The organism is Rosenbergiella sp. YN46 (assembly GCF_036620675.1).
Lineage (GTDB): Bacteria > Pseudomonadota > Gammaproteobacteria > Enterobacterales > Enterobacteriaceae > Jejubacter.
The window spans coordinates 1-47,305 of the sequence record NZ_JAZHEE010000032.1; the positions used below are offsets into that span (position 1 = coordinate 1).

The 47,305-nt window shown below is 57.2% G+C and carries 39 protein-coding genes; 9 read left to right on the top strand and 30 right to left on the bottom strand.

The window, feature by feature from the left end; all coding sequences use genetic code 11:
• Positions 1 to 193 precede the first annotated feature (193 nt).
• Positions 194 to 553: a TehB family protein gene (locus V3W49_RS17855; RefSeq protein WP_500147305.1), complete on the bottom strand. Its 360-nt coding sequence runs from the start codon at positions 551 to 553 to the stop codon at positions 194 to 196.
• 321 nt (positions 554 to 874) lie between these two features.
• Positions 875 to 1,420 (bottom strand): cysteine hydrolase family protein, encoded by a 546-nt coding sequence (locus V3W49_RS17860; RefSeq protein ID WP_500147306.1) that lies wholly within the window; start codon positions 1,418 to 1,420, stop codon positions 875 to 877.
• Positions 1,421 to 1,642: 222 nt separating this feature from the next.
• Between V3W49_RS17860 and V3W49_RS17865 the strand changes: the two genes are divergently transcribed.
• Positions 1,643 to 2,611, top strand: a complete 969-nt coding sequence (locus V3W49_RS17865) for a GlxA family transcriptional regulator (protein ID WP_500147307.1) — start codon at positions 1,643 to 1,645, stop codon at positions 2,609 to 2,611.
• A 150-nt stretch (positions 2,612 to 2,761) separates the two neighbouring features.
• Here V3W49_RS17865 and V3W49_RS17870 read toward each other — a convergent pair whose 3' ends face one another.
• The 15 genes from V3W49_RS17870 to V3W49_RS17940 form a co-directional block, all read right to left on the bottom strand.
• Positions 2,762 to 4,906, bottom strand: coding sequence for a fimbria/pilus outer membrane usher protein (locus V3W49_RS17870; RefSeq protein WP_500147308.1), 2,145 nt, complete (start codon positions 4,904 to 4,906; stop codon positions 2,762 to 2,764).
• 94 nt (positions 4,907 to 5,000) lie between these two features.
• Positions 5,001 to 5,426 (bottom strand): DUF1090 domain-containing protein, encoded by a 426-nt coding sequence (locus V3W49_RS17875; protein ID WP_500147309.1) that lies wholly within the window; start codon positions 5,424 to 5,426, stop codon positions 5,001 to 5,003.
• A 93-nt stretch (positions 5,427 to 5,519) separates the two neighbouring features.
• Entirely contained in the window at positions 5,520 to 8,978 is a 3,459-nt protein-coding gene (locus V3W49_RS17880) for an ATP-binding protein (protein ID WP_500147310.1), read from the bottom strand.
• Complete coding sequence (locus V3W49_RS17885) at positions 8,975 to 9,601, bottom strand: response regulator (protein WP_500147311.1); 627 nt, start codon at positions 9,599 to 9,601, stop codon at positions 8,975 to 8,977. The genes V3W49_RS17880 and V3W49_RS17885 overlap by 4 nt, the downstream gene beginning before the upstream one ends.
• A gap of 325 nt (positions 9,602 to 9,926) precedes the next feature.
• Positions 9,927 to 10,445: a 4-hydroxyphenylacetate 3-monooxygenase, reductase component gene (hpaC, locus tag V3W49_RS17890; RefSeq protein WP_500147312.1), complete on the bottom strand. Its 519-nt coding sequence runs from the start codon at positions 10,443 to 10,445 to the stop codon at positions 9,927 to 9,929.
• Between the two features lie 12 nt (positions 10,446 to 10,457).
• Positions 10,458 to 12,020 carry a 4-hydroxyphenylacetate 3-monooxygenase, oxygenase component gene (gene hpaB / locus V3W49_RS17895; protein WP_500147313.1) on the bottom strand — a complete coding sequence of 521 codons (1,563 nt, stop codon included), beginning with the start codon at positions 12,018 to 12,020 and terminating at the stop codon, positions 10,458 to 10,460.
• Positions 12,021 to 12,272: 252 nt separating this feature from the next.
• Positions 12,273 to 13,157, bottom strand: coding sequence for a 4-hydroxyphenylacetate catabolism regulatory protein HpaA (gene hpaA / locus V3W49_RS17900; RefSeq protein WP_500147353.1), 885 nt, complete (start codon positions 13,155 to 13,157; stop codon positions 12,273 to 12,275).
• Positions 13,158 to 13,183: 26 nt separating this feature from the next.
• Positions 13,184 to 13,984 (bottom strand): 4-hydroxy-2-oxoheptanedioate aldolase, encoded by an 801-nt coding sequence (hpaI, locus tag V3W49_RS17905; protein ID WP_500147315.1) that lies wholly within the window; start codon positions 13,982 to 13,984, stop codon positions 13,184 to 13,186.
• Between the two features lie 9 nt (positions 13,985 to 13,993).
• A complete protein-coding gene (hpaH, locus tag V3W49_RS17910; protein WP_500147316.1) occupies positions 13,994 to 14,797 on the bottom strand; it encodes a 2-oxo-hept-4-ene-1,7-dioate hydratase in 804 nt (267 codons plus the stop codon).
• Positions 14,798 to 14,800: 3 nt separating this feature from the next.
• Complete coding sequence (locus V3W49_RS17915; RefSeq protein ID WP_500147317.1) at positions 14,801 to 15,187, bottom strand: 5-carboxymethyl-2-hydroxymuconate Delta-isomerase; 387 nt, start codon at positions 15,185 to 15,187, stop codon at positions 14,801 to 14,803.
• 3 nt (positions 15,188 to 15,190) lie between these two features.
• A complete protein-coding gene (gene hpaD / locus V3W49_RS17920; protein WP_500147319.1) occupies positions 15,191 to 16,081 on the bottom strand; it encodes a 3,4-dihydroxyphenylacetate 2,3-dioxygenase in 891 nt (296 codons plus the stop codon).
• Positions 16,082 to 16,106: 25 nt separating this feature from the next.
• Positions 16,107 to 17,561 carry a 5-carboxymethyl-2-hydroxymuconate semialdehyde dehydrogenase gene (hpaE, locus tag V3W49_RS17925; RefSeq protein WP_500147320.1) on the bottom strand — a complete coding sequence of 485 codons (1,455 nt, stop codon included), beginning with the start codon at positions 17,559 to 17,561 and terminating at the stop codon, positions 16,107 to 16,109.
• On the bottom strand, positions 17,558 to 18,847 hold the full coding sequence (locus tag V3W49_RS17930) for a fumarylacetoacetate hydrolase family protein (protein ID WP_500147322.1): 1,290 nt from the start codon (positions 18,845 to 18,847) through the stop codon (positions 17,558 to 17,560). Before V3W49_RS17930 ends, hpaE begins: the two co-directional genes overlap by 4 nt.
• 257 nt (positions 18,848 to 19,104) lie before the next feature.
• The gene (gene xylE, locus V3W49_RS17935) at positions 19,105 to 20,580 is read right to left on the bottom strand and encodes a D-xylose transporter XylE (RefSeq protein WP_500147324.1); all 1,476 of its coding nucleotides are present in this window, start codon (positions 20,578 to 20,580) and stop codon (positions 19,105 to 19,107) included.
• A gap of 293 nt (positions 20,581 to 20,873) precedes the next feature.
• Positions 20,874 to 21,431: a DUF924 family protein gene (locus V3W49_RS17940; RefSeq protein WP_500147325.1), complete on the bottom strand. Its 558-nt coding sequence runs from the start codon at positions 21,429 to 21,431 to the stop codon at positions 20,874 to 20,876.
• 155 nt (positions 21,432 to 21,586) lie between these two features.
• Between V3W49_RS17940 and V3W49_RS17945 the strand changes: the two genes are divergently transcribed.
• Together V3W49_RS17945 and V3W49_RS17950 are read left to right on the top strand one after the other, a co-directional pair.
• The gene (locus V3W49_RS17945) at positions 21,587 to 22,882 is read left to right on the top strand and encodes an MFS transporter (RefSeq protein WP_500147326.1); all 1,296 of its coding nucleotides are present in this window, start codon (positions 21,587 to 21,589) and stop codon (positions 22,880 to 22,882) included.
• Between the two features lie 11 nt (positions 22,883 to 22,893).
• The gene (locus tag V3W49_RS17950) at positions 22,894 to 23,661 is read left to right on the top strand and encodes a substrate-binding domain-containing protein (protein WP_500147328.1); all 768 of its coding nucleotides are present in this window, start codon (positions 22,894 to 22,896) and stop codon (positions 23,659 to 23,661) included.
• Here V3W49_RS17950 and V3W49_RS17955 read toward each other — a convergent pair.
• Entirely contained in the window at positions 23,613 to 24,554 is a 942-nt protein-coding gene (locus tag V3W49_RS17955) for a LysR family transcriptional regulator (protein ID WP_500147330.1), read from the bottom strand. The genes V3W49_RS17950 and V3W49_RS17955 overlap by 49 nt on opposite strands.
• 181 nt (positions 24,555 to 24,735) lie before the next feature.
• Between V3W49_RS17955 and V3W49_RS17960 the strand changes: the two genes are divergently transcribed.
• Positions 24,736 to 25,155, top strand: a complete 420-nt coding sequence (locus V3W49_RS17960; RefSeq protein WP_500147331.1) for a lysozyme inhibitor LprI family protein — start codon at positions 24,736 to 24,738, stop codon at positions 25,153 to 25,155.
• A gap of 399 nt (positions 25,156 to 25,554) precedes the next feature.
• Here V3W49_RS17960 and V3W49_RS17965 read toward each other — a convergent pair whose 3' ends face one another.
• The 4 genes from V3W49_RS17965 to V3W49_RS17980 are packed head-to-tail and all read right to left on the bottom strand — an operon-like array spanning position 25,555 to position 30,053.
• Complete coding sequence (locus V3W49_RS17965) at positions 25,555 to 26,001, bottom strand: MarR family winged helix-turn-helix transcriptional regulator (RefSeq protein WP_500147333.1); 447 nt, start codon at positions 25,999 to 26,001, stop codon at positions 25,555 to 25,557.
• A 19-nt stretch (positions 26,002 to 26,020) separates the two neighbouring features.
• Positions 26,021 to 27,319 (bottom strand): cytochrome c, encoded by a 1,299-nt coding sequence (locus V3W49_RS17970; protein ID WP_500147335.1) that lies wholly within the window; start codon positions 27,317 to 27,319, stop codon positions 26,021 to 26,023.
• On the bottom strand, positions 27,316 to 29,577 hold the full coding sequence (locus tag V3W49_RS17975) for a xanthine dehydrogenase family protein molybdopterin-binding subunit (protein ID WP_500147336.1): 2,262 nt from the start codon (positions 29,575 to 29,577) through the stop codon (positions 27,316 to 27,318). Before V3W49_RS17975 ends, V3W49_RS17970 begins: the two co-directional genes overlap by 4 nt.
• Positions 29,574 to 30,053 (bottom strand): (2Fe-2S)-binding protein, encoded by a 480-nt coding sequence (locus V3W49_RS17980; RefSeq protein WP_500147338.1) that lies wholly within the window; start codon positions 30,051 to 30,053, stop codon positions 29,574 to 29,576. The genes V3W49_RS17975 and V3W49_RS17980 overlap by 4 nt, the downstream gene beginning before the upstream one ends.
• 261 nt (positions 30,054 to 30,314) lie before the next feature.
• Here V3W49_RS17980 and V3W49_RS17985 point away from each other — a divergent pair, with 261 nt between their 5' ends.
• On the top strand, positions 30,315 to 31,334 hold the full coding sequence (locus tag V3W49_RS17985) for an XdhC family protein (protein ID WP_500147340.1): 1,020 nt from the start codon (positions 30,315 to 30,317) through the stop codon (positions 31,332 to 31,334).
• Positions 31,335 to 31,367: 33 nt separating this feature from the next.
• Here V3W49_RS17985 and V3W49_RS17990 read toward each other — a convergent pair whose 3' ends face one another.
• From V3W49_RS17990 to V3W49_RS18015, 6 genes are all read right to left on the bottom strand, one after another.
• Positions 31,368 to 32,963: a methyl-accepting chemotaxis protein gene (locus tag V3W49_RS17990; RefSeq protein ID WP_500147341.1), complete on the bottom strand. Its 1,596-nt coding sequence runs from the start codon at positions 32,961 to 32,963 to the stop codon at positions 31,368 to 31,370.
• Between the two features lie 254 nt (positions 32,964 to 33,217).
• Positions 33,218 to 34,057, bottom strand: coding sequence for a DeoR/GlpR family DNA-binding transcription regulator (locus V3W49_RS17995; protein ID WP_500147342.1), 840 nt, complete (start codon positions 34,055 to 34,057; stop codon positions 33,218 to 33,220).
• A gap of 76 nt (positions 34,058 to 34,133) precedes the next feature.
• On the bottom strand, positions 34,134 to 35,087 hold the full coding sequence (locus V3W49_RS18000; RefSeq protein ID WP_500147343.1) for a D-ribose ABC transporter substrate-binding protein: 954 nt from the start codon (positions 35,085 to 35,087) through the stop codon (positions 34,134 to 34,136).
• Positions 35,088 to 35,126: 39 nt separating this feature from the next.
• Positions 35,127 to 36,188: an ABC transporter permease gene (locus V3W49_RS18005; protein WP_500147344.1), complete on the bottom strand. Its 1,062-nt coding sequence runs from the start codon at positions 36,186 to 36,188 to the stop codon at positions 35,127 to 35,129.
• A gap of 22 nt (positions 36,189 to 36,210) precedes the next feature.
• Positions 36,211 to 37,749: a sugar ABC transporter ATP-binding protein gene (locus tag V3W49_RS18010; protein ID WP_500147354.1), complete on the bottom strand. Its 1,539-nt coding sequence runs from the start codon at positions 37,747 to 37,749 to the stop codon at positions 36,211 to 36,213.
• Positions 37,749 to 38,399: a DUF2291 domain-containing protein gene (locus V3W49_RS18015; protein ID WP_500147345.1), complete on the bottom strand. Its 651-nt coding sequence runs from the start codon at positions 38,397 to 38,399 to the stop codon at positions 37,749 to 37,751. Before V3W49_RS18015 ends, V3W49_RS18010 begins: the two co-directional genes overlap by 1 nt.
• A 562-nt stretch (positions 38,400 to 38,961) precedes the next feature.
• Here V3W49_RS18015 and V3W49_RS18020 point away from each other — a divergent pair.
• Genes V3W49_RS18020 through V3W49_RS18035 form a run of 4 tightly spaced genes read left to right on the top strand, consistent with a single transcriptional unit; the run spans position 38,962 to position 43,955 of the window.
• Positions 38,962 to 40,527, top strand: coding sequence for an FGGY-family carbohydrate kinase (locus V3W49_RS18020; RefSeq protein ID WP_500147346.1), 1,566 nt, complete (start codon positions 38,962 to 38,964; stop codon positions 40,525 to 40,527).
• Between the two features lie 5 nt (positions 40,528 to 40,532).
• Positions 40,533 to 42,059, top strand: a complete 1,527-nt coding sequence (locus V3W49_RS18025; RefSeq protein ID WP_500147347.1) for a glycerol-3-phosphate dehydrogenase — start codon at positions 40,533 to 40,535, stop codon at positions 42,057 to 42,059.
• A gap of 9 nt (positions 42,060 to 42,068) precedes the next feature.
• Positions 42,069 to 42,998, top strand: coding sequence for a sugar phosphate isomerase/epimerase family protein (locus tag V3W49_RS18030; RefSeq protein ID WP_500147348.1), 930 nt, complete (start codon positions 42,069 to 42,071; stop codon positions 42,996 to 42,998).
• 15 nt (positions 42,999 to 43,013) lie between these two features.
• Entirely contained in the window at positions 43,014 to 43,955 is a 942-nt protein-coding gene (locus tag V3W49_RS18035) for a sugar-binding transcriptional regulator (protein WP_500147349.1), read from the top strand.
• A 330-nt stretch (positions 43,956 to 44,285) separates the two neighbouring features.
• Here V3W49_RS18035 and V3W49_RS18040 read toward each other — a convergent pair whose 3' ends face one another.
• Both V3W49_RS18040 and uxuA read right to left on the bottom strand, forming a co-directional pair.
• On the bottom strand, positions 44,286 to 45,620 hold the full coding sequence (locus tag V3W49_RS18040) for a gluconate:H+ symporter (protein WP_500147350.1): 1,335 nt from the start codon (positions 45,618 to 45,620) through the stop codon (positions 44,286 to 44,288).
• A gap of 69 nt (positions 45,621 to 45,689) precedes the next feature.
• Positions 45,690 to 46,760, bottom strand: a complete 1,071-nt coding sequence (gene uxuA / locus V3W49_RS18045) for a mannonate dehydratase (protein WP_500147351.1) — start codon at positions 46,758 to 46,760, stop codon at positions 45,690 to 45,692.
• Positions 46,761 to 47,305: the final 545 nt, after the last annotated feature.

The following is a 47,305-nucleotide window of genomic DNA, read 5'->3' on the forward strand; positions in this document are numbered from 1 at the left end:
GGGAGTTTCCCGGCAGTGAACGGAACAGCCCACTACATCGTCATATTCCGCCGCTTTTGTTCTGAAACAGGGCGCCGGAGCCGCCTGTCCCCCTCACCCCGGCCCTCTCCCGAAACGGGAAAGGGAGCTTCCCAACAATGAGCGGAACAGCCTGCCAGGCCACCATACTCTGCTGACCATCGCCTGATAAACCTTACTGCTTCGGCGGCGTATGCACTACCTGGCGAAACCCTTCCCCTTCCAGCGTCTCTTCGGGATCGGCAAAGAAATCGATATTGAACACCGTATCCTCAGTCAGCAGTTCAATACGATGCCAGTACTGCGGCGGGCTGATGCCAAACTGCCCGGCGTTAATCACCACGCTCATCTCCGGCTCGCTGGCATGCTCATCCTTAAAGCCGTAATATTTCACGGCGCCGCTCATCACCGACAGCCGCCCGTAAACCCCTTTTTTGGTGTTATGGTGAGTCAGTAACGCCTGGGGCACCGTCTCTTTTGTCCAGAACGGCGTGGAGCGGGTGTGGCGAAAGTTTGCAGGAATACGGGAAGCCATCAGTTATACCTCGTCTTAATCGTATCGGTTGTTACCCTGATAAAGCAACAGCCGTGCCATCTTTTTAATTATCTGATTTATATGAATTTAAAGAATCAGGCTCCGACTACACAGCAGTCAAAATGACACCGCTGTAGCTGTCTTATTGACAATAGACTGTCAAAATGACTATTCCCTTCGCAAAGATAATGGAATGAAACCTACGATATAGAAGCCACTTTATGATATCTATACCAATATAATAGAGACAGGAAATGCCTAAAGAGCCGATACACTTTCCAGCATACCGGACTCTGTAATGCTATGATCTGCCATTAAAAATCAGGCTGACAGATATTCTTTCGTTGATTTTACCTGTGCATATGCAAACGCTAAGGCTGCCATATATGCTGCATGAACATGTTCAGCTGGTGCTTTTACACCATTGAACTCCAGATCAAGGGTAGCACACGCATCATGGACTACAGTCACCGGATAACCAAAGTCAACAGCCGCACGAGTGCAGGCATCAATACACATATGACTCATCGCGCCGATAATAGTTAATTCGGTCGCGCCATATTTATCCAGAACTTCCTGCAATGTCGTCTTCAGGAATGAGTTTATGTAATTTTTCACCACGACATCTTCCCCTGGCGCCGGTGCCACTTCTTTCTGGAATTCAACCCCGAACGTATCTGGTTTGAAGAAATGCATCTCTCCATTAGGGAATACATGCTGGACATGAATTACCGGGATATGTTTTTTGCGCGCATCCGCAATAATGGCAGCAGCATTAGCTACAGCCGCTTCAATACCTTTCAGCGCCATAGCACCGCCGGTTGCATAGTCATTTTGCAGATCGATAACAATAAGTACTTTAGTCATGAGAGAACTCCGTATGAGGCTGCTATATGCCATTAGCATCCCGTCGGCACATTCGTCGTGCCCTGTGCGGGAAACGCTTAAGTTGTGTAAAGTATGGTATGCCCCTCATAATACGGTAAGTGTCATTTCTGACATTATTAATGTCAAAAATGACAAGCACCTGGCGTAATAAATCGAGTATAGTCACAGAGGATAATTTGACGTTATATAACAGGTAAAAGCGTGGCTAAAAGAACTATCGAAATTGGTATCCTGATTTATGAAGGGGCCCAAAAATCAGCTATTTGGGGCCTTACCGACCTTTTTCTGTTTTGCCAGAAAGTGGCGTTATCCAGCATCGCATATGCAGAAAAATTACCTAAGATAAGCCACTGGAAATGGGAGCATAAGGAAAATCGCCCCCTGAAGGTCTACGATTCATCTCCCGCAGACATCTCACAGCCAGCAGTGATGATCATTCCTCCCAGCCTTAATGAACCAGACTTCTCAGCTAATGCAGACAAATACAGTATCTGGCTAAGGCAACTTCAGAGCGGTGGATGTATTCTGGCTTCGGTATGCGCAGGCGCCTTTTTGCTCGCCGAAACGGGTCTGTTAAATGGCCGGAAAGTGACCACACACTGGATGTATGCTGATACGTTTTCGCGTCGATTTCCTTTGGCAGAGCTTGATATCAATTCACTTATCATTGACGGCGGCGATATTATCACTGCTGGCGGAGCATTTAGCTGGACAGATTTAGGGCTAAGATTAATCGATCGCTTTTTTGGGGCCGCATTGATGCTGGATACAGCGAAAATGGCGCTCATTGACCCGCCCGGCAGGCAACAAAGTCTGTATATAATGTTTACTCCCAAAGAAAATCACGGCGACAAGCAAATTCTAAATGTACAACGCTGGTTGAGTAAAAATTATAGCCATGAAGTGCTCCAGACCGAATTGGCCACTATTGCAAAATTGTCCCCCCGCACATTCCTGAGACGATTTAAAAAAGCGACGGGATATACGCCTAAAGAATACTTCCAGAGACTCAGAATAAGTCATGGACGCTATTTACTTGAAACCACCCGTGACCCTGTAGACAAAATAGCCTGGGAGGTAGGGTATGCAGACCATAGCGCGTTCAGGCGATTATTTTTACGATACGTCGGACTGGCTCCTGGTGAGTATCGTAATAAATTTAAAATCTAGCACCTCTATTTACCTCTGGCTGGTTCAGAAAGCAGGAATTAATAATGGGGATAGCAAGTAATACTTCACCATTTTTAAACAGCACAGCGCCAGGCTCTGCGACGCTGAATGGCACAGGTTACCCGGAATCACCGAGTCTGCCTGCAAAGACTATTTGTTAACCCTATCTGATGACGTCGTTTCCGGGCGCCAGTCCGGCACCGGAAAACGTAAATAGAGTATCGCGCCGTCGGTAGGGACCGCTTCCCGTTCGCTGACCGGGAAATGTCGCTCTTCCGGTTGGCTAAAGGTATCCACAGTCACCCTATTAACGCGCCAGGGAGTCATATAACTAACCAGTAGCCTGCCATCGCCGTTCGTCGTAGTGCCGAACTGGTTATAAAATCCAACGCCTGAGACTTCCGGCACTTCAACCAGCGCCGAAGTGCCCCCCAGAGTTTGCCCCAGCGCGATACCGCCGTCGAACAGCACCACGCTGCCGCTAACGTCGGCATGCAGGTCACGCTGGCGCCCGCTGCGTACCAGACTGGCATTCATTTCCCCGGCGTTATACTGCCAGCCCAGCGAAGTTTCCAGAGCATCATTACCGTGCACTTCGTGCTTTGCCGTCAGATCGTAGCGCAGACTGTTGTCGCCCAGCGCCGAACCGTAAATATTCACACCGTGGCTATCATTGCCGTGGCTGGCCAGATCGGAAACATAGCCGACGTTGACGGTGCGCATTCCCAGGCTCAACGGAATGCTGATATTGATACCGAGGGTGCTCTCTCCCGACATCCCCGGATAACGCTGATAGCCGCCGTACAGGCTGACGTCCAGATCCTGCCAGTCATAATCCAGACTCATCTCCAGGCTCTGACGACTTCCGGCCCCATTACGCCCTTTGGTCCAGTTCCATGAAAGGCTCAAGCTGGAGTCTTCGCCGATGTTCTGATTAATTTCCAGCTTCCCCTGCATCGCCCTACGGGTGGTATCATCATCCAGCCCATATTTCAGCATTCCGGCACGGCTGATTTTCTCTTCGAAAGTACGGTACTGACTGCCGTCTGGATACCACTGAAACTGGGCGTTAAGGCTGGTCTGAGTGTTCAAAAACGCCCTGGCATAGCGCAGGCGCCAGACCGAACCGCGCTGGCTCTGTTGCGCCTGGGTATAGCGCGCGTGGCTGACATCCACCGACAGCGCTCCCCAGCCTCCCAGATTACCTCCTACGCCTGCAACAGGACTGACATAGCGCTCCCCCTGTTGCAGACCGCCAAACAGCGTCAGCCGTGGCGCCACTCCCCACGAAAGCGTGCTTTGCCAGAAGCGATCGCGTTGTGACTCCATGCCGTGGTAAGGCTTATAGCGCCCCGCCGCCAGCTCGTAGCTGAACCGACCGTGCTGTACCAGGTTAGGCATGATCGAATAGGGCAACAGACGCGTACGTTCCGTGCCGTCGCTCTCCTGAATGGTCAGTTCCAGATTGCCCTGGGTGTCCGGCGGATAGAAATCACGAATGGTAAAAGGGCCTGGCGGCACGTGAATGCGGTATACCCGCTGGCCGTTCTGGTGAATGGTGACTTCCGCTTCAGTGCGGGCGTAACCGTTAATCCATGGCGTCCAGGGGCGCCAGCTATCGGGAAACATCGCCTGATCGCTGGAAAGGGATATTCCGCGAAAGGTAAAGGAATCAAACATATTAGATGAAGTATTACCGTCACCAAAGGTCAGCCTCGCCCGTAACGGCGTGATACTGCGCCACAGCGCTACGGAATCGCTGTACGAACCGTGCTGTCCCTCCTTTTCCCGCCACAAAACGTTGCTATAGCGCAGGCGCCACGGACCAACATTCAGGCCATTATCCAGCTTCAGCGTCGCGTCGGTACCTGGCGTATCCCAGCGATCACGGGCCCGCTGGTTATCGACGTCAAGGCGGTAGTTCATGAACAGCGCCGTGATACCATCGTCCCAGCGGCTGGTGCTAACCCCATTTTGCTGCGCATTAATGGCCGGTTCGGGAAACAGCAGCGTCAGCAGATCGGCATCGGGCTGATACCAGTATTGCAAATGATATTCCTGCGCCGATTGCGCCGTCAGGCAGCCGCGAGCGTCCCACGTCAGCCTATCAAGCAACGGCATAATAACGCCCCATTCTTCCATCAGCGGGCGCGTCAGGCAGGGTTGCTGGCCGTGAAAATCGAGGAATATTCCCCCTTTATAATCATTATTGAGAATGATCCACGTGCGCTCGTTGGCAAATGCGGATAGCGCCAGCAGCACAAAGGGCAATGTCAGAAAGAGTCGGAGAGCCATAGACAGGGCAGGCGCGACGAGAAACAGCGGAGAAGGCGTTAACGCCTTCTCCGCTGTGTTTCTCAGCGTTCCGGGAATCGCGCCCGGCTGAGACTTACTTCAGGGCAGCCAGTTCAGCGCGAGCCTGGTTCAGCTCCTGCTGAATTTCACGCAGGTCAGCCTGCTTTTCAGCCAGTTTACGCTGATATTTTGCAATTTTATCAGCCTTACCCTTGGCTTTAGCTTCACGCAGATCGGCCTGAACTTCCGCGATATCGTCACGTTTTTCAGCCAGCTTCTTCTCAAGCTTGGTAACTTTCTTCTGTGCATCAGCCTTAACGCTGGCGTTGGTGCAGTGTGCTTTAACTTCAGCCAGAGCCTGCTTCAGACCAGCAACTTTATAGGCGTTGCCATACTGCTGCGCGATACGGATTTCTTTTTGCAGCGCGGCTTCTTTCGCAGCACAGCTCTCTGCGGCCTGCGCAGAAGCCATAGCACCCAGGGAAGCAACAACAGCCAGAACGGTTACTAATTTTTTCATCACATTATCTCCATTTATTGATGATGAGAGCCTGGTCGCCTGATGACCGGCTATCTCCTGTCGTGAAAAAGAATATCCTGACCACGCAGGTAGTTACGACGTTCCCCGTTCCTCATCTTCCTGTAGGACCGGCTTCACCGGCTGTAGTCCTGTCTCCTGCCAGCGCTGTAGCGCCTCTTTCAGGCTACGAATCAGCGTCTCCAGACGCCGAACCCCCGCCTCATCCGTTGCCCGTTCCTGCTGACGACACAGTACTTCCAGCTCGCGAACGCCCAGCAGTTGAATTCCGCCGCGCAGGCGGTGCAGCGCCTCGCGTAACGGCGTCTCTTTCTGCGTATACCAACGTTCCAGCGTCGTCAGGGTTTCGTCCAGCACGGAAATTTGCAGCGTCAGAAAAACCGTCAGGTTTTCGCCTTCCAGCAGCGCCGCCGGGAGCGTATCAGTATCGATTTCCATCGCGAACGGCGCATCCGGCACCTCCTTCCCGGCAGGGAGCTGCGCCAGCAGCGCCTCCAGCATATTGAGCGTCACCGGTTTAAACAGGCAATCGGTCATTCCGGCGTCGCGCGCCGCTTCACGCACCGCCTCGCGGGCATCGGCCGTCACGCCGAATATCGGCAGCTCCGGGTAGAGCGGACGCAGCGTACGCGCCAGCGTATAACCATCCATGCCCGGCATATTACAGTCGCTAATCACCGCATCGACCCGCTCGCGTGCCAGCGTCGCTATCGTCTCTTCACCGCTGGCGCAGCGAAAAGTGCGATGTCCCAGCCAGGCAAGCTGCTCACCCAGTAGCATTCGTCCGGCGGGGTTATCGTCAACAATCAGCAGCGTCAGCGCCGGACGCCTGCGGGACACGGCGGCCTCTGGGCCTTCGGTCTCTGGTAACGCCGCCAGAGTAGGAAGCGTTACGCTCACCGTGGCGCGAGTACCTTCTCCCGGGCGACTTTCCAGCCCGACATCGCCACCCATCATCCGGGCAAGCGTCCGGCAGATATAAAGCCCCAACCCGCTGCCCTGGGCCATACGGTTGCCGTCACCCTGCTCAAAAGGTTGGAACAGACGCTGCAGCGTGGCGTCATCGATCCCCGCCCCGCTATCTTCCACTTCCAACCGTAGCGTCAGACTGTCGCGCTCCTCCTGCTCTGGCCAGGCTCGCAGCGTGACATGCCCGCTGTCGGTAAACTTAATCGCATTCCCCACCAGGTTGACGATAATCTGCCGCAGGCGTGTGGCATCGGCCAGTACATCTACATTCAGTCCGGCGTCAAGCTCCAGCCCAAGACGCAGCCCTTTGTTCTGGGCCAGTCCTTCCAGCAGCGCTGCCGACGAAGCGATAAGCGTGCGCAGCGATGCCCGGGCCGGGCACAGCACCAGGCGCCCGGACTCTATGCGCGATACATCAAGAATATTGCCGATCAGCAGCAGCAGGGACTGAGCCGCATCCCACGCGATGCGGATTGACTGCTGGTTAGCCTGCTCGTCGTCGCGACGCTGCATTACCAATTCCAGCATGCCAATAATGGCGCCGATAGGCGTACGAATCTCGTGGCTCATGGCAGCGAGAAAAGCGCTCTTCACCTGACTTGCGCTGTCGGCACGCCGCTTCGCCCTGCGCAGCGCCTGAAGCGTCCGCCGTTCGCGGGTAACGTCCACCCAACCGCCAATACTGTAGCGTTGCCCCGGCACCGGGGCGCGCCACAACCGCAGTAACCGGTTACTGTATGACACTATCTGGTACGCTCCTCGCTGCGAAGGTGTCAAATCCGCAAACCAGTTCGAGAGTTCAGCGCCGCGCAGTTCCGACACGCTAACGCCAAGCGCATCGCACAGCGCCCGGTTGCCCGTCCGCAGACGCCCCCGCGGATCGCACAGATATGCTGGCGCCGGTAGCGCCTCAAGCAGCGCCGTCAGTTCATTGCGACGTCGGTGCCGCAACCATAGCGCCATGACCACCAGAAGTAGCACGCCTGCGGCCAGCGCGATAATCCAGGCACCACGCCCTTCCCGCGTCGGTTTCGACGAAAAGCTGTTGCCGGCATAGCCATTACGGGTCAGGGCATGTAAATCTTCGGGGGGGATATTAATCAGCGCCTTATTCAGAATAGCGATCAGCGGCCAGGCCTGACGGGGCGCGCCAAAGGCGAAACGCAGCGGTTCGGTATCGATGCCAGCCAGAATCTTCAGCCCGGAGAATTCCCGCCGGGCAAGCTGAGCATTGGCGACAATCAGCGGCATCACCATCACATCGCTGTCACCCTTTACCACCCGCTGAAGCCCTTCACGCCAGCTATTAACCCGCTCGACCTGACTGGTGTCCTGACGCTGAAGCCAGCCCTGGGGCATCTCACCACGCAGCCCCACCACCCGCCGGGCCGAACCAGAACCATGATTGGCCCGCCCCACCATCACCCAGGAGTTATAGAGCCAGGATCGGGTGGTCAGCAGTCCGGCCTGCCAGATCCCTTCCTGAGCCGCCCCCGCTACCAGTTCGCTACGCCCCGCTTTCGCCGATTCCAGCGCCTCTTCCAGTGAAGAAACGCGCTGGATCTCAAAAGTAAAACCGGTACGCAGCTGAAGCGCCGTCAGAATATCAGCGATAATGCCACGCAGATGACCGGCATCGTCGAACATCGCCAGCGGGGCGTTGTCCTGCGCCACTGCCACCCGGATATTACGATTTTCAGCGATCCACTTATGCTCCAGCGAAGTAAATACCGGCTGATGCTCACTCAGCGACAGCGGAATGCCGCCATTCCAGCGCCGATGGATTTCCACGCCCGCGCTTTCCGGCAGCGCGCCAATTACTTTATTCAGAATCGTAATCCAGGGGCGCAGGGACGGCAGCGCGGCAAACGAGAAGCCGGCCGGCGGCGGTATCAGGGTCACGGGCCGCAGGTTCAGGTTACTCAAATTAGACTGGCTTATCAGATAGCGAGCGGTAATGGCATCGCAAAAGAACAGGTCGATTTTGCGAAACGCCAGCGACTCCATGGCGTGGCGGGCCGATGAAAAGCTAACTTCCCGAGCGCCGGGATAGCGCGCCATAATTTGCGCCGTATCGTAAACCGGGGAAATAGCCACGCTATGTACCGCGTCCTGACGTTCGCTGTCGGCATTAACCACCTCCACCGCCATATTCGGGCTGTAGGCTTTACTCAGCAGCAGTCCATCCCTGCGCTGGTTGTCGCCCGCCTGGGCAAGGAACTCGGCATCGCCCTGGCGCAGCGCCGCCAGCGCATCGGCATAGTCCGGATAACGGATAACCTGGATTTCCATTCCCAGGCTGGCGGCGACCAGCCCAAGGAAGTCGGCATTAATGCCGCCATAATCATTCAGGCCGGTCGTAATATCATAAGGTGGCGACATCGGTTGCCAGACAGCGAGCCGAATTTTGCGATGTTCGCGCACCCAGCGCCATTCGGCGGTCGTCAGACCAGGATCGATAACCGCTTCCTGGCTGCGGGCCAGCAGTTGAAGCGGCTGACCCTGTTCAGCCGCCTGCCCGGGCAGCGCCATTAACAACACCAGCAGCAGAATCAATGCCCTCACGAATCATCCTCGCTCGCCAGCATCTCGAACAGCTGCGCCAGTTCCTCAACGCCGCTTTTCTTGAGCATCCGCGCTTTATAGGTGCTGATGGTTTTATTACTCAACGCCAGGCTGTCGGCGATCTCTTTATTGGTTTTTCCCTGCTTCAGATAGTTAAGGACGGCTATTTCCCGATCGGAAAAACGCGCCAGCAGCTGCTGCGCGTCGCAGCTACGTGCCTCTGGCGCCGCTATCTGTTCATACACCCCGCCGGGAAAACAGTGATAACCGGCCATAATTAACCGGCATACCGACTCTACGGAGTCCAGCGGCAGACTTTTATTAATAAAACCATCGGCCCCCGCCTGTAATGTGCGAGGAGCATAAATATGGGCCGACTGATTAGTGAAAACCAGAATTTTAATTAATGGAAAATGCTGCTTAATTCGCGGTAGCAGATCCAGACCATTGGCGTTTTTCAGATCCAGATCGAGAATCAGCAGTTGAGGCATACTACGGTGCAGTTGTGCAATAAGATTTTCACCCGACGAGTCTGTAACGACATATTCACCGCCTTTTTCCAGCAGCACTTTTAGCGCAAAACAGATAGCCGGATGATCGTCAGCAAGTAATACTGAAATCATCTTGTTTTCTCACTTCCCTGCTAAAACTCAGTAACAGCAGTGACTTTGCATGGCTAACAAGAAAAAGTAAACAGGCGTAGTCGGAAAGCAGAGGATATCGCCACCGTGAATAAGAATATTTCTTTTTCAGGAACAAGGAGCGGGGTATTTTCCTGGTCAATCGGGAAGAGTCCCTCAAAGTAACAGAAAATTTTTAACATATACCGACAGCGGCAGAAATATTACCAAAAATATAATTAAAAGCGCTGATATATCATGACCAGCGCCTGTAAACCGGTTTCCTGTATGACTCCATACTCTCCCGCCAGGGAGAGCGGATATAGCACTATGCCGATACCATCATCTCTTCGTGCGGCGTGACATGAAAACGGCGGCGAAAGTAAATAAGCCCATGACCTTCCTGCGCTACGCGAATATGGCGAACGTCCAGCAGGTAGACAAAGTGGGTGCCAATACTCTGGATTTCGCGAATATCGCCTTCCAGACTCGCCAGCGCCTGATGTAGCACAGGCTGCCCCCTCACGCCTTCATGCCAGCCTTCCAGTGCAAAGCGCTGCTCCATAGTAACGCCAGTCATTCCGGCAAAGTGGCGCGCCATCTCTTCCTGAGCATGGCTCAACACATTGACGCACATTTCCCCATTGCGTTCGAAGACCGGATTCATAGCGCTGTTGCGGTTAATACACACCATCAGCGTCGGGGGCGTATCGGTTACTGAGCAGACCGCCGTCGCGGTAATGCCGCAGCGACCTGCCTTGCCGCTGGTCGTGACAATATTCACGGCGGCTGGCAGATTCGCCATCGCGTCGCGGAAAAGTAAACGTTGCTGTTCGCTATCAGACATGGTCACCTCCCATTACTTCGCAATGCGGTTGAGTTGATTAATGTCGTCATTGTTGTGCAGGCGGGGCACTTTCCAGCCGTCGCGGTCATAGTCCGCCATGCAGCGATCCACCATCTCCATCATGCTGTCCATATTGCCGCTGCTGCGGGCGTGGCGCAGACACTGCAGACGCACTTCGTCCTGGCTACCGGCGTAGTTGATTTCGTACAGTTCATGACGACCGCCGAACTCGCTGCCGATGGCGTCCCACATCAGCTTGAGGATCTTAATACGCTGCTCGTGATCCATACCGTTAGAGCCACGAACGTATCGGGAAAGATAGCGGTCGATCTCCGGATTATTCAGATCGCGCACGCTGGACGGCAGATAGATAAGGCCGCTGGTGACGTTGCTTTCAATGATGTTTTTAATCTTGCTGTAGGCCATGGGCGCCATTACGCGGTAGGTTTGCATCGCCTGCATATCTGGCAGCCAGGCGCCGTTGCGCCATTCATGTGCCTGAGCCCACATGGCGTCGCTCAGCGACCAGAACAGATTACGCCAGGCCACCACTTCCCCCAGCGCCGCCTGCACGCCGCGAAACTCCACGACGCCGGTGCACTCCAGGCTCTTTTGCAGCAGCGCGGTGACGAAATCGAGTTTTACCGCCAGACGCACACAGGCCTGCATCGGATAAAGGCGAGCGAACCCCGCTTCCACACTCCAGCGACGGCAGCGATCGAAATCACGGTAGATCAGCACGTTTTCCCAGGGGATCAGCACGTTATCCATCACCAGAATGGCATCATTTTCATCAAAGCGGCTGGAGAGCGGATAATCGAAAGGCGAACCGGTCATCCCCGCCACCAGCTCATAGGAGGCGCGGGAAATCAGCTTCACGCCGTCAGCGTCCATTGGCGCCACAAACATCAGCGCGAAGCGGGGATCGTCCCCCATCACCTGAGCCGAACCGAAGCCGATAAAGTTGTAGTGGGTCAGCGCCGAGTTAGTGGCCACCACCTTGGCGCCGCTGACGATAATACCCGCATCGGTCTCTTTCTCCACCTGGACATAGACATCCTTAACCTCATCGCTGGGCTTATGGCGATCGATAGGCGGATTAACGATGGCATGGTTAAAGTAAAGACCGGCTTCCTGGATCCGCTGATACCAGTGGCGGGCGTTATCGGCAAAGTCGCCGTAGTATTCGGGGTAAGCGCCAAGCGAGCAGGCAAAGGCGGCTTTATAGTCCGGTGTGCGCCCCATCCAGCCATAGTTCAGACGCGACCAGTCGGCGATGGCATCACGCTGCTGGCGAATTTCAGCGCCGGAACGAGCGAAGCGGAACGTGCGGTGAGTATAGCCGCCGTTACCCGTGTCAGTCTGCCAGCACAGATTGTCATGGCTTTCCGGAGCATGGAGCGCGTCGTACAGCGTCGCCACCGATCCTGCCGCGTTACGAAATGCCGGATGTGTGGTGACATCCTGAACCCGTTCACCGTAAATATAAATCTCACGCCCGTCCTGCAGACTTTTCAGGTACTCCTCTCCGGTAAAGGGCCGATTATCGGCAGTGCGATGTTGTTCTGGTTTCATGGTTGCCTCGTCACTGTGGAAAATTGTTAATAATATGTTTTGTTTCGGTTAACTAAATTTAGGCATGAGCGGACAGTGTCGGAAGAGACTTTTCAGGCGTTCACCAGTACTTTTCCCCGGGCCCAGGTAAAGTGCGATCGCGGTCAAAAAACGCGCCATTTTTGCAGGGATGGTGAGATTCGGACGCACAAAAACGCCGCGACGGCGGCCTCTTTATACCGATCATGCAGTCGATAACCGCAGCTACCCTATTCAACGGCTGCGATAGCGAGTAGGGGAACACCCCTCCATTCGATGAAAAAAGCGGGCGAAATAGGCGGGATCTTTATAGCCAAGGCTCAGGGCTATCTGATTCACGCTATGTGAGCTATAGAGCAGCATTCTCCGGGCTTCCCGGGCCATACGCTCCAGTATCATCCGTTTGGGGGACTGGTTGGAAAAGCGGCGACACAGCTCGGTCAGCCGCGATTCGCTGACGCCCAGCTGTCGGGCGTATTCCGGCACCGTCAGATGGCGGCGAAACGCCTCGTCCACCAGTCGGTTAAAGCGCTGGAACAGCCGCATTTCGCCGCGCACGCTGCACAGCGACGCATCGTTCGGCAGCGCCACCCGCAGCAGTAACGTAAAGACCGCCTGGGCCATATTATTCAGCAGCAGTTCCCTGCCCTGCTCCTGACAACGGAACTCCCCGGCGATCAGTGGCCAGTAGTGATTCAGGGCTGCCAGCGTTTCGGGAGATGACTCCAGCGACAGGCAGATTCCCCGGCTGCTAATCGCTTCGCTACTGGTTGGCCACAGTTTTTCCACCAGCGACCAGACCAGCTCCTGGCGCACGGTCAATACGTGGCCGTCGCTGTCCGGCTCGGTGAAAAAGGCGTGCGGCACCGACGGTGGCGTCAGCACAAACAGCGGCGCCCGCACGGCATAAAAGTGATCGTCCAGCTGTAGGGTGATCCTGCCGGTCGCCAGAAAGTGCATCTGAAAATAGCGATCGTGCCAGTGGGGGCGCATATCGCGCCCGAAGAAGTTCGCCAGCCGGGCGAAGGTTTCGTAGTGCACATCATCACGGGCGTAGCGCGCATCGTACTCCTGACCGATATTGATATTTTCAAAGGTATGTAATCCGTGGTGCGCCATGGTTTCCATCCTCTGTTTCCGGCCCGCTAGTAGACCGATTTATCCGCGTGAACAGGCGGCGTCGGCGGCGTGATAAAACGGGCGGCAAGCGCCTCGGCGCTGCGGGCCAGCAGCGTGGTATCCACCCCGACGGCGACGAAGAGCGCGCCCAGTTCCAGATAGCGTCTGGCAAGCGCTTCATTCGCCATCAAAATGCCGGGCGCTTTTTCTGCCGCCTGGATTTTCGTGATACAGGATTCAATCGCTGCCTGAACTTCGGGGTGCCCAGGATTCCCGGCATAGCCCATATCAGCGCTGAGGTCAGCCGGGCCGATAAACACGCCGTCCACCCCGTCCACCGCCAGAATCGCATCCAGATTTTCCACCGCCTGGCGAGTTTCAATCTGCACCAGCACGCAGATCTGCTCATCAGCGCGCTGAATATAGTCCGCCACCCGATTCCAGCGCGAAGCGCGGGCCAGCGCGCTGCCCACGCCCCGAACGCCGTTGGGCGGATAGCGACAGGCGCTGACCGCCCTGGCGGCATCGTCGGCGTTCTGAATCATCGGGATCAGCAGGGTCTGGGCTCCGGTATCCAGCAGTTGTTTGATCACCACCGGATCGTTCCACGGCGGTCGCACCACCGGATGGCTGCCGTATGGCGCGATGGCCTGAAGCTGTCCCAGGATTGAGCGCACATCGTTAGGCGCATGCTCGCCGTCAATCAACAACCAGTGAAAACCAGCGCCAGCCAGCAGTTCGGCGCTATAGCTATTAGCCAGCCCCAGCCATAAGCCAATCTGTGGTTCGCGCCGACGCAGCGCCTGTTTAAAGGTATTGGTAAACATCGCATCTCCTCAGACAAAGCGGCAGCTAATCGACCCCATATTTCCGTAATCCACCTGGAAGGTATCCCCCCTGCGGGCCGGCACCGGACGCGTAAAGGAGCCGCCCAGAATCACCTGCCCGGCCTCCAGTTGCACATCGTGGGGCGCCAGTTTATTCGCCAGCCATGCCACGCCATTGGCCGGGTGGTTCAGTACCGCCGCCGCCACGCCGGACTCTTCGATCACGCCGTTGCGATAGAGCAGCGCGGAAATCCAGCGCAGATCCAGGGCATCGGGACGAATGGGCCGCCCCCCCATCACCACTCCGGCATTAGCGGCGTTGTCGGAAATAGTGTCGAACACCTTACGCGGGCGGCCGGATTCCGGGTCGACGCTATGGCAGCGGGCATCGATAATCTCCAGCGCCGGAATGATGTAATCGGTCGCGTTATAGACATCAAACAGCGTGCAGTTCGGCCCGCGTAGCGGTTTCGCCAGAATAAAAGCCAGCTCCACCTCAATACGCGGCACAATAAAGCGATCGGCCGGAATATCGCCGCCATCGTCGAAAAACATATCGTCCAGCAGCGCGCCGTAGTCCGGCTCGTCAATCTGAGAACTGGCCTGCATCGCCTTCGAGGTCAGGCCTATTTTATGGCCTTTGAGCACCCGCCCTTCGGCAATTTTGTTCTGCACCCAACGGCGCTGAACGGCATAGGCATCTTCAATGGTCATCTCCGGATAGCGCAACGACAGCTGGCGGATCTGCTCGCGCCCTTTCTCCGCCTGGTTTAATTCATCCGCCAGCAGCGCGACGGTTTGGTCATTCAGCATGCATCACTCCTTGCGAAACAGCGCATGGACGTTGTTCTGTTTAAAATTGAGCTGCGGGTGGAGCTCTTCCACCGCCAGTGACAGCGCCAGATAGCATCGCGCCATCAGGTCAGCGAAGTGTTCGCGAATGCAGGCGAACAGTCGCTCCATCACCGGCATCAGTTGTTCCTGGCTACGGCCATGGCCAATTTTCAGGGTCATATGGACAAAGGCGTAGTCGTGAGCGCCGTCCGCCATCTGCCAGGTATCCACCCAGTGGGCGCGACTGCGAATGCCGCCCAACGGAAAGAGTCCGCTTTCCGCCAGCAGGTCGTTAACCCGTTTAAACAGGCCCGGTAGATCCGCCTCGGCGCGGATGTTTTCGGTGCATTCGGTAATAAAGTGCGGCATCGGTTATCCCTCCGCCCGAACAGGTTCAGGCGCTGACTGCGGGCAGCCTTCCAGCGGGAACACGGCGTTCACCTGCCCGGTGCCGGAGCTGGGAAACAGCTCGGTAATAAACTCCACCTGGCCGGTGTAGCGATCCCAGCCCAGTAGCCCCATCAGCATCACGGTATCGTGCATATTGCCTTCGCCGTAGCAGTAAGCGGCATACTCTGGCAGCATGCGGCAGAACTCCGCGAACTTACCTTCGCGCCACAGCTTAACCACCCGCTTATCCATCTGCTCGTCGAATTCGCGGGTCCAGGCATTCATCCCCTCTTCGGCCCGCTGGTCGTCGATAAAGCGATGCGAAAGCGAGCCGCTGGCCAGTACCGCTACGGTGCCGTCGTATTTTTCAATGGCGCGACGAACCGCCTGCCCCAGGCGGCGGCTGTCAGCAAAGTCATGCACGGTACAAAACGCGGAGACAGACACCACCTTAAAGTGGCGATCGCCGTTCATATAGCGCACCGGTACCAGAGTGCCGTACTCCAGGGTCAGGGAATTAATAGCGTGCGCTCTGGCGCGAACCCCCATCTCCACCGCTTCATCGGCGATAAGCTGCCCCAGTACCGGGTTGCCATCGCATTCATATTCCATATCGCGAATGAAGTGCGGCAACTCGTGACTGGTATAGGTGCCCTTAAAGTGGCTGCCGCAGTTGATGTGATAGGCGCTGTTCACCAGCCAGTGGGTGTCGAAAATGATCAGCGTATCTACCCCCAGTTGCCGGCAGCGGCGACTGATCTCATGATGCCCGTCGATCGCCTGCTGGCGACAGCCGTGATGTTTTCCGGGCAGCTCCGAAAGATACATGGAGGGAACATGCGTTATCTTGGCCGCCAACGCTAACTTACCCATAACTTGCTCCTTTTGAGCATGAGGCCTATACGCCCCACTTCGGAATCGGATGGTCGCCAAACGAGATACAGACGTTCTTCTGCTCGGCAAAGACCTCGAAGCTGTATTCCCCCCCTTCCCGGCCGGTACCCGATGCCTTAATACCGCCAAACGGCTGGCGCAGATCGCGCACGTTCTGGGTGTTGACGAATACCATGCCTGCCTCAATGCCGCGCGACAGGCGCATTACCTTGCTGACGTCCTGGGTCCAGATATAGGACGCCAGTCCGTACTCCACATCGTTGGCGAGCCGCAGCCCTTCCGCTTCGTCCTTAAAGGGCAGCAGGCAGGCCACCGGCCCGAAAATCTCCTCCTGCGCTACCCTCATTCGGTTATCGACATCCGCCAGCACCGTCGGGCGCAGAAAGTTGCCGTGCTCCAGCCCCTGGGGCTTATCCGGGCCGCCCGCCAGCAGCCTGGCCCCCTCTTCAATTCCCAGACGGATATAGCCGGACACTTTCTCCCAGTGTTGCGGGCTAATCAGCGCCCCCACCTGGGTATCGGGATCGGTGGGATTGCCTACCCGCAGCCGGTTAGCGCGTTCGGCAAAGCGCTTCACGAACTCCGGGTAGATGCTCTGCTGAATAAAGATGCGTGACCCGGCGGTGCAGCGTTCACCGTTCAGCGAAAAGATGGTGAACAGCGAGGCGTCCAGCGCCCGTTCGATATCAGCATCTTCGAACACCAGCACCGGCGACTTACCGCCCAGCTCCATAGAAAACTTCTTCAGCCCGGCGTTCTGCACGATCCTGCGACCGGTGACGGTGCCGCCGGTAAACGAGACGGCACGTACGTCATGGTGACGCACCAGAGCATCGCCGGCGCTGGCGCCGTAGCCCTGCACCACATTCAGCACCCCCGCGGGGATCCCGGCTTCCAGCGCCAGCTCTCCCAGCCGGTCGGCGGTCAGCGGCGACAGTTCCGACATCTTCAGTACCGCGGTATTGCCCAGCGCCAGGCAGGGAGCGGTCTTCCAGGTGGCGGTCATAAAGGGAACATTCCACGGTGACACCAGCGCGCACACGCCCACCGGTTGCAGCAGGGTGTAGTTGAGCATCCGGTCATCCACCGGGTAGCTGCGACCATTCATCTGCTGGCACACCTCGGCGAAGAACTCGAAGTTGTGCGAAGCCCGGGGGATCAGCACGTTTTTAGTCTGGTGAATCGGAAGCCCCGTGTCGGCGGTTTCCATTTCGGCAATCTGCGGCACGTTCTGGTCAATCAGCTCTCCCAGGCGACGCATCAGGCGCGCCCGCTCTTTCATTGGCGTGTTGGCCCACTTCGGAAAGGCGCGTTTTGCCGCTTCCACCGCCTGATTTACGGCCTGTCCATCACCGGAGGCGACCTCCGCCAGTACCTCGCCGTTAGCCGGGTTGACCGTAGTGAAGTAGTCGCGTTCGGGAACGTTTTTTCCGTCAATCCAGTGGTTAATCTTGTTCATTTCAGGCTCTCCTCAAACTGCTGTTCGCTGACGATCCGATTGGTCAGGCGCCCCACGCCTTCTATCTCCACCACCACTTCATCGCCGGGCCGGACATCGGCCAGCCCTTTCGGCGTGCCGGTGGCTATCATGTCGCCAGGCTGTAGCGTCATAAACTGGCTGAGCCAGGAGACCAGAAAAGGTACGTCGAATACCATGTCGCGGGTGGTGCCGCTTTGGCGCAGTTCGCCGTTGATAAAGGTCTTCAGGGTCAGATTCTGGGCGTCCGGCACCCGCTCACGGGCCACCACGGTCGGATGCAGCGGCGTCAGGGTGTCGCGACTTTTTACCCGCAGATTGGGGCGATAGTAGTTTTCCAGATAGTCGCGCACCGCGTAGTCGTTACACAGGGTATAACCGGCGACATAGTCCAGCGCCTGCTCGCGAGAGACGTTACGGGTGACTTTGCCGATAACCGCCACCAGCTCCGCTTCATAATGCATGTAGTCGACATTGTCCGGGCGCACGCTGACGGCGTGGTCGCCAGTCAGGGTATTGGCAGCTTTAATAAAAACCAGCGGTGATTCCGGCGCCTTAAAGTCCAGCTCGCTGGCATGGTCGGCGTAGTTAAGGCCAAGAGCGAAGAAGGTGGGATGCCCCTGCTCTTGCGGCTGCGGTTGCGGCGTCTGCTCATCAACGAAGCGGTTGACCAGCGCCGTTAGCCCGGCAGCCCGAACAATCACCTCATCGCCCGCCGTCACCGCAATACGCTGCCGGGGTGTTCCCATAAGAATAATATCGCCCGGCATCAGGGTGGCGAAATCGCTAAGGGCGGCGACCAGCTCCTCCGCGCCTCGCCGGAGCTGCGCCGTAGACCAGCGCTGACGTTCTTCGCCATTCACCTCGGTGACAATCTCCAGCGCGCTACTGTCGCTAAGCGGCGCCATCTCTCCTATCGGGCAAAAACCGTCGCGACATTTCGCCTGAATCGCCGGGCGATAGAAGCTCTCTTCGGCCAGACTCAGTTCGTTTGCCAGCACAAAACCGGCGATATGCTGCCCGGCCCGGGCCTGCGTCACCCGACGCGCTTTTTTGCCAATCACCAGCCCCAGGGTCGCGCCGCTAAAGGTCTGCTCACCCGCCGGCAGCGTAATGGTCTGATGGCTGGTGCGCCAGGTATTGCGCGGTTTAATAAACCAGACCGGCGTTTTGGGCGGCGTCTGGTAAGGAGGCTGGTGAAAGGCGGCGTCCCAGGCCTGGATCTGGCTCTGGTGATTAAGCGCAACGGCAAAGATGGTTCTCTTCATGGATCTCCCCTGAAACGGATAAATCATTAATATATTAATGATTAAGTATTAGATCGATTTATGGCCAGAAATCAAACGACTGTTACAGAAATGTGATCAATACAGCAGATTGGAAAACAGCGGGAAAATGCGCACCTTTTGGCCAGAATCGATACAGCCTCGCGTACCGTAAGGCAGGTAAGCAGCAATTTATTAATATAGAAATAAAAAACCGACCGCTGAAGCGGCCGGCTGTCATTAAGGAGGAGTGAACGCTATCAGGTACGCGCGGTTTTCGCCTCCGGCACCTGAGCATTGCCCCACAGCTCTTCCAGCTCTTCCAGAGAGCGGCCACGGGTTTCTGGTACGAATTTCCACATAAACAGCGCCGCCAGCACGCCCATACAGCCATAAATCCAGTACGAAAAGCCGTTATTAAAGTGTGACACCAGCCAGGAGTTTTTATCCATCATCGGGAAAGTCCAGGAGACGAAGTAATTCGCCAGCCACTGGGCCGCCACGGCGATCGCCATCGCTTTACCGCGAATCGCGTTGGGGAAGATTTCCGCCAGCAGCACCCAGCATACCGGCCCCCATGACATGGCGAAGGCCGCCACGTAGAACAGCATCGCCAGCAGCGCCACTACGCCGGACCAGTGAGCATAGAACGCCGTACCTAGTGCGAACATCCCTGCCGCCATTCCCAGCGCGCCGATAATCTGCAGCGGCTTACGCCCAAATTTATCGACGGTCATAATCGCCAGCACGGTAAAGCTCAGGTTTATCACGCCAACGATAATGGTCTGCAACAGTGCTATATCAGTGCTGGCCCCCAGGGTTTTAAAGACCTCCGGCGCGTAGTAAAGCACTACGTTAATCCCCACGAACTGCTGGAACACCGACAGCATAATACCGATGATAATCACCCCGCTGCCGAACATCAGCAGGCGGCCCCCGGTACGCTTGCCTGCCTCCAGAGAGTGGCCTATCTCCTGCATCGCCACCGCGGCCCGCGCCTGTCCCATAATCCGGGTCAGAACGCTCTGAGCCTGATCGTTCTGACCGCGGGCCATCAGCCAGCGTGGGCTTTCCGGTACGGTATACAGCAGACCGAAGAACAGCAGTGCGGGAATCGCCTCAGATGCGAACATATAGCGCCAGCCATCGCTATGCAGCCAGCTGGCGTCACCGGAGCGGGCGATAATATAGTTGACGCAGTAGACCAGCAGCTGCCCCAGAATAATGGCGAACTGGTTAAAGGAGACCAGCTTGCCGCGAATATTGGCGGGCGCCACTTCTGCGATATACATAGGGGACAGCATCGAGGCCAGCCCCACGCCAATTCCGCCGATAATGCGGTAAATAACAAAATGGGGAACATAACCGGAGAGGTAATAAGGAATACCGCCTTCGGGATTAATCTCTGAAAACCCCATTTCCGGCCAGGCCGATCCTACGGCGGAAATAAAAAACAGCAGCGCCGCTATTTTCAGTGAATTACGCCGACCGAAACGGTTACTTAAATAGCCGCCCATCGCGCCGCCGATAATACAGCCGATAAGCGCGCTGGCCACACAGAATCCCAGCAGGGAGTTCGCGGCCCCTTCGCTCAGACCTTGTGGTTCAACAAATACCTTATTCAGCGACTCGACAGTGCCTGAAATCACCGCGGTGTCGTAACCAAAAAGCAGCCCCCCCAGCGTGGCCACCAGGGTGATTGTAAACACATAGGAGGAAGAATTTTGCGTGGTCATCTTTACCTGCCTTTATTCCCGGATATGATACCGGCCGACCCCGTTGCGGGAGCGCATTTGCCGACCAGCCAGAATCGAATGAAATAGCCTCTACGCAGCCTCTATCATCAGTTGGCCGCAAGGGGGGAACAATTGCTATTTTTGACAACCCGGTTATGAATTATATTTTTTTTGATGCTTTTCAAACTTTATTAACAGCCAACAATAAAAAATCATTAATGTGATTCTTTTCACAATTACTCATTCTGCCGATGAAAAAACCAAAAATAATAATTGTATTAAACGAAAAGCACTTATCCCGGAGACGACTTCATAAAGGCAAAGGCCTCGTGCGCCATAAAGTCCAGCTCCTCGGGCGTAGAATCTCGGCCCAGCACCGCGTTACGGTGCGGATAACGGCCGAACCGTTCAATTAAAAGGTGGTGCTGGCGTGCGGTTCGCAGCGCCTGCCCATTTCCCGGTACGTCGAACAAACGCAGCGCCTGCGCCTGAATGACGGCCGACTCCGCATGCATAAGCGGCATCAGAACAAAGTTGCGCCGCACTCGCCCCAGCCCCCCGAAATCCGGCTGGCCAATCGCCTCCTGGGCCAGCACCAGCGCCATACCATCCTGAGCGAAGGCGCGCGGGTCCCGGCGCCACAGGTGACGGGAAAACTGATCCAGAACCAGAATTTCAGCCAGACGCCCGTTGATATTGACGCGCCATCCGGCCAGTTCTCCGTGCGCGGCGGCCTGCCAGATGCTAAAAAACCGCGCCCGTATCATATTGTCCGTACGTCCGGACTGGCGAAACCACTGTCGGGGCTTCAGCTCGCTAAACCAGAAATGCAGAATCTCGCGATAGTCCATGCCCACCTCCTGCCTTTATCTAAGCACAACGACTTCTGAAAGTGATGCGCCATACGCATAAATTGTTGCCCAAAATGCACTTATAAACGGCGGTTTTTTGCGCCAGTCTCTTCTTCACAAAAACAAATACAGTCTAATAACAAATGGAGAACATCATGACCCCTGAGCAGCCCCATACCCTCCGGGCAAAGGCCAGCGCGATCCTGCGCGTCACCTCCGGTAATTTTCTTGAGCAATTCGACTTCTTTCTGTTTGGCTTTTACGCCACCTACATCGCTCACGCCTTTTTCCCGGCCGAAAGCGAATTCGCCTCGCTGATGATGACCTTCGCCGCCTTTGGCGCCGGGTTCCTGATGCGACCGCTGGGCGCCGTTATTCTGGGGGGGTGGATCGATAAAGTGGGACGCCGTCGGGGACTGATCCTCACGCTGTCAATTATGGCCAGCGGCACCTTTCTGATAGTCCTGGTGCCCGGCTATGAAACCATCGGGCTGTGGGCGCCGCTGCTGGTGCTGATCGGCCGTCTGCTGCAGGGATTCTCGGCTGGCGCCGAGCTGGGGGGCGTCTCCGTCTATCTGTCTGAGATAGCGACCCCGGGACGAAAAGGCTTCTATACCAGCTGGCAGTCCGGCAGCCAGCAGGTGGCTATCATGGTGGCTGCCGCGCTCGGTTTCGCCCTGAGCGAACTGCTGGATGAAAGCGCCCTGCACAGTTGGGGATGGCGTATCCCCTTCCTGGTAGGCTGTATGATAGTCCCCTTTATCTTTATGCTGCGTCGCCGGCTGGAAGAAACCGAAGCCTTTAGCCAGCGCCGTCACCACCCTTCGCTACGCCAGATTTTCCAGACGCTAATGAGCCACTGGGGTATCGTGCTGGCCGGTATGTTGATGGTGGCGATGACCACCACCGCGTTCTATCTGATTACGGTTTACGCCCCGACCTTCGGCAAACAGGTGCTGCATCTTAGCGCTTCAGACAGCCTGCTGGTCACGCTGCTGGTCGCCATCTCTAACTTTATCTGGCTGCCCATTGGCGGCGCGCTGTCTGACCGCTTCGGTCGCCGTCCGCTGCTGATCGCCATGACCCTGCTGGCGATGCTGACCGCCTGGCCCGCTCTGTCGCTGCTGGCGGGCGCCCCAGGCTTCGGCATGATGCTGGGCGTGCTGCTGTGGCTCTCCTTCCTTTATGGCCTGTATAACGGCGCCATGATTCCGGCGCTGACCGAAATTATGCCGGTCGAGGTGCGGGTATCCGGTTTCTCGCTGGCCTACAGTCTGGCAACGGCGGTGTTCGGCGGCTTTACCCCGGCTATCTCCACGGCGCTGATTCAGGCCACCGGCGACAAAGCCGCCCCGGGATACTGGGTTAGCTTCGCCGCCCTGTGCGCGCTATGCGCCACGCTGTGGATTTACCATCGCAGCGCCCCGCGCCTGCAACCCGCCACCAAATAAGGAGAGCCTGCATGCGCATCGTAAAATTATGTTGTCTGATTGTACTGTTGGCCGCGGGCCAGGTCAGCGCGGCACAGTTAACCGTTATGATCTCCGGCGGCTTCAGCGCCGCCCTGGACAAACTGGCGCCGGAATATAGCGCCAGCCACGGCAATACCCTGAAAATCGTACACGGCCCGTCAATGGGGCGTTCGCCTCAGGCGATCCCCAATCGACTGGCGCGCGGCGAAAAGGCCGATGTGGTGATTATGGTAGGCTATGCGCTGGATGGCCTGATCAGGCAGGGAAAAATCATACCTGGTACCCGAACAGAGCTGGCGGATTCACGCATCGGCGCCGTCGTGCGCGCCGGTGATGCAAAACCCGATATCACAAGCGTTGCGGCCCTGCGCCAGACGCTGCTGAACGCCAAATCAGTGGCCTGGTCCGACAGCGCCAGCGGCCGTTACGTGCAGGATACGCTGCTGAGCCGGTTAGGCGTTAAGCAGGCGCTGGGTCAGAGGGGGCAGATGGTGGAACGCGTACCGGTCGCCTCCCAGGTTGCCAGCGGCAAGTATCAGATAGGCTTCCAGCAGGTCAGCGAACTGTTACCGGTGAAAGGCGTCACCTTTATCGGCAAGATCCCTGAATCGGTCCAGAAGGTGACCCGTTTCGCCGGCGCCGTCCCCGTCGGCGCCGGGCATGCCGATGACGCCAGAGCGCTGCTGCGCTATCTGGCCTCTAAAGAGGTTCAGTCGCAGGTGCGCGCTACCGGACTGGACTCAGTGCCCGCCGCCTGAGGCCCCTTGATCTCAACGATCAGACGTTCCAGCGCCGAGGCCAGCGGAGTCAGCAACCGGCCCCGGCGCTTGATTATTCCTACCTGACGCACCACTTCCGGCTCCACCAGCGGCACGCTGGTCAGAATCGGGTGGGCGCCGTCAGGCAATGCCATGACCGGAACCGCCGCAATCCCCAGCCCGGCCTCTACCATGCCGAGCATGGTAGTGACATGGCGGGTTTCGCAAACGCTGGGACGCGACGGCGTAGCGTGCGCCAGCGCCTGATCCAGCAGTAGCCGGTTTCCCGAGACTTTATCGAGCGAGATATAGTCCCAGCCGTAGAAATCCTTCCAGCGGACGCAACGCGCGCCGGCCAGCGGATGATCGCGCCGGCAGGCCGCTACGTAGCACTCCTGCACCAGCCACTCAAATTCAATATCGGGATCCAGACTGCCGGAAAAACTCAGTCCAAAATCGGCCTGGCCATCCAGCACCGCCTGGCACACAGCGCCGGCGCTGGTATCCATCAGCCGGATATGAACGCCGGGATAGCGCTGTTTAAAGGTGGCGATCACCGTTGGCATAAAGTAGTAAGCGGCGGAAGGCACGCAGGCCACGGTCAGCCGCCCATGGCGCCCCGGCGCGTTATCGCTGACCCCGATCAGCGCATCATCCAGTTCATTCAACAGCCGCTCCACCCGGGGCGCAAAAGTTCGCCCCGATGTGGTCAGCCGCACCCGGCGGGTGGTGCGCTCAAACAGCCGCACCCCAAGGGCGCTTTCCAGCTTATCGATACGACGGCTCAGGGCCGACTGGGAGATAAACACCGCCTCCGCCGCCGCGCGGAACGTGCCATGCTCCACCAGCGCCCGGAAAGCCTGCAGATCGTTTAAATCGAAATTGATAGACATAGATTACAGCTACTGGTCAGTCGTAATGCCTCGATTTAACCGATAATACCTCATTTAATTTACATTTCCTTAAACATACTGACGGTGATTTTGCAACCAAATAACACAGCCACGCCTGGGCCGGGCTTGACGCCACCATCCGTCGGGGCTGTAATCAATTTTTTATGTCGGAATAACCAAAATGCGTAGTTTTATATTTCAGGTTTTCGCCCTTTTCGCGCTCGCCCTTCCCGCTTTTGCCGCACTACCTGGTAGCCGCGACACCACCAACCCGGAGTTTATGGCGCGCCCCTACAGTCAGACTTACCGCGACTGCATGGCGCGCAGCGTCAGCACCATGGAGATGGTGGACTGTATGGAAAATGAGCGAAAAAGCTGGGACCAGCGGCTAAATAAGGTCTGGAAAGAGACGCTCTCCTCGGTCATGAGTCCGCTGCAGTGGCGCGATGCCCAGCGCAAGTGGCTGGCCTTTCGCGACAGTCAGTGCCTGGCCGTCACCGGTAAAGGAAGCGGCGGCGCCACCGACAGCGCCAGCTGTATGATGAATATGACCATCGAACGCACGCTCCAGCTGGAAGACGCTAACTGGCCACTGGGCTGACGCCGGTTTGCTAAAGCCACTTTTCCGGTAGCGTTTTCTGCTGGCGACGCAGGGCGACCCGCCGAACGGTATAACGAATCGCGAGCCAGACAAGCGCCGGAAAAGCGTGCAGAATAGACCAGATAAGCAGCGCGGAGAAAATGCGGATGGGGAAGGCCCGCCCACGCTATCCTCCCCCAACTGAAATGCCTGATAGCACCAGAAAAACAGACCGCCGACCAACCACAGCCAGGGCACTGACTGAACGCCAGGTTTCATCGTTTTCTCCTTCCATTTACCGGGCCGCGCTCTGTGGACTACGCCCTCAAAGGTTCCGCTTCACCACCTCTGATTTAGCATAGTCAAAAGCGCCGCCGGTGCGTTGTTTCCGCCATAAATGAAAAAAGAATCAGCCAGGGCTTACGGCTCCAGCATTTTACGTAGCAAAAAATCCAGCGCGACCCGCTCCGCGGGATTTAACTTGCCGTAAGCCAGTTCGGTTATCCCCCACGCATTAGGGATAACCTGCTCCAGACATGCCGCCCCCTCAGGCGTCAGCATAACAATCACCTTACGTCCGTCTTCCGGATCCGGCCCCAGAGCCACCAGCCCCCGCTCCTTAAGACGGGCGACTATCCCACGGATAGTCGCCTGATCGACCGCGGTATAATCCACCAGCTCGCGCTGGGCGCTGGGGCCATGGTCGCGTAGCGCGCAAAGAGTGGTAAATTGCACCGCGGTCAACTGCGAATCGCCGATGTGTCCCTGGAAAATAGCCACATAGCGCTGGTAGACCCGACGCAGCAGATGCCCCGGCTGACGCGAAAAGTCATACGCGGCCTCTTTCCTCTGCGCTTTATCCTGCATCGAACTGATACTCCTGTGGTTAATGGCGTTCCGCCCGTATTGCCCGAACCCGCTGTTCCAGCTCCGGCCATGCCGGCTGACCCGCCACCTGCTGGCGAATGTAGTTTAACAATTCCGCAATCTGGCGATCGTTCATATTGTGGCGGAATCCCGGCATGGTGCCCAGTCCGTCGCTGGCCGGTTCGGCCACACCGTCGAGCACCGCGCGAATCGCGTTATCCGGCGTCGCCAGATGGAACTGAGTCGCCTGCTGCAAAGAGGGGCGTACACCGTGCATATCGGCGCCCCGCGACTGAGCGTGACAGGCCATGCAGGCGCCGCTATACAGGCGTGCACCTTCGCTGTCTACGGCGCGCAGTGCCGCGCTTTCTACCGCCCCGTTCGCGGGCAGTGGACGATCGGCGCGATCCCCCTGTAGACCGGCAATATAGGTCGCGATAGCTCGCAAATCGCTGTCCGCCAGCGCTGAAGTGCCTTCTTTAATAACTGGCGCCATCGGCCCGGCTGTCGCGCCGTGACGCGTAGAGTAACCGGTTTTCAGGAACTGATAGAGATCTTCTTCATGCCAGCGCAAAGGCGCCGGGCTTTGAGCGTTCAGAGCCGGAGCGACCCAGCCGTCTACCACGCCACCGCCAAGGTGTGACTCGCCGCCCTTTTCGGCAAACAGCAGATTACGGGGCGAATGGCAGGCGCTACAGTGGCCCAGCCCTTCGACCAGATAGCGTCCCCGCTCCCAGCGTTGCGCATCCACGCCGTGCGGCGCCCGCGCGGCCGGTAGCGGCCCTTTGTCCAGAAATAGCTGGTTCCACAGACCGATCCCGCGTCGGATATTGAAAGGGAAGCCCAGATCGGTTTCCGGCGCCGGCTGATGCACCGCAGGGCGGGTCATCAGCCAGGCGTAGAGCGCTTTCAGATCGTCATCGCTGACATGGGTGTAAGCGGTATAAGGAAATGCCGGATAAAGATGATTCCCTTCCCGATCGATCCCTTCGCGCATCGCCCGACGGAAAGCCTCGAACGACCAGCGGCCAATGCCATATTGCGGATCGGGGGTAATATTGGTGCTATAGATGGCGCCCATCGGTGAATTCAGCGCCAGGCCGCCAGCGTCGCGTTCCCCACCGGGACGGGTATGGCACACTGCGCAATCTCCCGCCTGGTAAAGCTGCTGCCCCCGGGCTATCTCATCATGGCTAAAGCTTCCGGCCTGTGGGGGCGCCACAGGGTCAATGGATGAATGGGATGTCAGTATCATTCCCGCCGCTGCGGCAATCACGACAACGCCCACAATGCCCGCGCTCCACTTCTTCATGCTCATTGTGCTTCCTCCCGCTTCTCACTCAGCGCCGCCAGTACCCGTTTCGGCGTAAAGGGCACCTCCGTCAGCCGGATACCGGCTGCGTCGAAAATCGCATTGGCAATCGCCGCCGCGCTGGGCACCGATGCTGATTCCCCGGCGCCCATCGGCGGCTGGTCCGGATTTTCCATCAGCAAAACATCCACCTCGGGAAGCTCATCGAAGCGCAGAATAGGATAACCGCCCCAGTCGGCGGAAGTGACGCCGCCGCTGTTAAAGGAGACAAACTCCTTCAGCGCCCGGCTGGTGGACTGAATAACGTTACCGTGCACCTGATGGCGCACTCCGGCCGGATTCACCATCATGCCGCAATCGTGGGCCACAAAAACCCGATCGACCGTCACCTGTCCGGTTTGGGTATCGACGCTGACATCGCAGATCCAGCTGGCCCAGGCGGCGCCGAATCCCGGAAATTTACTGTGAAAGTAGCGCGCATAAGCAAAGCCACGCCCCTTAAGTATCCGCTGATCGCGGCGGCGATGCTGAAACGCCGGGCCATCCTGCCATCCAGCCCGTTGCTTTAAGGCGTCGATCATAGCGATAGCCCGGGGATCTTTCAGATAGCGCAGGCGATAAGCGATAGGATCGGCCCCCGCCATCCAGGCTACTTCATCAATCCAGGACTCATGGGCAAAAACGTTAGGCAACGCCGATACCCCGCGCAGCCAGGAGGAGCGCACCACCGGGGCGGCATCCTCACAGACCACATCCATCTTCGGATACTGATACTGCGGAATAGCGGTACGATCGCCCATTTGCAGAACCACCGGTTCATTAGCCACCGCGCCGGTCAGCAGCAGCGCCAGCGTCGTCGAACCGTTCGAGGGATAGCAGGTCTGCATGCGGTAGACGTTCACTTCGTGATGCTGTGTCAGCCCGCCCTGCAGGCGAATCAACTGGCCGGTGCCCTTCGGCTCCCAACCCGTCTCCTGTTCGCGCATCAACTGCACGCGTACCGGTTTCCCCACGGCCTGCGCCAGCAGCGCCGCATCAGCGGTCACGTCGTCGGCGCAGTTACGCCCATAACAGCCGGAAGCCTCATGGCGATGAATCACAATCTGTGACTCATCCATCTTCATCAGGATCGCCAGTTCTTTGCGCAGATCGTGAGGCGCCTGGCTGCCCGACCAGAGTTCAAGGCGCTGCGGATCGGTAAAGTGAGCCACCGCGCAGGAAGGGCCAATGGAGGCGTGCGCATGAAACGGCCAGACATAATCGCGGCAGAGCCGCACCGGCGCCTGATTCCAGGCTTCGTCCGCCCCCTCATCTTTTCGCAACTGGCGGGGTGTTTTCGGCAAATCGGAGAGCGTCTGGTGCAACCCTTTACGTGACAGATCCGGCAGCCCCGACCAGGATTTCCACTCCACCTTCAGGGCATACATAGCGGCAATGGCCTGCTCTTCTCTTTGCGCCACTATGCCGATAAAGTCGCCAGCCACCACCAGCTTCACGATCCCGTCAATATGGGCGATGGACTCTTTATCCACCGATACCAGCGAATGGCCCAGGGGCGCACTGCTGTCCGCGCCGACATAAGGCGGCCTGACAACCCGGCCATGCAACATACCCGGCAGCCGCACGTCGTGTACAAAAGCCTTTGCGCCGCTGACCTTACCTGGAATATCGACTCGCGGCACAGGCTGGCCGATATAGCGACGCTCCCGGGTTAGCGAGATATCCGTATCCAGCGGCAGCACCAGCGACTGCCCCTGAACGATTTCGCCATAGCTGATACCCCTGTCTGCCTGCCCTGTGGGATAAAGTCGGCCCTCTTTCGCCACCATATTCTGTACGGGAACGCCGAAACGTTCGGCGCCCAACCGGAGCAGAAGCGCCCTCAATTGAGCCGCCGCCTGACGTAGCGGTATCGCGGCGACCTGGATGGTGGCACTGGCGATGGTCGGCCCCTGATCGGGCGTTTTATCGGTATCTCCCAACACCATCGTCACGCTGTCAAATACCACCGACAGCTCGTCCGCTACCAGCTGCGCCAGCGCGGTACGAATACCGGTGCCAAGGTCGACATGGCCGCTAAAGGCGGTAATACTGCCATCAGGCGCGATGGCGATAAAGCTGCTGAGCCTGTCGAGCGGCTTATCGAAATCGGCGTCTTTCCCCTTTTCCACCGCGGCGAGCAGCGGTGCCGGAATTGCTGAGCAGACCATCAAAATCCCGCCCATTTTCAGCATCTGCCTGCGGGTTATGCCCATTTGATTCATACCGCACCTCCTTCCCGGGCGATGATGGCTTTCGCCCGCTCCGCAGCCTGGAGAATCTCCATATGGGTACCACAGCGGCACAGATTAAACGCCAGCGCGTTTTTTATTTCAGCACGGCTCGCATTCGGTTTTTCCCTGAATAACCCGACCAGCGTCATTATCATCCCGTTGGCGCAGTAGCCGCACTGCGCAGCCTGCTCATCGATAAATGCCTGCTGTACCGGGTGCAGATGCGCTTCGTCCGGCGCCAGCCCCTCCAGAGTGGTAATAGTGCAGCCTTCCAGCGTGGAAACCGGAAGCTGGCAGGCCCGGGCGGGTTTGCCGTCCACCAGTACGGTACAGGCGCCGCACTCGCCCAGCCCGCAGCCAAACTTTGCGCCGTTGAGCGCCAGATCGTTACGCAACACATAAAGGAGCGGCGTTGAACGCTCAACGCCCTCCAGAAGATAATATTTACCGTTTACCTGAAGTTTCATCCAACTCACCTTGCCCGTCTTCCATTTACGCAATTAACAGTGATGACACTGTAAAATATCAGTCGCTGGATTCATCCCATGAGAACAAGAATCCCGCCATCACGCCATTTTATCAGTTATACAAATGTTGCAAATAATACACAATTGTTATTAATATTTTTAACTAAAAGTGTGTACACTTCTTTTTTGCACACCGACACGCAAATATGCATTTTTGCCTCGTCCTGACGCCGAAAACAGGCGTAGCATGGACAAACTGGCATGGACGACTTCTCGGGTAACGACACCATGACGCATCCCATCGATATCGACATACTCAATCACGCTATCCGCTGGCTAAAGCAGGGCCAGCCCATCTGGCTTTGCACGGTGATCGCCACCTGGGGATCCGCACCGCGCTCCCCGGGCGCTATGATGGCGGTTAATGAACGCGGGGAGTCGATAGGTTCACTGTCCGGCGGCTGTATCGAACAGAGCTTTCTGGCAGGGCTAAACGACCCGCGCATGAAGCGCCCCTCTCAGCTCATTCGCTATGGCCAGGGCGGCCTGGAGCCCGACGTTAAATTGCCCTGCAACGGCAGTCTGAGCGTTCTGGTAGAGTATCTGCCCGCAGACGATCAAAGCCTGCAGGACTGCCAGCGTTTGCTGCTTACCGCCAGCGGCCAGGACAATCAGGTTAAACAGGTTATTCCCGGCGAGCGAAGCTGGCTGTGCCCTGCCAGCGGTGATGAACCCGCAGGTGTCGCCCGGCATGAAGACGGCGCCATCAGCATCAGCCTGCGTCCCCCGCTACAGCTGATCGTCTGCGGTTTGTCGCCGGTCGCTTTCTACTGTATTGATTTTGCACGGGCGGTAGGGATGGCGATTACGGTATGCGAACACCGGGAAGACGCGCTGCAAAATTTCGCATCGCGTTATCCCGACGCTGTGCAGCAGAACATCGCGCTGCATCAGGAATTCCCGGCGGCGTGGCTGGAACGCCATCCGCCCGGCGCCAACAGCGCCCTGCTGTCGCTGACCCACGATCCACGCATCGACGACCTGGCGATGATGGAAGCAGTACAGGGCGAAAGCTTCTATATCGGCGTTATGGGATCGAATCGCAACAGCCAGCAACGCAGAAAGCGCCTGCGCGAAACCGGCGGGCTGAACGACGCGCAACTTGCCCGCATTCACGCACCGGTAGGGCTGGATATCGGCAGCAAAACGCCGGCAGAAATCGCCATTGCTATCGTGGCCGACATTATCGCCAGCCGAAATAACAAGCGCCCCCACGAATAGCTGGGGCGCTGGGTTCCAGTACTCAGCGTTCGATCAGTGCAGATTTCCTTTGAGGCCGCTATCACCGGCCAGCCGGAACTGCTTCATCGATTCCACCAGTTCCAGGGCTTTATCCTTCATATTATTCGAGGTTGCGGCGATCTCCTCTACCATGGCGGCATTTTGCTGGGTAGCCGCATCCATTTGCGTGACTGCCACGCCAATCTGATGTACGCCGGCCGACTGTTCCTGGCTGGCGATACTGATTTTGTCGATAAGCGCAGTCACATTCTGCACCTCTTCAATCAGCTGCTGCATCAGCATCTCCGCCTTTGAGACCAGATCTGTGCCTTTTTTAACCCGTAGCACGTTACTGTCGATAAGATTTCTGATCTGCCGCGACGCGTCGGCGGAACTCTGCGCCAGACTGCGAACTTCGCCGGCCACTACGGCGAATCCCCGGCCATACTCACCGGCGCGCGCAGCCTCAACGGCAGCGTTCAGCGACAGCAAATTGGTCTGAGAGGCGATGTTATCGATCATGGTAGTGATGTTGGCAATCTGCCGTGAACTGCTATCCAGGTCATCCATTGTTTCCGTTACCTCCTGCATAATTTCCCCGCCGTTACGGGCCACGGAGGCTGCGAGATGGGCGGCTTTGACGGCCTGAGAAGCGCTCTGTGCGTTTAGCTGTACGGTTACGGTGAGCTCCTCCATCGCCGCCGCCGTCTGCCCCAGCGCCCCCACCTGCTCCTGAGTACGATCCGAAAAGTGATTGTTACCCTGCGCAATCTGGGTTGATGCGACGGCAACGGCATGGGCGCTCTGATTCACGTTACCGACAATACTTTCCAGGTTGTCCTGCATCGTTTTCAGTCGGGCGATCAAACTGTCGTCGCGGCTGTTTTCCGGCAACCGGACAGGCACGGAAAGATCGCCTCTGGCGACGCGCTGCGCTACCTCAACGGCTTGCGAAGGTTCCACACCTAATACCCGCAGAATACTGCGCGAGATAACGTAGCTGAGGCTAATACCAATAATTAACGCCGATACGATCAAAACAATAATAATCGTCTTTCTCAGTTCAAGCTCAGACTTTCCATTTTCATAGGCAAGCCGCGTCTCTTCCAGTTGGAGGTCGATAAGCTGAGTTAATACTTCCTGAAGGGGATCTATCGCCGGATAAAGTTCCTGTTCCACAAATAAAGAAAGCCCCGAACGATCTTGCTCTGCTAATAATTTTTGCAAATGCTGTGCCGCTGCTACTGCCTGATTATCAACGGCATCAAATGACATGATAAGCTTTTTCTCTTTATCGGTCAGCCTCGTTGCGGCATAGGCTCTCCAGTTCTCCTCAATAATCTTTTTGGCCTCATTGACAAGCTCCAGCCCCTGTTCAGGAGTGAGTATATGATCCCGGACTTTATGGGCCGCATCCACGATATGCACCGCATAGGCATCTGAAACCAGCTTTATTCTCTGAAGCGGTACGACGCGATCGCTGTACACCGAATCCAGACGCTGGTGGCTTTGAAAATTGCCATTTAGCCCAAGCCCCCCAACGGCAAGCGTACACAAGCATAGCATCGTCGATAAGACAGCAATTTTTGTCGCTATCTTCATTGGATGTTTCCGGTTTTTTACTTCCATAATCGACTCCCTGGCTATTTACACCCTAATGAATACGGCAATGACTCACGCATTTAATGGCAGAGTGAAATATATTTCACAAGGAAATATATAAACACAGCATTGTAAAACAACTCAAAACTCAGGAAATAAAAAGCAAACACTCAGGAACAAAAATAAACAAGCGACAGGCGGGAGGCAAAAAAATAATAAGTAGATATGGACTAAAATAACAATTTTTAAACAGGGCTAACGCCCTGTTTCTGATATATAGACTAGCGCAGCGGCGCCACCTCCACCTTGACCCCCTCTTCCTGCATACGGTGCAATACCGAAATATTAATGCCCTGATTGACAATAACTGTGTCAAACTCCGTCAGACTGGCGAAGCTGTACAGCGCCCGACGCTCAAATTTGGTATGGTCGGCCAGCAGTATCCGGCGTTCAGCGGCATCGAACATGGCGCGCTTGGTCTCTACCGTCTCTGCCGATTGATGGAAAACCTGGCCTTCCATAATGGCCGACATACTGACGAAAAAGCAGTCGGCCCGCAGTCCGGCAATGGCGCTGCGCGTCATCCGCCCCATAAAAGCGTTGCACCAGTTATGGTACTGCCCTCCCAGTCCCAACAGCGTAATATCCCGGGCGTCCTTCAGTGAATTCATCAGGGTAAGCGAATTGGTGATAACGGTCAGGGGCGCCTTCGCTGGCAGATAACGCGCCAGTTGAAGCACCGTGGTGGAATCGTCAAGAAACAGCGACTGGCCAGGCTCTATCCAGGCCGCTGCGCAACTTGCAATAGCCTGCTTTTCAGCCTGCTGGCGGGTGGCGCGATACAGGTCGCTGGACTCTACCAGGCTGGTGGGCGCGGCCGACACCACGCCGCGCGTCTTGTGCAGCAAACCGCGCTCCACCAGATCGTCAATATCGCGATGAGCGGTCATCAGGCTAATGCCGAAGCGCCCGGTCAGATCTTCTATCCGCACCGCCCCCTCTGTTATCACCGCTTCAACCATTAACTGACGCCGGGCCAGCTGTCGGGCCTGACGGCTGTCGCCCGGAAGCCGTTGCGACATAAAACATTCCAGAGAGTTATCCTGTACGGGTTGGGTCATTATCTTATCCGTAAAGACGCCCCGCCAGCATGATGGCTGGCAGGGCGAATGCCTGTTGATAGCCTGATTATCGCCACTATTCCGACATAACGAAGGCAGACTTGTATTTATCGACATTCTCTTTGGTGATGAGCACGCAGTCAAAAAGTTGTTTCTCACGATCGACTCCGGTCTTCCCGGTTTTCAGGAAGTTATCCGCCTGCTCTATGGCTTTTTTGGTAAAAACCGCGACCGGCTGCATCACGGTATAGGCCAGGGTGCCCGCTTTTACTGCCTCAACGGCGTCCGGCGTGCCGTCGAAGCCGCCCACTACCACGTTTTTCAGCTTACCGGCTTCTTTCAGCGCCGCGATCGCGCCTAACGCCATCTCGTCATTGCCGCTGATGACCCCTTTGATATCGGGGTTGGCCTGAAGCAGTGACTGCATCTTGTTATAGCCCTGGGTACGATCCCAGTTCGCCACTTCCTGGCCCACCTTCTTCAGTTCCGGATACTGGGAAAGCACCGTTTCGAAGCCGTTAGCGCGGGTCGCGGCATTGTTATCGGATGGTGCTCCGAACAGTTCGACATACTTACCGGAATCTCCCGCTGCCTTGACCCACTGCATGGCGCCTAATGCTGCCCCCTGAGCGTTATTGGAAACCAGTTGCGCCTTCGCCAGGCCGCTCTGGTTCAGCTCGGCATTGATAATAAACACCGGCACACCGGCGGCCACCGCCTTCTTCACCGAGCCTATGGAACCGTCAGCGTTCGCGGGATCCAGAATAATGGCTTTGGATTTATTGGTTATCGCCGTATCAATCAGGCGACTTTCGGCATTGGTATCCCCTTTATGAGCGCCGACGGTGGCGCTATAGCCCAACTTCTGGGCCGTCTCTTTCGCCACCTGGCCTTCGGTGTACCAGTATGGGTTAGAGGGATCGTTCACAATAACGGTCATCAACCCCTTTTCCGCCGCCTGACTGACGGGAGAAAAAGCGGTTGCCATCGCGGTCGCCGCGATTAATAACAGGCGTTTGTAATTCAGCATGACCAGGTTCTCCATCTGTAGGGTTCTGTTGTTATAGGACTACTTACTGCGCCGACCGTACTGTAACGTGTTGAGCAACACCGCCAGTACGATCACCGCGCCGGTAAAGACGGTCTGCCAGTAGGCGGAAACACCGATAATGACCAGCCCGTCTGACAGGAAGCCAATCACCAGCGCCCCCAGTAGCGTACCGCGCACGTTACCGCGCCCACCGGTCAGTGCCGCGCCGCCAATGACAACGGCGGCGATGGCCGTCAGTTCATAAGTGGTTCCGGCGGTGGGGCCGGCGGAGGTTAACTGGGAAGAGAGCACCAGCCCGGCCAGCGCCGCGCAGATGCCAGACAGGACATACACCGTCACCTTGACCCTTTTTACCGGTACACCGGAGAGATCGGCAGCCCGCTCGTTGCCGCCGGATGCGTAGAGCCAGCGGCCAAAAGCGGTGCGCGACAGCAGGAAACCGCAGGCCAGGGCGACGGCGATTAGCACCAGCACGCCCACGGGGATATTGAATAGCCGGTTGAATCCCAGCCACTCGAAACCGGTATTGCCCAGTGCCGGACTACCGGAAAGTTTGTTATAGGTCAGACCGTTAGTCATCAGCAGCGCCACGCCACGCGCCACGTACAGGGTACCCAGGGTGGCGACGAAGGCAGGCACCCGAAAAATAGCAATCAGTACCCCGTTCACCAACCCCACCAGCGCCCCCATCGCCAGGGTCAGGATAGCCACAGCCCATACCGGCAGGTAGAGCACCACCCCCAGTGCCTCCAGATTGACGCCCTGCATCAGGAAACCGGCGAACACTCCGGCCAGCCCCAGGGTCGACCCTACCGACAGATCGATGCCGCCGTTCAGGATCACCAGCAGCATTCCGATGGCCGGCAGTCCGAAGATCGCCACGTGCGAGGCCATAGTCAAAAAGTTGGCGCCGGTAAAATAGTTTGGCGACAGAAAAGAGAAAGTGGCGATAATCACCAACAGCGCAAAGAAGGCGCGCCCTTCCAGCAGAATATGCGAAAGGCTGAACCGCCGCTGGCCGCTGTCGCGCTTCACCGCCGGGGGCCGGGTCGCGGCCAGGACTTGCGTTCTGTCATTCATGGTTTCAGCTCCGTTACGGGATTCAGGCGGCCACGGACTCGCCAGAGGCCGCCATAATGCGTTCTTTGGAAACAGAGGAATCAAAGACGGCGCTGATGCGCCCTTTGCTCATTACGATAATCCGGTGCGCCACGCTCAGACATTCACCCACCTCCGACGTGGAGTAGACCACCGCCAGCCCCTTACGGGCGTTTTCCGCCAGCAGCCGGAAAACCTCAGCCTTGGCGCCGATATCAATCCCGCGGCTCGGCTCATCCAGCAGTATCACTTTCGGGCGGGTCGCCAGAATTTTGCCTATCACCACCTTCTGCTGGTTACCGCCGGAAAGTGAACCAATGGCCGCTGCGCCACCTTCGGTCTTCACCGTCACATTGCGAATGGAATCATTCACCAGCTGCCTTTCCCGGCCCGGCGACAAAATCAGACGCCGAACGAACTCGCCAATGCTGGCCAGCGACAGGTTTTCGCCCACCGACATCGTCTGCACCAGCCCATCGCGCTGCCGATCTTCCGGCACCAGCGCCAGCCCGCTCTCAATACGTCTGGCGATACTGTAGTCCGAAACATCTTCGCCCAGCAGTTGCACGCGCCCACGCCCTGCCCGCAATTTTCCGGCAATGCACTCCATCAGTTCAGTACGCCCGGCCCCCATCAGGCCGTAGATACAGACGATCTCCCCGGCCCGAACCGCCAGCGATAAATCCTCCACCGCCATATGCCCGCCGGGGCCGGGTACGCTGAGCGACTCCACGTTCAGGGCCACCTCACCGAAGGAATAACCTTCGGGCGGTGCCCCAAGATCGAAATGCTCTCCCACCATATGGCGCACAATCCACTGTAGATCGATCTCGTCGCGGCTGGCAGAAGCGGTCATAGCTCCGTCTCGCAGCACCACTGCCCGGTCGGTAATTTCGAGCGCCTCTTCCAGATGATGAGAGATATAGACAATGGCGACGCCGCGACTGGTCAGGTCGTGGATAATTTTAAACAGCACCTCGACTTCAGCGGCGCTAAGGGCCGAAGTGGGTTCATCCATAATCAGGATCCGGGCGTTTACCGACAGCGCCCGGGCGATCTCCACGATCTGCTGCTGACCAAGCCGCAGCTCCTCCACCGGCGTCAGTGGGTCGATCTCCTCTTCCAGCTCCGCCATCAGCTGGCGGGTCAGGCGCTCTTCCTCAGCGAAATCGACTCCGGCGGCCCCCATAATTTCCCGACCGACAAAGATGTTGTCACGCACGTTCATATTGGGCGCCAGGTTCAGCTCCTGGTGGATAATTGAGATGCCATGTTCCCGCGCCTGAGCGCTGGACGAAAAGGTTACCGGCTGGCCATCCAGCAGAATTTCACCGGAGCTGGGGGTTATCACGCCAGAAAGCACCTTCATTAGCGTCGATTTACCGGCACCGTTTTCACCAAATAGCGTGGTGACCTGGCCACGGCGAATCTCAAAATTGACGCCCTTAAGCGCGTGGGTCGAGCCGTAAATTTTGCTGATATCCCGGGCGGCCAGTACCACATCGTCCCGAAAGTTATCGGATGACGTTAAGCTTGCCTGCATCATTGGATCTCCATCCTTACCGGCGTCACCAGCCAGTTATCAGGATTAAGCAGCCGGAAAACGCCGGTCACCTTAACGGTTTTGCCGCTCAGGGCTTCGCCATCCACCTTATCCAGCACCGCCTGTTTCATGGCCTGATTAAGGGCCGAACCGGCGTTTTGATACTCAATCTGGTTCTTAAAGTCGCCGAACTGGATCTCGCCAGTGGCATCGCGCAAATCAGTGCCGGTCACCACCGGGCCGGTCTGTAACCAAAGCTGAAACGAAGCCGGCATTCCGCTGACCTGCACGGGATAAATGCCTTTCTTGCCTGCGCCCACCACGCCGCTAAAGGTCACCGGAAAGACCGCCATCGGCGCGCCGACACCGTATTTTTCGGTCGCCTGCTGGCTGTCGGCCTTTAGGGCGTCAAACAGCGTTTTCGCCTCAACGGCGCGCTGTTCCACGCTGTGCTGAATTTTAGGGAAAGTCTCAGCGCCATACTTTTCAGGCGAGAATCCCTGTTCCTGAATATCTTGCGCCGATCCGTGCCTGACCACTTTGGTGTCCATCGCAATGCCGAACAGCACAATCAGCGCGGCGGCGCAGGCGATCGCCGCTCCTTTATGACGCCGGATGCCGGATGGCGTAAATGAAGATGCATGACTCATGTTATCGACCTCGATTACGTCGCAAACCGCTCCCTTGCGAATGGCGCATGATTCATATCTGAATCACAAGGATGTTATAAATGTGATAATGCATGTGATGAAAATGTTAGAAATATAATAGCCTGTCAACGTGGATGACGGACTTTTTTCCCGGATGGCGATCTGGATCTAACTCTGAAGATCTGGCGTAATTTTCATCACTATTTCCCTTTTTCATCGTACGACAGAGATCGCAAAAAGAACAAAAACATAAAACAACACATTAAAAATCAACAAAATAAAAAAAACAATAAATCCCATAAACGATTAATGCCCGCTGTCTTGTCTGGTGGCGTATCGCTTTTTTCATTGACTAAAATGTGATCTACATCGAATCCTTAAATGAAATTTATTACCAATAAAGAAAAATAATACACCAGTGGTGTTAAGTCAGTGAGATATGGTGTATCCGTTAAATATCATTTTTGTCACACAGAATTAACAGAACAGCGCCAGACCAGATTCGCAATCGGAGGCAACGCCATGCAGCAACCCGCGCGCACCAACCGGAAGGAGAGTAGGCATGGACAACCGTGACATTATTTTGGGCATCGATTCCGGAACCTCAGTCGTTAAGGCCGTGGCCTTCGACCTGGAAGGAGAACAACTGGGCTGTACTTCGGTACGCAACCGCTACTGGCGCCAGCGCGACGGCGCTGCACTGCAGGATATGCGGCAAACCTGGAACGACTGCTGTCAGGCCATACGTCTACTGGGCGACGAGCTGCCCAATCTGGCCCGGCGAGTAGTGGCGGTGGCAGTCACCGGTCAGGGAGACGGCACCTGGCTGGTAGGAAGCGATAACCGACCGGTGGGTGATGCCTGGATCTGGCTGGACGCCCGGGCCGCCGACACCGTCCGCCAGCTCGAACAGCACGAACTGGCCCAGCCCCGCTTTCAGGCCACCGGCACCGGCCTGAACACCTGCCAGCAGGGAGCGCAGCTCGCCTGTATGGATAGCCTCTACCCACAGCTGCTCGACGGCGCCGAAGTCGCCCTGCACTGCAAAGACTGGCTCTATCTGAACCTGACCGGCGTGCGAGCCACCGATCCATCGGAAGCCAGCTTCACCTTCGGCAACTACCGAACCCGGCGCTATGACGACACCGTAATTAGCGCACTGGGGCTTGAAGGGCGGCGTACGCTGCTGCCGGAGATTCTGGACGGCACACAGACCACCCATCCGCTGACGGAAGAAGCGGCCCGCGCCACCGGGCTACGCCCCGGCACCCCTGTCTGCCTGGGGTTTGTCGATATGGTGATGACCGCCCTCGGCGCGGGGGTCGATACCGGCGATGATGACACCGCCTGCTCGGTGATCGGCTCCACCGGCGTACATATGCGCGCCGTCAGCGACCAGCAGGTGCGGCTGAATCCCCAGCGCACCGGCTACGTCATCACTCTCCCATCCCCGGGGCGGGTCACTCAGGTGCAGACCAATATGGCTTCTACCCTGAACCTTGACTGGCTGCTGAATATGGCTCGTTCGCTGGTGGAACAATTCGGCGGCAGAGCCGGGCACGCCGATATGGTGGCGCGGCTGGACGACTGGTTAAGCGCCGCACAACCCGGCGGCCTGATGTACCACCCCTATATCTCCATCGCCGGCGAACGCGGCCCCTTTGTTAATGCCAACGCCAGGGCCAGTTTCATTGGGCTGTGTTACACCCACGGTTTTGCCGATCTGGTGCGCGCGGTGATTGAGGGAATGGCGCTGGCCGCCCGGGACTGCTACCGGGCCATGGGCGGCGACGCGCCCCGGGAACTCCGTCTTTCGGGGGGGGCTATCCGCTCGCCCCAGCTTCGAAGCATCGTCGCCGCCTGTATCGGCGCGCCGGTACGCAACAGCGCCCGGGAAGAGGCGGGAGCTGCCGGTGCCGCCATGATGGCCGCCGTCGCCATTGGCGCTTACCCCACAATGGCGCGCTGCGTCGATACCTGGGTAACGCCGCTGCTGGGTGAGCAGGAGCCGCCCTGCCCCGATCTGATGGCACGCTACAACACCCTGGATATCAGCTACCAGCAAACCCGCGAGCTGCTACCGCCGATCTGGTCGGCGCTACAGCAGCTGGCACAACAACAGGATTAGCACTAATGCAAGAGTCATCGATACTGGATCTGTTGGTCATCGGCGGCGGAATCAACGGCGCGGGCATCGCGCGCGACGCCGCGGGACGCGGCCTGTCTGTCCTGATGTGTGAAAAGGACGATCTGGCCGAAGGCACCTCTTCCCGCTCCGGCAAGCTGGTGCACGGCGGCCTGCGTTACCTGGAATATTATGAATTCCGGCTGGTGCGTGAAGCGCTAATCGAGCGTGAAGTGCTGCTGCGTTCGGCCAGCCATATTATCTGGCCGATGCGTTTCGTCCTGCCCCACAGCCCTACGGATCGCCCGGCGTGGCTGGTGCGGTTGGGGCTGTTTCTTTACGACCATCTGGGGGGCCGTAAAAAACTGCCCGGCACTCGCGCCCTGGATCTGCACCGTGATCCGGAAGGCGAGCCACTGCTCGACCAGTACCGGCGCGGCTTTGAATACTCCGACTGCTGGGTGGATGACGCCCGACTGGTAGCGCTGTGCGCGCTGGACGCCAGCGAGCGCGGCGCCATCATCGCCACCCGTACCGCCTGCGTGGCGGCAGAACGCCGGGACAGCCACTGGGAAGTCACCCTGCTCGATACCTTAAGCGGTGCCCGCCGCCAGATAAAAGCGAAAGCGCTAATTAACGCCGCCGGGCCCTGGGTGCTGGATATCATCCGCGACGTGACACATAGCCACTCTAATCGCCGGGTGCGACTGGTCAAAGGCTCTCATATTATCGTTCCCAAATTCTGGGAAGGTCAGCAGGCTTACCTGGTGCAGAATCCGGACAAGCGAGTCATTTTTATCAATCCCTATGAGGGCGATAAGGCGCTGATCGGCACCACCGATATCCCCTGGGAGGGCAAAGCTGAAGAAGTAACCGCCGATGAGTCGGAGATAGATTATCTGATCAAAGCGGTTAACCGCTACTTTAAGGTTGAACTGCGGCGCGACGACGTACTGGTTCACTTTTCCGGGGTACGCCCGCTATTCGACGACGGTAAAGGCAACCCCTCCGCCGTCACCCGGGACTACGCGTTCGAGCTGGACTCCCGGGATCAGACGCCGCTGCTGCACGTGTTTGGCGGTAAGATAACCACCTTTCGCAAACTGGCGGAACATGCCATGCAGCAACTGGCCCCCTTTTTCCCGACCATGGGGCCGGACTGGACTGCGCGGAGCGTACTGCCCGGTGGCGAGATCGAAAACGGCGACTTCGCCACCTTCCTTGGGCAGGCCAAAAAACGCTGGCCCTGGCTGCCGGCCCCTCTGCGCCGCCACTACGCCCGATGCTACGGCGCCCGCATGGAACAACTGCTGGGCGACGCCCAACGGCTGGAGGATCTCGGCGAATGGTTCGGGAGTTGTCTCTACGCAGCCGAAGCCCGTTATCTGATAGACCATGAGTGGGCCCGTAAGCCCGAAGACGTACTGTGGCGCCGCACCAGGCATCGCCTGCATCTGAATGAGCAGCAGATAACTCGTTTCAACCACTGGTTTGCCGCAATCGCGACGCCATCTCGCCTGCATGCCGCCAGCTAGGGAGACCCTATGCCGCTAACGCTCTCGCTCAATACCAATCCGTTGGTTAACCGCATCGCCAGACCGGAAACGCTGATTGACTGCATCGCCGGAGAGATTCGCCTGCGCGATGTTCAACTCACGCACGAATTTATTAACCCTTGCTGGCCGGCTTCAACCCTTAACGCGCTCATCCGTCGCACCCGGGAACGCCTGGCGCGCACCGGCGTGCGTATCACTTCGGGCATGACTGGCCCCTATGGCCGTCTTAACCACTTCGGCCATCCGGAGCCCTCCGTACGTCGCTACTACATCGACTGGTTTAAAACCTTTGCCGATATTATTGCCGAACTGGGCGGCAGCGCCGTCGGTTCGCAGTTCGCCATCTTTAGCTGGGAGGATTTCAACACCCCGGCGCGGCGCGAAGCCCAAATCGATTGCGCCATAGAGTGCTGGGCCGAGGTAGCGGAACACGCCAAAGCCGCCGGGCTGCGCTATCTGTTCTGGGAACCGATGAGCATTGGTCGGGAGTTCGGCGAAACGATTCCGGCCGCTATCGCCCTTCAGACCCGGCTTAACAATGCGGGCCTGGCGATTCCGATGTGGATGATGGCCGATATCGACCACGGCGACGTTACCTCCACCAGCCCTGACGATTACGACCCCTATGCCTGGGCCTGCGCCGTGCCGCGCTGGTCGCCCATTATCCATATTAAACAGAGTATGATGGATAAAAGCGGGCACCGACCCTTTACCGCCCGCTATAATGCCAACGGTCGCATCCAGCCACAAGCGCTGCTCGATGCGCTGGCCCGCGGCGGCGCCCGGGATAACGAACTTTGTCTTGAGTTGAGCTTTAAAGAGCGTGAACCCGCAGACAGCAACGTCATCGCCGATATCGCCGAAAGCGTCGCTTTCTGGGCTCCCTGGGTGGACACCGGCGCGAACGACCTGAATTAACGCAGAGGAGAAGCAATGAGCACGGAAGAGTCACTGGTCCTGCGTGCCGCCTGGCTGCACTTTGTGGGTGGCCTGACCCAGGCTGAAGTGGCAAAACGTCTGGGACTCCCTTCAGTCAAAACCCACAGAATGATTGCCAGAGCGGTAGCGGAAGGCGCCGTGAAAGTCTCTATCGATGGCGATATCGTGGAGTGTCTCGAACTGGAAAACCAGCTACGTCAGCGCTACGGCCTTACCGAATGCCGTATCGCGCCGGATCTGGGCGAAAGTGGCCTGCCGGAGCGAGCATTGGGCACAATCGGCGCCGAATATCTGAAGTCGCTGCTGTCACGTGGAGAACTGAAAACGCTGGGCCTGGGCCACGGCCGCACGCTGTCAGCTATGGTGCACCAGCTGCCGCGCATGGAAATCCCCGATATTCGCGTGGTGTCGCTGTTGGGCTGCCTGACCCGCAACTATGCGCTGAACCCTCATGACGTCATGCACCGTATCGCCGCCAGAACCGGCGCCATGGCCTATATGATGCCGGTGCCCTTCTTCGCCAATACTGCCGAAGATCGCGAAGTTCTGCTGGCCCAGCGCGGCGTCAGCGAAGTGTTCCGGATGGCGGCGGAAGCGGACTATAAACTGGTGGGCATCGGCACCGTCGAACCGGCGACTCAACTGGTGGAGTCCGGTATGCTGGAAGCGCGCGATATGCTGGCCATCGCCCGGGAGGGCGGCGCCGGCGAGATCCTCGGCCACTTTGTCGACAGGCGCGGTAATATTCTGCACACCACCCTGACCGACCGCACCCTTGCCGTTCCTCTTTCACTACAGCGCAAGGAGCGCATCGTCGCGCTGGCGGGCGGCCCCGAAAAAATTCCCGCTCTGCGGGCGGTGCTTAACAGCGGGCTGCTACACGGGCTGATTACCGATGAAAAAAGCGCCCGGGCGCTGATCGATAACGCAGAATAAAGGGATCGCTCGTTTTGCCATGGCTGATTCCTTACCGTGCGTTCAGAATATTCTGTAACTGCAGGAGGCAGTTTTAACAATATCCTGAACGGAGGCCTTATGGATCAAAGCAAGCATATTCTGGAACTCAACCGCCGGCTCCCGCTGGTTACCTTCGGTATCTGCAGCGCCTCATTCGCTGTCTGCTCGCTGATTTTACTGGTGTTTGGTTAAATCTCCGCCCGGATAACGGGCGGATATTCTTTACCTTCCGGCCAGGCCGGAAGTTTTCCGTAAGCAAAAAGCCCCCTGATGCCATCAGAGGGCAATGTAAACCACGGGCGTACTGACTCAGGAGATAAACAGGCTCAGCAGCAGCACCATCATCAACCCTACCACCGAATTAATCAGCTCCAGCAATCCCCAGGTTTTAAAGGTATCGCGCATCGAAATACCGAAAGTCTCTTTAAACAGCAAGAATCCGCCGTCGTACATCAGGGTTATGGTGTTGCTACCGCAGGCCACCGCCAGACACATCAGCGCCGGATTCAGATCAAAAGCCCCCACCATCGGCGAGACGATCCCGGCGGAGGTAATGGCCGCCACCGCCCCCTGACCAGTCAGAATACGGATGATAGCGGTAATCAGCCAGGCAATGATAAAGGGCGACAGATGCACATGGCTCATTACCGTCACGATATGGTCGCCTACGCCGGAGTCGATAATCACCTGCTTCAGTATTCCGCCAGCGCTAATGACAAACAGCACGTTAGCGATTTTCGCCACCGAATCGCTAACAAAACCGTTAATCTGACCGGCATTCATACCGCGACGAATGCCCAGCAGCCAGATAGCGGCACCGGTGGCCAGCAGCATACTGATTTCAGCGCTACCCATAAATTCAAAGAACTTCGCTACGCCGGATTCCGCCCCCAGCAGCGAGTGGATCAGCGATGATGCGATCATCAGCAGCGCCGGAATCAGCGGAATCGAGATGCTGACGGCAAACGAAGGCAGTTCATGCGCCGGTTTTTCCGGCTGGGGCTTGATCATCGCATTCAGCTTCATATCGCGAATGCCGGGCAGAAACGCCGGCAGCAGAATCCCCGCGCAGAACAGCGCCGGAATAATCACCAGAATGCCGTAAAGGTAAACCTGCACAATATCGGCCTGAAAAGCGCTGACCAGCGCTACCGGGCCGGGCTGCGGCGGAAACAGGCTGTGGCCCATAGTGGCACCCACCACCGTAGGAATAACCAGCTTCATCCAGGGAATATTGGCCTTACTGGCGATATTCAGCACCAGCGGCATGGCTATCAGAAACGCCACTTCGTAAAACATGGCGATACCGAAGATAACGCCAATGAACATCAGACCGACAGCCAGAAAGCGGGTGCCGCAATGTCGAATTACCGTATCGGCAATCTGCTGGCTGGCGCCTGACTCCGTCATAAACTTACCGATAATCGCGCCGAAAATAATAATCAGCGCCAGGTGCCCCATAATACCGCCCAGCCCCTGCTGAACCATGGAGACGATTTTATCGAAAGGCACCCCTTCCATTATTGCCACAAACAAGCCGGCGATGAGTAACGCGAAGATATTATGAACCTTGTATTTCACATTCATAATAACCAACAGCGCAATACCGACCAGAACCCAAAGCAAAGCCAGAGCTGGAGACATACTATCCTCCGACAGAACTATTATTATGATCAGACGCCGGGGAACCCCGGCGTGAATGAAGGGAGACTATCAGGACTTCTGGTTTTCCAGCGCTTCCCACAGCCCCAGCAGATAGGTAGCGCCAAGCGCGCGATCGTAAAGGCCATAGCCCGGGCGCCCGGTTTCACCCCAGATAAAGCGGCCATGGTCAGGACGAATATAGCCATCAAAACCGTTATCGTGCAGCGCCTGCATAACCCGATACATATCCAGCGAGCCATAACGGGTAGGATGAGCCGATTCGTAAAAATCTTTATCCTTAATGATCTTAATATTCCGCACGTGGGCGAAATGAATGCGCCCACGGCGGCTGAATTCGGCAAGAATTTCGCAAACGTTATTCTGCGGTTCCTCGGCAATAGAACCGGTACACAGCGTAATGCCATTAGCCGGAGAGTCGACGGCATTACACAGCCAGTCGAGATCGTCGCGGTTTTTAATGATCCGCGGCAGACCGAAAATAGAGTACGGCGGATCGTCGGGATGAATCGCCATTTTCACGCCGACCTCTTCACAAACCGGCACCACCCGCTCCAGGAAGTAGACCAGGTTTTCGCGCAGCTTGTCATCATCTACATCTTTATAGCTGTCGAATAACGCCTGAACCTGCGCCAGACGCTCCGGTTCCCAGCCTGGCAGCGCAAAGCCGTTGGAGTTGCCCAGCACTTCGGCCACCACCTGCTCCAGCGTCTTGTCAATGCCCGCTTTTTCGAAGGCCATAGTCAGGGAGCCGTCTTCCAGGCGGTAATTCATATCGGTCTTCATCCAGTCGAATACCGGCATAAAGTTGTAGCAAATCACCTTAACGCCGAACTCCGCCAGATTGCGGATGGTCTGCTGGTAATTGGCGATATAGCGATCGCGCTCCGGCAGGCCAATCTTGATAGCGTCATGAATATTAACGCTTTCAATAACCTCCATGGCCAGACCGGCATTGTGGGCCTGAGCCACCAGCGCCTGAATCTTCTCTTTTGGCCAGACTTCGCCAACGGGAACGTCGTACAACGCTCCGACAACACCTTCCACTCCCGGCACCTGGCGGATCTGCTCCAGGGTCACTTTATCTTCATCTGGCCCGAACCAGCGCATTGTCATTTGCATGATTATTTTTGTCCTTACCGCTCACTCTTGGAAATTAACTACCATACTAGTTAGATCATAGCATACCGGGAGTACCTACCTGCTTTTGTTGATCGACTTCACAAAATCAGGCGATGTTGTAGATTTATGGCGCAAGGGCATAACAAGCGGAATCGCAAATGAACGTGAAGCTTTTGGAGGCGATGGCTGGCAGAAGATGATGATACGGCGGGTAGGGAAACCCTCTCTTGCTTCAGGGAGAGGGCCGGGGTGAGGGTGACAGACAGCTCCGGCGCCCGGTTTCAGAACAGAAGCGGCAGAATATGATGATGCGGCGGACTGGGGGCCCCTCTCCCTTCCAGGGAGAGGGCCGGGGTGAGGGTGACAGGCAGCTTCGGCGCCCTGTTTCAGAACAAAAGCGGCAGAATATGACGATGCGGTGGCTGTTCCGTTCACTTTGCGTGATTGCTTCTCTGTCAATCCACTGCGGGTGAACGGGCCAGGGGGGCTCAGTCGCCGCCTCCCTGGCGACCCGGGCTCCCCGGCGGTAAAAAACGCCGCTGACG

Excerpts from the sequence above, each read along its gene's own strand:
- V3W49_RS18020 (WP_500147346.1), top strand. The coding sequence starts at position 38,962 with ATGGACAACCGTGACATTATTTTGGGCATCGATTCCGGAACCTCAGTC.
- hpaH (WP_500147316.1), bottom strand. The coding sequence starts at position 14,797 with ATGCTGAATGACCAAACCGTCGCGCTGCTGGCGGATGAATTAAACCAG.
- V3W49_RS18030 (WP_500147348.1), top strand. The coding sequence starts at position 42,069 with ATGCCGCTAACGCTCTCGCTCAATACCAATCCGTTGGTTAACCGCATC.
- V3W49_RS18040 (WP_500147350.1), bottom strand. The coding sequence starts at position 45,620 with ATGTCTCCAGCTCTGGCTTTGCTTTGGGTTCTGGTCGGTATTGCGCTG.
- V3W49_RS17980 (WP_500147338.1), bottom strand. The coding sequence starts at position 30,053 with ATGAAACTTCAGGTAAACGGTAAATATTATCTTCTGGAGGGCGTTGAG.
- V3W49_RS17875 (WP_500147309.1), bottom strand. The coding sequence starts at position 5,426 with ATGAAAAAATTAGTAACCGTTCTGGCTGTTGTTGCTTCCCTGGGTGCT.
- hpaA (WP_500147353.1), bottom strand. The coding sequence starts at position 13,157 with ATGGCGCACCACGGATTACATACCTTTGAAAATATCAATATCGGTCAG.
- hpaI (WP_500147315.1), bottom strand. The coding sequence starts at position 13,984 with ATGTTTACCAATACCTTTAAACAGGCGCTGCGTCGGCGCGAACCACAG.
- V3W49_RS18000 (WP_500147343.1), bottom strand. The coding sequence starts at position 35,087 with ATGCTGAATTACAAACGCCTGTTATTAATCGCGGCGACCGCGATGGCA.
- V3W49_RS17975 (WP_500147336.1), bottom strand. The coding sequence starts at position 29,577 with ATGAATCAAATGGGCATAACCCGCAGGCAGATGCTGAAAATGGGCGGG.
- V3W49_RS17950 (WP_500147328.1), top strand. The coding sequence starts at position 22,894 with ATGCGCATCGTAAAATTATGTTGTCTGATTGTACTGTTGGCCGCGGGC.
- V3W49_RS18010 (WP_500147354.1), bottom strand. The coding sequence starts at position 37,749 with ATGCAGGCAAGCTTAACGTCATCCGATAACTTTCGGGACGATGTGGTA.
- hpaE (WP_500147320.1), bottom strand. The coding sequence starts at position 17,561 with ATGAACAAGATTAACCACTGGATTGACGGAAAAAACGTTCCCGAACGC.
- V3W49_RS17870 (WP_500147308.1), bottom strand. The coding sequence starts at position 4,906 with ATGGCTCTCCGACTCTTTCTGACATTGCCCTTTGTGCTGCTGGCGCTA.
- V3W49_RS17985 (WP_500147340.1), top strand. The coding sequence starts at position 30,315 with ATGGACGACTTCTCGGGTAACGACACCATGACGCATCCCATCGATATC.
- V3W49_RS17855 (WP_500147305.1), bottom strand. The coding sequence starts at position 553 with ATGGCTTCCCGTATTCCTGCAAACTTTCGCCACACCCGCTCCACGCCG.
- V3W49_RS17940 (WP_500147325.1), bottom strand. The coding sequence starts at position 21,431 with ATGGACTATCGCGAGATTCTGCATTTCTGGTTTAGCGAGCTGAAGCCC.
- hpaD (WP_500147319.1), bottom strand. The coding sequence starts at position 16,081 with ATGGGTAAGTTAGCGTTGGCGGCCAAGATAACGCATGTTCCCTCCATG.
- V3W49_RS17955 (WP_500147330.1), bottom strand. The coding sequence starts at position 24,554 with ATGTCTATCAATTTCGATTTAAACGATCTGCAGGCTTTCCGGGCGCTG.
- V3W49_RS17995 (WP_500147342.1), bottom strand. The coding sequence starts at position 34,057 with ATGACCCAACCCGTACAGGATAACTCTCTGGAATGTTTTATGTCGCAA.
- V3W49_RS17960 (WP_500147331.1), top strand. The coding sequence starts at position 24,736 with ATGCGTAGTTTTATATTTCAGGTTTTCGCCCTTTTCGCGCTCGCCCTT.
- V3W49_RS17970 (WP_500147335.1), bottom strand. The coding sequence starts at position 27,319 with ATGAGCATGAAGAAGTGGAGCGCGGGCATTGTGGGCGTTGTCGTGATT.
- V3W49_RS17945 (WP_500147326.1), top strand. The coding sequence starts at position 21,587 with ATGACCCCTGAGCAGCCCCATACCCTCCGGGCAAAGGCCAGCGCGATC.
- hpaB (WP_500147313.1), bottom strand. The coding sequence starts at position 12,020 with ATGAAACCAGAACAACATCGCACTGCCGATAATCGGCCCTTTACCGGA.
- V3W49_RS17915 (WP_500147317.1), bottom strand. The coding sequence starts at position 15,187 with ATGCCGCACTTTATTACCGAATGCACCGAAAACATCCGCGCCGAGGCG.
- V3W49_RS18035 (WP_500147349.1), top strand. The coding sequence starts at position 43,014 with ATGAGCACGGAAGAGTCACTGGTCCTGCGTGCCGCCTGGCTGCACTTT.
- V3W49_RS18005 (WP_500147344.1), bottom strand. The coding sequence starts at position 36,188 with ATGAATGACAGAACGCAAGTCCTGGCCGCGACCCGGCCCCCGGCGGTG.
- V3W49_RS17860 (WP_500147306.1), bottom strand. The coding sequence starts at position 1,420 with ATGACTAAAGTACTTATTGTTATCGATCTGCAAAATGACTATGCAACC.
- xylE (WP_500147324.1), bottom strand. The coding sequence starts at position 20,580 with ATGACCACGCAAAATTCTTCCTCCTATGTGTTTACAATCACCCTGGTG.
- V3W49_RS18025 (WP_500147347.1), top strand. The coding sequence starts at position 40,533 with ATGCAAGAGTCATCGATACTGGATCTGTTGGTCATCGGCGGCGGAATC.
- V3W49_RS17965 (WP_500147333.1), bottom strand. The coding sequence starts at position 26,001 with ATGCAGGATAAAGCGCAGAGGAAAGAGGCCGCGTATGACTTTTCGCGT.
- V3W49_RS17885 (WP_500147311.1), bottom strand. The coding sequence starts at position 9,601 with ATGATTTCAGTATTACTTGCTGACGATCATCCGGCTATCTGTTTTGCG.
- V3W49_RS17990 (WP_500147341.1), bottom strand. The coding sequence starts at position 32,963 with ATGGAAGTAAAAAACCGGAAACATCCAATGAAGATAGCGACAAAAATT.
- hpaC (WP_500147312.1), bottom strand. The coding sequence starts at position 10,445 with ATGTCTGATAGCGAACAGCAACGTTTACTTTTCCGCGACGCGATGGCG.
- V3W49_RS17930 (WP_500147322.1), bottom strand. The coding sequence starts at position 18,847 with ATGAAGAGAACCATCTTTGCCGTTGCGCTTAATCACCAGAGCCAGATC.
- uxuA (WP_500147351.1), bottom strand. The coding sequence starts at position 46,760 with ATGCAAATGACAATGCGCTGGTTCGGGCCAGATGAAGATAAAGTGACC.
- V3W49_RS18015 (WP_500147345.1), bottom strand. The coding sequence starts at position 38,399 with ATGAGTCATGCATCTTCATTTACGCCATCCGGCATCCGGCGTCATAAA.